44 protein-coding genes, 1 tRNA gene and 1 pseudogene are annotated in these 54751 nt (G+C 61.6%); 26 read left to right on the top strand and 20 right to left on the bottom strand.

The window, feature by feature from the left end:
• On the bottom strand, window positions 1-401 hold a 401-nt coding region (locus tag ABSB13_RS04555), incomplete at its 3' end, for a hypothetical protein (RefSeq protein ID WP_428105918.1).
• On the opposite strand from ABSB13_RS04555, the gene ABSB13_RS04560 reads away from it, so the two are divergent.
• Together ABSB13_RS04560 and secF are read left to right on the top strand one after the other, a co-directional pair.
• Window positions 291-2696 (top strand): cation:proton antiporter, encoded by a 2406-nt coding sequence (locus ABSB13_RS04560; RefSeq protein ID WP_428105917.1) that lies wholly within the window; start codon window positions 291-293, stop codon window positions 2694-2696. The genes ABSB13_RS04555 and ABSB13_RS04560 overlap by 111 nt on opposite strands.
• Window positions 2697-2772: 76 nt before the next feature.
• The gene (gene secF, locus ABSB13_RS04565; RefSeq protein WP_428105843.1) at window positions 2773-3714 is read left to right on the top strand and encodes a protein translocase subunit SecF; all 942 of its coding nucleotides are present in this window, start codon (window positions 2773-2775) and stop codon (window positions 3712-3714) included.
• A gap of 198 nt (window positions 3715-3912) precedes the next feature.
• On the opposite strand, the gene ABSB13_RS04570 is transcribed toward secF, so the two are convergent.
• On the bottom strand, window positions 3913-4044 hold the full coding sequence (locus ABSB13_RS04570) for a hypothetical protein (RefSeq protein ID WP_428105845.1): 132 nt from the start codon (window positions 4042-4044) through the stop codon (window positions 3913-3915).
• Window positions 4045-4660: 616 nt separating this feature from the next.
• On the opposite strand from ABSB13_RS04570, the gene ABSB13_RS04575 reads away from it, so the two are divergent.
• Together ABSB13_RS04575 and ABSB13_RS04580 are read left to right on the top strand one after the other, a co-directional pair.
• Window positions 4661-5323: a DUF2924 domain-containing protein gene (locus ABSB13_RS04575; protein ID WP_428105846.1), complete on the top strand. Its 663-nt coding sequence runs from the start codon at window positions 4661-4663 to the stop codon at window positions 5321-5323.
• Window positions 5310-7001: a recombinase family protein gene (locus tag ABSB13_RS04580; RefSeq protein WP_428105848.1), complete on the top strand. Its 1692-nt coding sequence runs from the start codon at window positions 5310-5312 to the stop codon at window positions 6999-7001. The genes ABSB13_RS04575 and ABSB13_RS04580 overlap by 14 nt, the downstream gene beginning before the upstream one ends.
• 233 nt (window positions 7002-7234) lie before the next feature.
• On the opposite strand, the gene ABSB13_RS04585 is transcribed toward ABSB13_RS04580, so the two are convergent.
• Window positions 7235-7326, bottom strand: a tRNA-Ser gene (locus ABSB13_RS04585).
• Window positions 7327-7458: 132 nt separating this feature from the next.
• On the opposite strand from ABSB13_RS04585, the gene ABSB13_RS04590 reads away from it, so the two are divergent.
• Window positions 7459-8166 (top strand): enoyl-CoA hydratase/isomerase family protein, encoded by a 708-nt coding sequence (locus ABSB13_RS04590; RefSeq protein ID WP_428105849.1) that lies wholly within the window; start codon window positions 7459-7461, stop codon window positions 8164-8166.
• A 34-nt stretch (window positions 8167-8200) separates the two neighbouring features.
• Here the strand turns inward: ABSB13_RS04590 and ABSB13_RS04595 are convergent, their stop codons facing one another.
• Window positions 8201-9085: a VOC family protein gene (locus tag ABSB13_RS04595; RefSeq protein WP_428105850.1), complete on the bottom strand. Its 885-nt coding sequence runs from the start codon at window positions 9083-9085 to the stop codon at window positions 8201-8203.
• Between the two features lie 161 nt (window positions 9086-9246).
• Here ABSB13_RS04595 and ABSB13_RS04600 point away from each other — a divergent pair, with 161 nt between their 5' ends.
• Window positions 9247-10527 (top strand): M20/M25/M40 family metallo-hydrolase, encoded by a 1281-nt coding sequence (locus ABSB13_RS04600; RefSeq protein WP_428105852.1) that lies wholly within the window; start codon window positions 9247-9249, stop codon window positions 10525-10527.
• A gap of 69 nt (window positions 10528-10596) precedes the next feature.
• On the opposite strand, the gene ABSB13_RS04605 is transcribed toward ABSB13_RS04600, so the two are convergent.
• The 4 genes from ABSB13_RS04605 to ABSB13_RS04620 all read right to left on the bottom strand — a co-directional run bounded on the left by ABSB13_RS04605 (window position 10597) and on the right by ABSB13_RS04620 (window position 15415).
• Window positions 10597-12162 (bottom strand): outer membrane protein assembly factor BamD, encoded by a 1566-nt coding sequence (locus ABSB13_RS04605; protein ID WP_428105853.1) that lies wholly within the window; start codon window positions 12160-12162, stop codon window positions 10597-10599.
• 93 nt (window positions 12163-12255) lie between these two features.
• Window positions 12256-12909, bottom strand: a complete 654-nt coding sequence (trmB, locus tag ABSB13_RS04610; protein ID WP_428105855.1) for a tRNA (guanine(46)-N(7))-methyltransferase TrmB — start codon at window positions 12907-12909, stop codon at window positions 12256-12258.
• A gap of 76 nt (window positions 12910-12985) precedes the next feature.
• The gene (gene hpaB / locus ABSB13_RS04615; RefSeq protein WP_428105857.1) at window positions 12986-14431 is read right to left on the bottom strand and encodes a 4-hydroxyphenylacetate 3-monooxygenase, oxygenase component; all 1446 of its coding nucleotides are present in this window, start codon (window positions 14429-14431) and stop codon (window positions 12986-12988) included.
• An 87-nt stretch (window positions 14432-14518) separates the two neighbouring features.
• Complete coding sequence (locus ABSB13_RS04620; protein WP_428105859.1) at window positions 14519-15415, bottom strand: DODA-type extradiol aromatic ring-opening family dioxygenase; 897 nt, start codon at window positions 15413-15415, stop codon at window positions 14519-14521.
• Window positions 15416-15570: 155 nt separating this feature from the next.
• Here ABSB13_RS04620 and ABSB13_RS04625 point away from each other — a divergent pair, with 155 nt between their 5' ends.
• Together ABSB13_RS04625 and ABSB13_RS04630 are read left to right on the top strand one after the other, a co-directional pair.
• Window positions 15571-16224, top strand: coding sequence for an LON peptidase substrate-binding domain-containing protein (locus ABSB13_RS04625; protein ID WP_428105861.1), 654 nt, complete (start codon window positions 15571-15573; stop codon window positions 16222-16224).
• 442 nt (window positions 16225-16666) lie between these two features.
• Window positions 16667-17107 (top strand): hypothetical protein, encoded by a 441-nt coding sequence (locus ABSB13_RS04630; RefSeq protein WP_424674151.1) that lies wholly within the window; start codon window positions 16667-16669, stop codon window positions 17105-17107.
• Between the two features lie 167 nt (window positions 17108-17274).
• On the opposite strand, the gene ABSB13_RS04635 is transcribed toward ABSB13_RS04630, so the two are convergent.
• The 3 genes from ABSB13_RS04635 to ABSB13_RS04645 form a co-directional block, all read right to left on the bottom strand.
• Window positions 17275-17631 carry a hypothetical protein gene (locus tag ABSB13_RS04635; protein WP_428105863.1) on the bottom strand — a complete coding sequence of 119 codons (357 nt, stop codon included), beginning with the start codon at window positions 17629-17631 and terminating at the stop codon, window positions 17275-17277.
• A gap of 120 nt (window positions 17632-17751) precedes the next feature.
• The gene (locus ABSB13_RS04640; protein WP_428105864.1) at window positions 17752-18750 is read right to left on the bottom strand and encodes an MBL fold metallo-hydrolase; all 999 of its coding nucleotides are present in this window, start codon (window positions 18748-18750) and stop codon (window positions 17752-17754) included.
• Between the two features lie 123 nt (window positions 18751-18873).
• A complete protein-coding gene (locus ABSB13_RS04645; protein WP_428105866.1) occupies window positions 18874-19086 on the bottom strand; it encodes a dodecin domain-containing protein in 213 nt (70 codons plus the stop codon).
• A 192-nt stretch (window positions 19087-19278) separates the two neighbouring features.
• On the opposite strand from ABSB13_RS04645, the gene ABSB13_RS04650 reads away from it, so the two are divergent.
• The 5 genes from ABSB13_RS04650 to ABSB13_RS04670 all read left to right on the top strand — a co-directional run bounded on the left by ABSB13_RS04650 (window position 19279) and on the right by ABSB13_RS04670 (window position 24078).
• Window positions 19279-20349: a GNAT family N-acetyltransferase gene (locus ABSB13_RS04650; RefSeq protein WP_428105868.1), complete on the top strand. Its 1071-nt coding sequence runs from the start codon at window positions 19279-19281 to the stop codon at window positions 20347-20349.
• A 213-nt stretch (window positions 20350-20562) separates the two neighbouring features.
• Entirely contained in the window at window positions 20563-21240 is a 678-nt protein-coding gene (locus ABSB13_RS04655; RefSeq protein WP_428105869.1) for a phosphoribosylanthranilate isomerase, read from the top strand.
• 14 nt (window positions 21241-21254) lie between these two features.
• The gene (locus ABSB13_RS04660) at window positions 21255-21587 is read left to right on the top strand and encodes a DUF2834 domain-containing protein (protein ID WP_428105870.1); all 333 of its coding nucleotides are present in this window, start codon (window positions 21255-21257) and stop codon (window positions 21585-21587) included.
• Window positions 21588-21741: 154 nt separating this feature from the next.
• Window positions 21742-22905: an ABC transporter permease gene (locus ABSB13_RS04665; protein WP_428105872.1), complete on the top strand. Its 1164-nt coding sequence runs from the start codon at window positions 21742-21744 to the stop codon at window positions 22903-22905.
• A gap of 12 nt (window positions 22906-22917) precedes the next feature.
• Window positions 22918-24078, top strand: a complete 1161-nt coding sequence (locus tag ABSB13_RS04670; RefSeq protein ID WP_428105874.1) for an ABC transporter permease — start codon at window positions 22918-22920, stop codon at window positions 24076-24078.
• Window positions 24079-24087: 9 nt separating this feature from the next.
• On the opposite strand, the gene ABSB13_RS04675 is transcribed toward ABSB13_RS04670, so the two are convergent.
• Window positions 24088-24966 (bottom strand): aldo/keto reductase, encoded by an 879-nt coding sequence (locus ABSB13_RS04675; RefSeq protein WP_428105876.1) that lies wholly within the window; start codon window positions 24964-24966, stop codon window positions 24088-24090.
• A gap of 195 nt (window positions 24967-25161) precedes the next feature.
• Here ABSB13_RS04675 and ABSB13_RS04680 point away from each other — a divergent pair, with 195 nt between their 5' ends.
• The gene (locus ABSB13_RS04680; RefSeq protein WP_424674160.1) at window positions 25162-25728 is read left to right on the top strand and encodes a pyruvoyl-dependent arginine decarboxylase; all 567 of its coding nucleotides are present in this window, start codon (window positions 25162-25164) and stop codon (window positions 25726-25728) included.
• 11 nt (window positions 25729-25739) lie between these two features.
• Here ABSB13_RS04680 and ABSB13_RS04685 read toward each other — a convergent pair whose 3' ends face one another.
• Window positions 25740-26606 carry a class II fructose-bisphosphate aldolase gene (locus ABSB13_RS04685; RefSeq protein ID WP_428105878.1) on the bottom strand — a complete coding sequence of 289 codons (867 nt, stop codon included), beginning with the start codon at window positions 26604-26606 and terminating at the stop codon, window positions 25740-25742.
• Window positions 26607-26639: 33 nt separating this feature from the next.
• On the bottom strand, window positions 26640-27656 hold the full coding sequence (gene gnd / locus ABSB13_RS04690; RefSeq protein WP_428105880.1) for a phosphogluconate dehydrogenase (NAD(+)-dependent, decarboxylating): 1017 nt from the start codon (window positions 27654-27656) through the stop codon (window positions 26640-26642).
• Window positions 27657-27755: 99 nt separating this feature from the next.
• On the opposite strand from gnd, the gene ABSB13_RS04695 reads away from it, so the two are divergent.
• The 5 genes from ABSB13_RS04695 to ABSB13_RS04715 all read left to right on the top strand — a co-directional run bounded on the left by ABSB13_RS04695 (window position 27756) and on the right by ABSB13_RS04715 (window position 36195).
• A complete protein-coding gene (locus ABSB13_RS04695) occupies window positions 27756-29261 on the top strand; it encodes a cobyric acid synthase (protein WP_428105883.1) in 1506 nt (501 codons plus the stop codon).
• 447 nt (window positions 29262-29708) lie between these two features.
• Window positions 29709-30713 (top strand): DUF3300 domain-containing protein, encoded by a 1005-nt coding sequence (locus ABSB13_RS04700; RefSeq protein WP_428105885.1) that lies wholly within the window; start codon window positions 29709-29711, stop codon window positions 30711-30713.
• Window positions 30713-31693, top strand: a complete 981-nt coding sequence (locus ABSB13_RS04705) for a DUF2950 domain-containing protein (RefSeq protein ID WP_428105887.1) — start codon at window positions 30713-30715, stop codon at window positions 31691-31693. The genes ABSB13_RS04700 and ABSB13_RS04705 overlap by 1 nt, the downstream gene beginning before the upstream one ends.
• A gap of 399 nt (window positions 31694-32092) precedes the next feature.
• Window positions 32093-35032 (top strand): choice-of-anchor D domain-containing protein, encoded by a 2940-nt coding sequence (locus ABSB13_RS04710; protein WP_428105889.1) that lies wholly within the window; start codon window positions 32093-32095, stop codon window positions 35030-35032.
• A 227-nt stretch (window positions 35033-35259) separates the two neighbouring features.
• Complete coding sequence (locus ABSB13_RS04715) at window positions 35260-36195, top strand: oxidoreductase (protein ID WP_428105891.1); 936 nt, start codon at window positions 35260-35262, stop codon at window positions 36193-36195.
• A gap of 208 nt (window positions 36196-36403) precedes the next feature.
• On the opposite strand, the gene ABSB13_RS04720 is transcribed toward ABSB13_RS04715, so the two are convergent.
• Entirely contained in the window at window positions 36404-40189 is a 3786-nt protein-coding gene (locus tag ABSB13_RS04720) for a PAS domain S-box protein (RefSeq protein WP_428105893.1), read from the bottom strand.
• 307 nt (window positions 40190-40496) lie between these two features.
• Here ABSB13_RS04720 and ABSB13_RS04725 point away from each other — a divergent pair, with 307 nt between their 5' ends.
• Window positions 40497-42041, top strand: coding sequence for a carboxylesterase/lipase family protein (locus ABSB13_RS04725; RefSeq protein ID WP_428105896.1), 1545 nt, complete (start codon window positions 40497-40499; stop codon window positions 42039-42041).
• Between the two features lie 16 nt (window positions 42042-42057).
• Here ABSB13_RS04725 and ABSB13_RS04730 read toward each other — a convergent pair whose 3' ends face one another.
• Together ABSB13_RS04730 and ABSB13_RS04735 are read right to left on the bottom strand one after the other, a co-directional pair.
• On the bottom strand, window positions 42058-45972 hold the full coding sequence (locus ABSB13_RS04730; protein WP_428105897.1) for a DUF748 domain-containing protein: 3915 nt from the start codon (window positions 45970-45972) through the stop codon (window positions 42058-42060).
• Window positions 45973-46051: 79 nt separating this feature from the next.
• Window positions 46052-46435, bottom strand: coding sequence for a dual specificity protein phosphatase family protein (locus ABSB13_RS04735; RefSeq protein ID WP_428105898.1), 384 nt, complete (start codon window positions 46433-46435; stop codon window positions 46052-46054).
• Window positions 46436-46496: 61 nt separating this feature from the next.
• Here ABSB13_RS04735 and ABSB13_RS04740 point away from each other — a divergent pair, with 61 nt between their 5' ends.
• Window positions 46497-48497 (top strand): cellulase family glycosylhydrolase, encoded by a 2001-nt coding sequence (locus tag ABSB13_RS04740; protein WP_428105901.1) that lies wholly within the window; start codon window positions 46497-46499, stop codon window positions 48495-48497.
• Here ABSB13_RS04740 and ABSB13_RS04745 read toward each other — a convergent pair.
• The 3 genes from ABSB13_RS04745 to ABSB13_RS04755 form a co-directional block, all read right to left on the bottom strand.
• Window positions 48494-49393 (bottom strand): crotonase/enoyl-CoA hydratase family protein, encoded by a 900-nt coding sequence (locus tag ABSB13_RS04745; protein WP_428105903.1) that lies wholly within the window; start codon window positions 49391-49393, stop codon window positions 48494-48496. The genes ABSB13_RS04740 and ABSB13_RS04745 overlap by 4 nt on opposite strands.
• Window positions 49394-49422: 29 nt before the next feature.
• Complete coding sequence (locus ABSB13_RS04750) at window positions 49423-49890, bottom strand: MaoC family dehydratase (protein ID WP_428105906.1); 468 nt, start codon at window positions 49888-49890, stop codon at window positions 49423-49425.
• Between the two features lie 106 nt (window positions 49891-49996).
• Window positions 49997-51391, bottom strand: a complete 1395-nt coding sequence (locus ABSB13_RS04755) for an amidase (RefSeq protein ID WP_428105908.1) — start codon at window positions 51389-51391, stop codon at window positions 49997-49999.
• A gap of 68 nt (window positions 51392-51459) precedes the next feature.
• On the opposite strand from ABSB13_RS04755, the gene ABSB13_RS04760 reads away from it, so the two are divergent.
• From ABSB13_RS04760 to ABSB13_RS04780, 5 genes and pseudogenes are all read left to right on the top strand, one after another.
• Window positions 51460-51948, top strand: a complete 489-nt coding sequence (locus ABSB13_RS04760; RefSeq protein ID WP_428105909.1) for a hypothetical protein — start codon at window positions 51460-51462, stop codon at window positions 51946-51948.
• Window positions 51945-52688: an energy transducer TonB gene (locus ABSB13_RS04765; protein ID WP_428105911.1), complete on the top strand. Its 744-nt coding sequence runs from the start codon at window positions 51945-51947 to the stop codon at window positions 52686-52688. The genes ABSB13_RS04760 and ABSB13_RS04765 overlap by 4 nt, the downstream gene beginning before the upstream one ends.
• An 87-nt stretch (window positions 52689-52775) precedes the next feature.
• Window positions 52776-53237, top strand: coding sequence for a hypothetical protein (locus tag ABSB13_RS04770; protein WP_428105913.1), 462 nt, complete (start codon window positions 52776-52778; stop codon window positions 53235-53237).
• A 9-nt stretch (window positions 53238-53246) separates the two neighbouring features.
• Window positions 53247-54137 carry an MBL fold metallo-hydrolase gene (locus ABSB13_RS04775; protein WP_428105914.1) on the top strand — a complete coding sequence of 297 codons (891 nt, stop codon included), beginning with the start codon at window positions 53247-53249 and terminating at the stop codon, window positions 54135-54137.
• A 191-nt stretch (window positions 54138-54328) separates the two neighbouring features.
• A pseudogene (locus tag ABSB13_RS04780) lies at window positions 54329-54751 on the top strand (serine protein kinase); the annotation flags it as partial.

A 54751-nucleotide genomic window follows, 5' to 3' on the forward strand; every position in this document is an offset into this window, starting at 1 on the left:
GGCGCCATCCGCCCCTCGATGCCACTTCGCTGAACCCAATCCTCATGATCACTTCTGTCAGTCACCTCTGCGCAGCAACCTGTGCAGAGCTTCCCTAGCAGGCTGGTGAGGAAAGGGTTTGATTGCTCAGGTTTATCGCGGGCTTGGAGGAAGGGAGTTATAGCCCCGGCCCGAAGCCGTTCGAAAACATGGATCTGCAAGTCATTCTGTTGTTGGTCGCTGGACTGTTGATCGCGGTCGCGCTCACCGCGCCACTGGCTGATCGCCTCGGTTTGTCGCCGACCGTCCTGCTGGCATTGGTCGGCATAGCGATCGGGCTGACGTCGATGTACCTGATGCGCGCTGAAGGCCTCGGCAGGTTCGCTTCGGCGGCGAACGTGATCGTCAATCTGCCGGTTCATCCCGACGCGTTCCTCTACATCTTCTTGCCGATTCTGGTGTTCGACGCCGCGTTGAACATCGAGGTGCGGCGCATGATGGAAGACGCCGCGCCGATTCTGCTGCTGGCGGTCGTGGCGGTGCTGGTTGCCACCGTCGCAATCGGCGCGGCGCTAATCCCGCTGGTGGCGGTTCCAGCCACCGCTTGCTTCATGCTGGGTTCGATCGTGGCCACCACCGATCCGGTCGCGGTGATCGCCATCTTCCGCGATGTCGGCGCGCCGTCGCGCCTGAACCGGCTGGTCGAAGGCGAAAGCCTTCTGAACGACGCCGTCGCCATCACGCTATTCGTAATGTTCATGGGGACCTTGATCGGCGGGCAGCGACTCGGTTTGGGTGCTGCGGCAGTGAGCTTCGTACGTAGCTTCGCGGGCGGCATCGCCGTTGGCTATATTGGCGCACGCCTCATCGCGGGTGTCCTGCGATGGCTGCTCGACATGCGTTTGGCGCAGGTTACGCTCACACTCGCGCTGCCGTATCTCGTTTACATAGTCGCCGAGCGGCAGCTGGGAGTTTCCGGAGTAGTTGCAACGCTGACCTCGGGCCTCGTGATGAGTGCGATGGCGCAGCGGCGCATGTCGCCGTATGACTGGCATTTTCTGCACGAGCTATGGGAGCAGTTGGCATTCTGGGCCAGCTCGTTGATTTTCGTTTTCGCCTCACTGCTCGTTCCGCGGATGCTGTTCAACATAGGTTGGCACGACATGGTGTTGCTCGCCGTGCTGATCGGCGCGGCGATGTTGGCGCGCGCGGTCGTTGTGTTCGGCTTACTTCCTTCGATGGCGACTTTGCACCTGAGCCAGACCGTCAGCAATCGTTTCAAGGCTGTAATTCTTTGGGGCGGTTTGCGCGGCGCACTCACGCTGGTGCTGGCGCTCTCGGTGACTGAGAACACCAAGATCGCGCCGGATGTTCAACGCTTCGTCGCCATCCTAGCGACTGGTTTTGTCCTCTTCACGTTGCTCGTCAATGGCACGACGCTTCGGTTGCTGATTCGTCTTGTTGGCCTCGATCGGCTTTCCACGGTCGACCAGGCGCTGCGCGATCAAGTACTGAGACTGTCACGCGATCGCATTTCAAACACCGTAAAGACGATCGGTACCGACTATGAATTTCCTGACACTCTCATCTCCGATGTGATTCGCAACCGCGTCGTCGCCGAAGCGGACTTGCCCACTGATGGTGCGGCGTTGCGCTCCGGCGATGCCGGCGACTACCAGCTCCTCCTCGGTCTGGCCGCGCTCGCCAGTCACGAGCGCGAGCTCGTGTTGCATCATTTTGGCGAACGAACCATGTCCGGACGCATCGTCGAGGAGATGCTCGCCTTTGTCGGACGGCTGGTCGATCGCATTCGTGCGGGGGACCCGGCTGAGTATCTCCGCACCGCGAGACACATGGTCGATTTCTCGCCGCGGTTTCGATTTGCTCTCTGGGCCCACCGCCATCTCAGGATTGAGGGACCGCTGGTCGATCGCCTCGCGGATCGCTTCGAGTCTCTGTTGGTCCAGCAAATCGTGCTGAAGGAGCTCGAACCTTACATCGAAGAAAAGTTGGTGCCGCTGTTGGGCGAGAAGGTGGCGTCGATGCTGCGCGAGGTGCTGCGCGGCCGTCACGAAATGACCGGCGCGGCGCTGGAAGCATTGCGCCAGCAGTATCCCGCGTATGCCGAGGAGCTCGAACGGCGCATCCTGTACAAAACCTGGCTGCGCCGCGAAGACGTGGAATACCGCACCCTGTTCGAAGACGGCGTGATTGGTCCCGAGCTGTATAGCGCCCTGCGCCGTGAGGTTAAGCTCACCCGAACCGAGGTCGAGGTGCGGCCGCGTCTCGATCTCGGTCTTGAGGCCCGGCAGCTCATTTCCAAGGTGCCGATATTTGCCAAGCTCACCAAGGTGCAGCTCGATACCATCGCGCGCCTGTTGCGGCCGCGGTTCGCAGTTCCCGGCGAGCAGCTCATTCGTGACGGCGACCACGCCGACGCGATGTACTTCATCTCATCGGGCAGCGTGGAGGTCGAAGTGGTGGGTCAGAAGATCCGGCTGAACCCCGGCGACTTCTTCGGCGAGATGGGGCTCGTTACCGGCCAGCGCCGCCAGGGAGATGTCCACTCGCGCGGCTACTGTCAGCTCCTGGTACTAAGAGAGGTGGACTTCAAGAATCTCTTGCGAAGCGATCACGAAATCCAAATGCAAATCGCCACGGTGGCAAGCGCCCGCATCATGATGAACCAGCGCGCGAGTGGCGTGAGATCGGAATAGGGTGCGTGATGAAATTCCGCGCAGCCGCGAGTTGACCATGCTTGTGCACGTAACCGCGAAAAGCTAAACAGGGCCGATGTCTTTACAGCTCATCCGTCCCGATATCAATCTCGACTTCGTCGGCAAGCGTTATTTCTTCGTCGCGCTCTCGACCTTGATCAACATAGGGGCGATCGTGCTGCTCTTCACCCGCGGCCTCAACTATGGCGTCGATTTTGCCGGCGGCAGCGTCGCGCAAATCGAGTTCACCGCCCGCACCAACGGCGACGCGATTCGCAAGGCGCTCGCGCCGCTCGATCTCGGCGAAGTCACGGTCCAGGACTTCGGCAAGGCCGGCCAGTCTTTCCTCGCCCGCTTCCAGGCGGTCAAGAACATCGGCAGCCTCGGGCCCAAGCTCGGCACCGCGCTCGACAAAGCCTACGGGCCCAACGTCGCGAAGGTGGTGCGGGTCGAGAGCGTCGGCGCCAAGGTCGGCAGCGACCTGCGCCGTAAGGGTTTTGCCGCGGTTATCATCGCAACCATCTTCATGGGCGCGTACATCGCGTTCCAGTTCCGCCACGTGAGCTGGAGTTTCGGCGCAGGCACTGTGATCGCGCTCGTCCACGACGTGCTGGTCGTGATGTGCGCGCTCGTGATCAGCCAGTACCAGTTCGACCTGACCACGCTTGCCGCGGTGCTGACCGTTATCGGTTACTCAGTCCATGACACTGTCATCGTTTCGGACCGTATCCGCGAGGATTCGGCCAAGAGGCGGCGCGAGCCGATCGCATCGATCATGAATCGCGCGATCAACGAGACTCTCTCGCGCACCATTCTGACTTCGGGCACCGCAATCACCGTGCTGATCTCGCTGCTCGCGTTCGGCGGGCCGATCCTGCGCCCGTCGGCGTTCACGCTGCTGATCGGTTTCATCACTGGCACCTATTCCTCGATCTATATCGCCGGCCCGGTGGTGCTGTTCTGGGAGGGCAGTTCCGGCCGCACTCGCAGCGGAGCAGGTTCCTCGCGCTCCACCTAATCTTTTGTTTTTGTGTCATTCTGAGCGAAGGTTGCTGTGATTGAGCCGAAGCCCTGAGTGCTGCCGAAGGGGAAGAATCTCGACGGACGCCCCTGCGGCCGGGGAATTTGGACGGCATTCACTTTGCCCATAACGTTGAAAACCGGCCGCGGCATCTACGCGATCGCGAGTAGTGCGCCTCTTGAGCGCGCCGCCGGCTCAGTCGTATGCGTCGAAGCCGCGCCGTTTGTCGTCGGGCCGGGGCAGGATCCAATCGATCATCAGGATCCGATCGATCATATAGACGTCGAAGCCCTGTTTGACCAGGCGCGGGCACCTGTCGCTGCTCATAATGCCGTGTGGTGCATAATCGTTGGAGTTTATCCACCGGCCGCCTTAGCGTGGCCGCCATGCTCACGATCCTGCCTGCAATGGCCTCTCTGGTCTCCTTCCGGTTTCGCTAATCCTCGCACCGGAATCGAGCGCAGAACGAGAAAGGGACCGAACCCTTTCGAGTCCGGTCCCTATTTCGCATCGTGACCGCTACTTCTTGACCTTCGACTTCTTCCCCCGTGCCGCCGATCCGTAGCGTCTGCTGAAACATTTTCGGCATCGGCGATCCCGCCGCTTGATGAAACTTGGGGCCAGGTCGTCGCTCCCGCAATAGCGGCAAACCAGCTTGTTTGATTTCGACTTACTACCCATCTCCTTCCGCAGCGGCCGTGCAGGCTTGGCCTTTCTCGGGGCAGAGTTCTTGCGGACCGCCTTCTTACGGACCGACCGCGCCGCGTCCATCTGATCCTGCTCGGCTGGGGATGGGGAGCGTCCGATCGGTAGTTTATGCCCGCTTCCGTTCGCCAATTTCGCGTGTTCCATTTGGTCTAAACTCCTAAGCCGTAAAGGGCTCGACGGGATGTTCGCTCTGTTCCATGCATGAAGCGAGTGATTCGGGGCGATTGGAAGGCGAATGGGACTGGCGAAATCGCAGCAGAGAAAACGAGGCCCGAATTCAGCCCCAGGGCGTAAAATCTCTAAAGATTTCGCTGGCTTAGCCTGTTCAAAACGACTGGACTTCCTGCGCGGGCTGAGCGCACATGGAGACCGAAAGGAGGTCTCAATGACGCAGACCAATTCAGCAGGCCGCGGCACAAGGCGGCACACCTACGGCGGCAATCTGGAGGATCTGGCGCGGGAAGTCGGGAGCCTTTCCACGCTTGGCTCGAAGGCGCTGAAGGGTAAGTGGCGGATTCTGTACGGCATTGAACCGCCGCGCCAAATCAGCCGGGCGTTCATGCTCCGGGCGCTCGCTTACCGGATTCAGGAAAAATCGTTTGGAGGCATCAAACCGGCGACCCGCCGGCTACTGATACAGTCCGCCCATGATGGCGCTAACGGGTCAGCTTTGGCCGCGGCGCCGTCACGCACCGTGAAGCCCGGCGCAGTGCTGGTGCGCGAATGGCGCGGTATCAGCCATCAGGTAAGCGTTCTCGAAAAGGGATTTCGTTTCCGCGGCAGGCACTATCGTTCGCTCTCGGAAGTCGCGCGCGAGATTACCGGAACTCGATGGTCGGGGCCGCTGTTCTTCGGCCTCAAGCGATCGCAAGAGGAGTTGCGCAATGGAACACGCTAAGTCGCGAACGCGCCGCTGCGCGATCTATACGCGCAAGTCCTCTGAAGAAGGCCTTGAACAGGACTTCAACTCACTGCATGCGCAACGCGAAGCGTGCGAGGCGTTCATCAAGAGCCAGACGGGCGAGGGCTGGCGGTTCGTCAAAACCGCCTACGATGATGGTGGCCTTTCGGGCGGCACAATGGAGCGCCCCGCCCTCCAGCGCCTGTTGGAAGATATCCGGCGAAGACTCGTCGACGTGGTGGTCGTGTACAAAGTCGATCGCCTGACCCGCTCGCTTGCTGACTTCGCCAAGATGGTCGAGGTGTTCGACGCGCACGGCGTATCGTTCGTCTCGATCACGCAGCAGTTCAACACCACCACCTCGATGGGCCGACTTACTCTGAACGTCCTGCTGTCATTCGCGCAATTCGAGCGTGAGGTAACGGGCGAGCGGATTCGTGACAAGATCGCCGCCTCCAAGCGCAAGGGAATGTGGATGGGCGGGGTGACGCCGCTGGGCTACGACATCCGCGAGCGCCGACTGGTAGTCAATCGGGCCGAAGCCACGACCGTGAAACACATCTATGAGCGATATCTCGAACTCGGTTCCGTCCGGCTGCTGAGAGGCGATCTGGAGCGCCGCAGGATCATCTCCAAAGTCCGGGTGTCGAAAAACGGCGTGCGATCGGGAGGCCGGCAATTTTCGCGCGGTGCTCTTTACGAGCTGCTGTCGAACCCGATCTACCTCGGCGAAATCCGTCACAAGAAGGAACGCCATCCGGGGCAGCACAAGCCGATAGTGGGCCGCGAGCTCTGGGAAAAGGTCCAGCGGCACCTGCGCGATCAGGCCGCCACGCATCGCAAACGCCCGACCAAGGCACCACCCAGCCCGCTTGCGGGAAAACTGTTCGACGAGAACTCCGAGCCCCTATATGTGCAAGGCGCGGTAAAAGGCGCGCGCCATTATCGCTACTACGTCTCGCGGGATCTGGTGAGGGGCTCCGCAGAATATACTGACCGGCGCGGGTGGCGCGTAGCTGCACCGGAGCTTGAGCGAGCCGTTGGCGCTGCGACTCGGCAGATTCTCGGTGATCGAGTGGCGATCGCCGGAGCGATTGAAGAACTCAACATCGATGCGAGCCAACTGCCTTCGATATTCAAGGCCGCCGAGGCTTGGATTCAAAGCCTGCGGTCCGAAGCGGAAGCCGCATCGGTACTGACCCGGCTGATCGAAGGCGTCGGACTCAAGCAGGACGGCATCCAGGTTTCCATCAAATTGCCGATCCCATCCGATGAAGGGCGTGACGTCGCGACTCCGAAGGAACTTGCGCTAGCTCGATTCGTCCCGATGCGGATGAAGCGGCGCGGCGTTGAGATGCGTCTGATCATTGATGGTGACGCCGGACCGGCGGCCCGGATCGATCTGCCACTGCTCAAGGCAACCGCCCGTGCGTATCGATGGTCCAACGATTTGATTTCAGGCCAGGTGCGGTCGATCGGCGAGATCGCCAAGCGAGAACGGCTGACCGGCCGTTACGTGCGACGCGTGATGCGGCTAGCGTTTCTCGCGCCCAGGATTGTCGAGGCGATCGCCGAGGGCCGCCAGCCAGCGGACCTTACCACCCTAGCGATGACCCAAAGAATCGATCTGCCCCCGCTCTGGAGCGCGCAAGAGCGTGCTCTGGATGTTCGATAGCTCACGCCGGCCGAGCTGCCTTTACGCGCCCTAGCTGGGTGCGTCCTGGGTTCCCGCTAGATATCTGCCGGCTCGCAGATGGAACCACCTAAATCGCGAACAGAGAATTTTGCGCCATTTCTGCACTCAGCCGCGGCCGGTGGCATTCTCTGGTTCCACCGCCGCGCGTGAATCGCGCCCCACGCGCCGATTTTACCACTTCTCCAAAAAGTAGGATAACATGCCAGACTGGATGGCGGAGAGGGAGGGATTCGAACCCTCGGTACCGGTTACCCAGTACGCCAGATTAGCAATCTGGTGCCTTCGACCACTCGGCCACCTCTCCGCGCCAGACAGTGAAAAAAGCGATTGTTCAACATCGGTCGCGGCCGCGCAAGCCGGTGAAAAAGCGAAAAAGTCAAAGAGTTGCACCGGAGCATTGCGCCGCAGTAAAGCAACATGAATGGAGCCGAGCCAGATGACAGAGAACTTCCTCGTCGAGCAAGACGGCCCGATCACGACGATCACGTTCAATCGCCCCGAGCGCCGCAATTGCCTCGATGAAGGAGTGATCCTCGATTTCGAGCGCCGTCTGCAAACCGTCCGCGACGATCGCGATTGCCGCGCGCTGATCGTGACCGGAAAGGGCGCCGCCTTTTGCGCCGGCGCGGACAACGCGATGTTCAAGAACCCGGCCGGCGCCGTTGTCGATCCCGCCGAGCGCCGCCGCCGCACGGGCGAGTTCGGCAAACGATGGCCGCGGCTGATAGGCCGGGCGTTCGACGTGCTGGCGCATCTGGATCAGATCACGATTGGCGCGATCAACGGCTACGCAGTCGGCGGCGGATGGTCATTTGCGCTCGCATTCGATTTTGCGATCGCAGTCGAGGGTGCGGAGTTCTGGGTGCCGGAGGTGGATCTCGACGTGCCGTATCGCGGCGCTCCTGCCAGCGTGCTCGCCGCCAGGCTCGGGCCGTGGCGCGCGAAGGAAGCGATCTTGATGTGCCGCCATTACAAGGCCGAGGAATTGCTCGCGATGGGCGCGCTGAACCGGGTCGTCAAACCTGACGCGTTGATGCCGGCGGCCCGGGAGCTGGCAAAAACGATGGCGGCGAAATCGCGCGACGCACTCGCGGCGTCCAAGCGCGATATCAATGCCGTGTTCTTCGGCCACCGCCCTTTCTAAAGCGCGTCAGCAGCCTCACCCTGACGGCGATCGCTCAGTCATCGCGACGGGGGCCGGACTGCATGAACGCAATCGCGACTCCATCGAGCGGCTCGACGATTCGCGCGATCTGTCCACCCTGAATCGCGAGCTTGGGCTGCGTCGCCTGCAAGCCGCCCGCACGCACCGTTGCAACTGCTCGCACGATGTCCGAGCACATCAGCGCAAGCCCCCAGCATCCCGGACGTCCACGCGCCGGTCCCACGATTTCGAGCACGGTCTGCTCGAGCTTGAAAAACGCCTGTCTGGCGCCATTGCCGACTTCACGGATTCGCTTGCATGGGACGCCAATCGCCTCGTGCGCAGCTAGTGCGTCCTCCAGCACCGGAGTCATCACGACGATATGCTCCAGATAGTCGACGCTGTTTGCGTTGCTCCCGCATACCCGGCTGAGCGACTGGCGGCGCGACTCGATGTCAAGAGTGGTTGGAGCGGCAGCAGTAACGACCCCCGGCAATCCGGACGAAAGCATCGCAGCTTCGATGGCAGGCTCCGATAGCCCCGGCAGCAGGATTGATTCTCGAGCGCGGCCCCTCCCCGACTGACGCTCATCCGCAGTGGAGGCGCCCTTTACACCCCAGACCCATCCGACGATGCCGCCGCCATTGTCATTGCTGGTCGCTTCGCGCAAATGCTCAGCTAGCGGCGACTCAGATTCGGCGGAGTGCATCGCGCACAGATCGATTTCCACGGCCCCCGCGGCAATTCGAGCGATACGGATACCGGCGCGGTCGAATTCATTTTCGTGGTTGGCGACGGCGAACCCGGCCCGTCGCCAGTTTTCGCACGACGCCGCCAAATCGCGCACCGCGACGATGACTCTTTCGACACAAATGATGCCCACGATCCGCAACCTTGGTCCGAGGGTATCGTCACTCATTCGCGGATGCCACCGGGAACAGAATACCCGCGGCTACATCTGCAAGGTACTTTCTTTGCGCCGTTCCAGCCGCGATAATCGACGCTCATATACCTACGATTAAACCGTAACAAATTGTAGCTTTATTTGACAATTACAGATTCAAGGAAAGGTTTAGCTCAATGAGAATCTCCTGGCAGGCGATCCGGCAGGAGGCGCTTGATTGTCTGCGCGCGCTGGTCAGGCTCGACACCACCAATCCGCCGGGCAACGAACGAATCGCCGCCGATTACCTGGCGGACGCGCTCGGCGCTCATGGCATCAGTTCCGTGATCCGCGAAGGCGCACCAACCCGGGCTAATCTGGTCGCGCGTTATCCGGGCACCGATTCTTCCGCAGGCGCCCTGCTGCTCGCGTCGCATACCGACGTGGTTCCCGTCGAGCGATCGGGATGGACGCGCGAGCCGTTCAGCGGCGAAATCGTGCAAGGATGCTTATGGGGGCGCGGCTCGCTCGACATGAAATCCAAATGCGCGATGGACCTCGTGATGATGACCGCGATGAAGCGGGCCGGGGCGAAGCCGAATCGTGACGTGATACTGGCGGCGGTCTCGGACGAGGAGGCTGGCTCGGATTTCGGCGCGAAATTTCTCGTCGAGCAGCATCCCGAACTGGTCCGCGCGGATTACGTATTGAACGAGCTCGGCGGCTTCACCGTTCATCTCGGGAACCGTCGCTTCTATCCGATCCAGGTGGCAGAGAAGGGCTTTGTCACGGTCAAGATGAAGGTCACCGCGATGCCGGGGCATGGATCGATGCCGCGCTCGGACACTGCGATCTCCCGAATTTCCGAGTTGATCACCAGGATCGTGAAAACGCCGATGCGCACGAATGTGTCGCCGCTCATGCGCCGGACGCTCGCGGAGTTGGGCGTGCCGATCGAATCGCCCGGGCCGTTGTTCGCGCCGATGCTTGCCAACACGGTCTCGCCGACGATTCTGCGCGCCGGGTACAAGGACAACGTGATTCCCGGCGAGGCGACGATCGTGCTGGACGGCCGCACCCTGCCCGGCGAAGATCCCGAGAGCTTCATGGCCGAGCTGCGCCAGATAGTCGGTCCCGAGCCGACTTTCGAGTTGCTCAAGACCGCACCACCGGCGGAGACGAGTCCTGACACTCCGCTGTTTGAGTTGATCAAGCAGACTGTCGAGGCGGCTGATCCCGGCGCGCGCGCGATTGCCTGGATGATCCCCGGTGCGACTGACAACAAGTTTTATTCGAAGCTCGGGGCCGCGTGTTACGGATTCTCGCCGGTCCAGCTCGATGCGCACATCCCGTTCGGCTCGCTCTATCACGGCAACGACGAGCGAATCCCAGTCGAGGGCTTTTACTGGGGACTGAAGGTTTACGCCGAAGTGGTGCTCAAATTCCTCGGCATCAAATTCGACGAAGTCTTCGCGTGATGCAGGGGTGACCCCTGCACCCAGTGTTAAGGCCGCGCTCCGTTGTCGCGCGCGACCACTGCTGCAGGCTTAGTTCGCGGCGCTGGTCTTCAGGGTTCCCGCCTGCGGCGTAAACGTTACCAGCAGGCGCGGCGGCCCCTCCAGCGGCACGACCGCAAAATGCGCGACCGGCTGCATGTTCAAGGTCACGGTCGTTCCCGACTTACTGCTCGAGACGTTGCAATCCTTGAAAATCGACTTGTCGAACACCAGATGAGTCTGCAGGGCCGAGTCGGGGGTAACGTCCTTGAGCACCACCGTCGCGGTCGAACCACCGGAATTGCTCTGGAGGTTTTTGTCGAAGCTCACGGGCCCGCTGAGTTCAAGAACCACCGACAGCGGCGGATCGTTCGATGACAGCCTGATCGTCTTGAGGGTCGCGGGACCGGCCGTGGGCGGCTCGCTTAACGACAACGGCGCAGACGCCGGCGCGCCCGCGCCCGACTCCATCTGATGCAACGACGGCTCCGGTGCCGAGCTGGCGGCGCCTGTCATCGCGCGCGCCTGGGCGGCGGCGGCGCCCGCTATACTGCCGGTCGGCGCTGGCAGGCCAGGGGCAGGCACCCGCATCATGTTCGGCTCGCCGGGCTTTTGATTGGGAAGATCGGGCTGCGACGCATCGGGCGCATGCATCATGGGCGGTATATCCGGCAATGATGCTCGAGCTCCCGCGGCGGGCGGCGACGATGGCGTGTTGAGGACTGGCAGTCCGTCGGATCCGTATGCCGACCCGCCAGCCGCCGACGCGACATCGGAGCGCTGGCGCACGACTACTTTGTCCGCATTTGAATCATCGGGATTTCCGCCGTAGCCGGTCTCGGCGAGCACCAGTGGAAGCGGATCTTCTTCGGTATCGATTGGCTGGTGGAGCTTGGCCAGCTCGGTCCGGGCTCTTTTGGCGTAGCCGGTGTTCGGGAAATGCTTCTCGACGGCGGCGAAAGCCTGCGCCGCGGAGTATCGCTTGCCTTCCTTCTCCAGCGAGATTCCAAGCTCGAACAACGCGTCCGGAGCGACGGGAGTCTCCGGATATTTCTGCAGCAATTCGGCAAATCGCGACTCCGCCGCGCGAAAGTTCGCGCGCTTGTAGTAATAGTTGCCGACGATCATCTCGTTACGTGCGAGCATCTCCCGGCATACCAGGACCTTCTCGTGCGCCAGCTCGGCGAAGTCGCCTTCCGGAAAGCGCTGTTCCAATTCCTGGAAGCGCTTGAGCGCGGCCACGGTCTTGCCTTGATCCTGGTCCTCGCGCCCAATCTGATCGTAGTAACTCAGCCCGATGTAGTAGGTGACGAGCTCGAGGTTTTTGCTGGTCGGATGCATCCGCTGAAAATCGTCGAGCGCGCCGATCGCTTCGGCGTAATCCTTTTGCTGGTAATGGGCGAGGCCGATTTTCATCTCGGCATCCTCGGCGTACGGACTGAACGGGAACTTATCGATCAAATTCTGATAGTTCTCGATTGCCGCCTTGTACTCCTTGGTCGCGAAATCAAGCTGGCCTTGCGCGTAATAGTTCTCGCCGGTGGGTTTCTGACGCAGACTGCAAGCGGCCGCAGGCAGCAGAGCAAAAGCCACCAATATCAACAGCAATCGTTTCATCTTAGAGACGCCAAAAGGTTAAACAACGCTGTTCAGCATTGCAATCCGAGCCCGAGCCCCGATTCGAGGCATGGCGGCGATAACCGAGCGGCTTCAGGGATTTTTGGACTCGCGCGGCCTGCGGAACGAGGCCGAAAAAACCGGCTTGCCCGCAGCCACGTACTTGCGCGCGAACCCGGTTCGATCCGCGCCGGGCGCGGCCTCGACTGCGCGGATGAATCCGGCCGCGAGCATCATCGGGAAGATCTCGCCCGCGTAATCGCGCACGTCGGTTGCGACGTAGGCGCTTGCGCCCGGCTCGACGGTACGAAACAGACTCGCGACCAGCGTCGGCGTGAACAGCCGATGCTTGACGTGGCGCTCCTTGGGCCAGGGGTCCGGATAGTAGATATGGTACGCGCTCACGCTGCGGTCCGGGAGCATCAGATTGACCAGAGTGCGCGCGTCCATCCGCACGACGCGCAAATTGTCGAGCCCCGCGCGCCCGCATCTCACCGCCAGCACGCGTGTGACCGTCGCGGACAGTTCCACCGCGATAAAGTCGCGCTCGGGAAATTCCGCGGCGCGATCGATAATAAATTCGCCCTTGCCCGCGCCGATCTCGATTTCGACCGGCGCGCGACGGCCGAAAATCGCCGGCGGATCGATCGTGAAAACGCGGTCGTCAGGCGTGATCAGTGCGCGCTGGCCAATTTCGCGTGCCTTGGGATCTCCCCAGATTCGCGCCGCCTTTCGAAGTCTCGCCATCGGGATAGTAGAGCATGACGATACCGCGTCGGCGCCATCCCCCGCCACCCGCGCCGCGGCGAGATGCACCCGCGGTTCAGTCGGGGCGCTTCAGGAAAGCACGCACGCGATCGGCCAGCGGTTTCAGGTCGGTGCTATCGACCAGCGCACTCGCCATCCCGGCCGGATCGCCGAAGAAAAAGCGCTCATAAAGAACTTGCCGGCCGCCGAATGCGCTGCACGCGACCTCCCACGCCAATCTATAAAGCGCGACGCGCTCTTTGGCGGGCGAATCCGCGGCTGCGAAGTAGCGCTCGATATCCGCCACCTCGGCGGGATTTGCGAAGTCGCTCGCCGACGGTGTCGCCATCAGCGAGCTCGAACTGCTCAGCTGGATAATCTCGACCATGCGCGGATACAGCCGCGGAAAAAGATTGCACGCGGTGCCCAGCGGCGCTCGCGCCGGCGTGAACACGCCCCACTGGTCGGGCGCGGCGTCAGCTTCGGCGGAGCGCAAGCACGCGCGCATCGTTTCGGTGGTCGTGATCATCTCGGCCAGCCGCTCGCGAACGCCATGCAATTGCATCTCGTCGCCGTCCTGGGCGATTCGCGCCGCCAGTCCGAGAATGAACTCGCTCTTCGCGACATTTTTCACAACCGCCTGGTGCATCATGTGAACGACCGCGCCGGTTCCCGCATACAGCGCGTTGTATCGCGCCACGTCACCGCACAGGAACACGCGGTCCCACGGGACGAGCACGTTGTCGAACACGACCACCGCGTCCATTTCGTCAAAACGCGACGCGAGCGGATTGTCGAAGCGCGAACCGCCCGCGTCGCAGCTATCGCGGCAGATGAACTTCAGGCCCTTGGCGTTGCACTGGATTGCAAACGACAGCGCGAACGGCTCCGCCGCCGGCTCGGCCTGCAGCACGGTCGAAGGAAGCACGAGGATTTCCTCGGATAGCGGCGCCAGCGTCGCCAGCATCCCGCCGCCGTTGACGATAATGCCGTCGCTGGTTTTTTCGACGAGCTTGAGCGCGGGCTCGGCGCCGGTATGTCCCGTCCATCGGGCGCCACGGCTGGCGCGCGGGTTTGCCATGGTATGCGTGGCGCACCAATCGTGATGGCGCGCTTCGATATAATAATTCCAGATGTTGTCGCCGTAGCGCGCATCACTTTCACTGAAAAAAGAGCGCGCCGCCGCCATCGCCGCGAGGCTCACGTTGAGGTAATCCGGCGTGCGCCCGAGCATCCCGCATCCGAAGTCCGCCCAGGTCTTCATCATCCGCGTTCGCTTGCGCAGGTCGTCGGCGTTTTTCGGAATTATGAACGACATCCCCGCGCGCCCGCCGTCGTCGGTGCGAAACGTCATCGTTTCGGGATGCTCCATCTGCATGTCGTAGAGCGACGCGATCGAGCGCGCACAATTGGCAAACGCGGGATGGGCGGTAACGTCGCCGGCACGTGCGCCACCGATCCAGATTTCCGCGCCGAGCTTTTTCAGCGACGACAGGTAGTTGTTGCCCGAGCGCGCGCCCATCTCAGAGCACCTCGCCGCGCAAGCGCCCCGCCACCGTCGCCGGTCTTCCGTGTGCAGGCTTCAACGCGCACCTCCGGCGCTGTCGCGCTAGGCCGCGGCGCGCTCGGCTCCGCTGATGGCAGGTTGAAAGAAAAAGATTGCCTGGCCGGTTCCGAGCGCGGCCTCGTATTTTCCGAACTGCTCGCCGCGCCAGGTCCAGCCGTCGCCACCCATCGCACCCGCCATCATGATGTAGTGCGAGAAGCGGCCCTCCGGCGAGCAATGCGCGCGGTAGTCGTCGGCGGCGGCCAGCACCGAGTCATGCCGCCCGGCCTTGAACCATTCCATGATTCGTTCGTCGTAAAGTCGATTGGCGGTTGAAGCGATGTCGTCGGGCGACGCCGATGCGCGGTCGAGAATTCGATCGTAGTCCCAGAACTTGTGCGACATTCCGCCCGACGCCACGATCACAACCCGGCGATTCGATTTCCAGATGGCCTGTCCGATTGCGGCGCCGTAAGCCAAATCGTTTTTGACCGACGCCGTTTGACACACGCTGACCGGGAGCACCCGGTGGCGCGCCTCGTGATTGAAATAGTGCATCACGTTGAGCGTGGGATATTGCACCGGCAAGTTGCGATGCGCCGACGCAATCGCGCGAATCCCGCGCGCGCGCGCCTCGACCTCAACTCCGCGCGCAAGCTCAGGGTCGCCCCGGTAATCATATTCGAGGTCATGCTGCAGCGCCGGCAGTTCTTCCGACGTAAACACACCCGACAGCCGCTCATGCGCATTGAGCACGTACTCCAAAGTTGAGAACCAGTGAGTATCGATTAGCAGGAAAGTGTCGAATTCGAGATGACGCAGGCGCTCGCGCTCGAGCTTCAGCATCGCATCGTAAAAGGTCGTCGCGTGACGGCCCAGGTACGCCCGGTGCGCCACCGGATCGGCGCTCATCAGCCAGGGTACGTGCGTGGTGAACACGGCAGCGACGGCCTTACCCATCGTGCTCCTCCTCGAAATCGCGGATCGTCTGCCTGAAACATAGCAAAACCGCGCGCCGGTGGTATCTCCGCCGCGATCGGACCGCGGCCACGCCGCTTTTCCTTGACGCTGGATCGCAACGGCCCTAACCTGACTGACAGGCGCCGACCACAAACGTGGCTGCATTACCCACTATCATTCCAATCTTTCCCTTGCCCAACCTCGTGTTGTTTCCCGGCTTGAGCGTACCTCTACATATTTTCGAGCCGCGTTATCGCGAGATGATCGCCGACGTCGCCGAGCTGCACGGGATGATCGGGATGGCGCTGCTCAAGGGCGATCGGCAACGCGACTACCACGCCTTTCCGGATATTTTCGAGGTCGGATGCGCAGGTAAAATCGGCGGTCTCATCAAGCTTGCCGACGGACGCTACAACCTGGTCCTCGAGGGTGTTTGCGAGTTTCGCATCGTGCGCGAAATTCGCGATCGCTCTTATCGGCAAGCGGAGGTGAATTGGTGTCCGGTTCGGCCCGACGCGCTCGATTGCGACACCGAGACGATGGAAGCGATGCGCGAGATGCTGTTCAGCTATCTTGGCGAGGCCGCGGATGAGGCTTGGCGCGCGATCGTTGATCAACGCGGCCTGCGCGGCGCCGCACTGATCAACTTCCTGTGCTTTCATCTCGACGTCACGCCGCTCGAAAAACAGACGATGCTCGAGGCGCTTACGGATCGTGTTGATTGCCTGCTCGACATACTGACCTTCAAGCTCGAGGAGCGCAGGCGCGGGCCTGCAGGCTCCAGTGGCGGCCCCGACACCGTCCAGTAGCGGTATTGCGCGGAACTGAATTCGTCTTATTTGCCTATCGGGTTCCGGATCCGGCTTCCCATATTCAGTCGAACTTCCTTATGATTCTGGGCTTGAGCGCGTAGCCTGCTTATTGCACTTGAGCGACAAATGATTGACGGTCTGTGGCCAAATCGTAGCGCATGTCGCAAATGAGTCAGCCTATGAGCAGAGGCTCCATAATTCGCATAATGCGGAGCGATTTGCGAAAAAATGGCTGGTACTCTAACTTTCTCAATAGCTGGCAGCCCGAGTTTGCGTTCATGATGCCTTAAGTTGCAAGCGAAATTAGTATTAGGGCACTTGCCTATGAATTCGGCATGATCATTGCGTGTCTTGCTGTCTAACGACCAAAAGTCGCAATCCCGACGCGAGTCGCCTGACTCCGCTAGGTGCAGGCACTGTCGGGTGGGGACAAAGTACAATGGAATGGGAAAACAGCGCTCTCGGAAATCTATTCGTGCCAGACGTTCTGACACCTGAGCAGTTTTACGACAGTCGGCGCGACGACAGTAATATCCGGCCCGTCAAGAAGCTCATGATGGCTATTCTGGAGGACGCCCTTCGATGCTTCCAGAATAACGCCGACGCCAAGGGCGGACCACGCAAGCGTCTGTTCAGCGAGGCCGAACAGTGGCTAATCGGGGAAGGCGGAGAAGGCCCCTTCTCGTTCGAGACGGTCTGCGAAACCCTTGGGATCGAACCGCAATTCCTGCACCGGGGTCTGCGCGAATGGCGGGCTCAGCAGCTGGCGGGCGAGTCCACGCGGCGCTTGGCAAGGCGTTCGCCAGTGGTCCGCAGCGGTCGCATAAGTGCACCCGGACGTCACGGCGTAAAGCGCATGGCGACGGCCCACGCTCGCTAGAAACCTTCCTCCGGCGCGGATTCGCGACGGAGTGAAATACTGAAATAACGCAGAATAGAAAGGCGGCGCCGCATCTCTGACAAGATGCCGCGCCGCCTCGGCTTTTTCATACGGACGCGATCAGACTCGCGCAATTTGCGCGAATCAGCACGCCGTCCCCAGACGTATTACTGCTGGGTCGGAGCCGGAGCACCACCGGTCGAAGGAGCTTTCGCTGCCACCGGGGTTCCCGCGGGCGGAGGAGGCACGTAGCCCTTGGGCTGTGCCTGAACCCATTGCTCGCAAGCAGGAATGTCCTGTTCCTCGATCGATTCCTGCTGCATAATTTGCTGATCCGACCAGCCCTTCTTCTTTAAGTAGTGCACGCCGGGACACTTGACGGACAAGTTGAAATTTCTTGCCGTTGACTCTGTCGGCGCCGCGGAACCGGGTGCCGCGCTGCCGCCGCTGGTGCTTTGGCCCGCGCAACCGGCGACTAACAATGCCAGGCCCGAAGCCAGCACCAATCCGATCTTCCGTTTCATGGCATCCTCCTTCAATCTAGGGACCCCTCCACTAACCGAGCTGACATGGTTATCCGCCGCTCGTTTGAGCAGGGCCAAAATACACCGTCTGGGAAAATTAGCAAACCCCCCGTAATTCGCTCATAACGCCTGGAACACGGTTCGTTCACCCCGCTCCGACCGGCGCGCCCGGCCTTCAAAACAGGCAAATTCCAGGTGCGCAAGGGTCTCGAACGTCGCCGCCATCACGTGGAATAGCGGCCGTTCCTCGCCACCAAATACCTGTTGCGCGACCTCGAACGCCGTCTGCGGCGTCTTGCGCGTCAAATCCAGCATTTCGGCCTCTCGATACCGGTGATGCTCTATCAATTGATTGGCGCGATGACGGTGGTCATGATACACGCCGCCGTGCGCCGGCAATACCAGCTCAACCTCGAACTTCTGGACCTTCAGTTGCGAGTTGAGGAAGTCGCCGAGCGGGTTGGTTCCCGCCGCGTCCGGATAAATACCCACGTGTGGAGTAATTTTGGGCAACAGGTGATCGCCGACGATCATCACTTTCTCTTTGCGGATGTAGATCACGTTGTGACCGGGCGAATGGCCCGGCGTCCAGATCACTTCGAGTTCGCGGTCGCCGATTTTGATTACGTCGTGATCGTCGATGAACCTGTCGGGTTGCGTGACCGGCCCGTACATCGACGTCCCCATCCATGCCGGGCGCATCCCGGTCGGCGCTAATTGCTCGATCGGAAATCCGTGGCGCACGAAAAACGCGCGCGACTCGGGCCGATCGTGAGAACTCGTCTTTCCGAACTCGACCATCCTGCCGGCGCGCTCGGCTTCGAGGCGATGAATGTGCGTCGTGGCATGACTGCGGCGGCGAATCTCGCCCGACGCGCCAAAGTGATCGATATGATGATGCGTGGCGATGATCGCATCGAGATCCTCGATCTTGATCCCGACTTCCGCCATCGCTGCCTCGAGTGCCGCGATGCTCTCGGGCGAGTTCATCCCCGTGTCGACCAGCGCCCATGCGCCGTGACAGTCGAGTAAATAAACGTTGATGATTGTCGGCCGCATCGGCAGCGGCAGAAAGATCTCGTAGATACCCGGATGAACCTCGACTATTTTCGTCGCCATCGACTACTCTGAGCCGCAGGTTGCGCATGACCGGTAAGTCCTTGCGCTCCGCCGCCTTCCTTCGTGGCCGCAGCTCACCGGATCAACCCTCGCGACTGCCATCCGGATGCTCGCGCGAGTTACTCACTCGTGCAGCTCGTCTTTCACCTGGAAAGTCACTTTGACTCGAACCCTCCATCGGACCACTCGGTTGGCCTCGACCATTGCGGCGATGTCCTCGACATGAGCGGTGTGGATGCCTTCGATCGTCACGCCGGCGCGCGAGATTGCCAGTTGCACGGCCTCTTCGACCGAGTTGGCCGAGATACCCGTGAGCTCGATCGTTTTTTCAACCATGACGCTCAGCCGCTCCTGGGGACGCCATTGGCCCGCGATTGTTTGACGTTTCCACTCGCCGGGCGCTACCCTCGCCCCTTCGTAGTGGTTAGCGCACGGACAGAGCGGAAACAAGGCGACATCGCGCCGGCGTGCTATTCGGCACCCTGAATGAAAGCGCGTGATTTGTGAGCGCGTGGGGAGGGTCTCCAGTTGTCAGTTAGAATCGAGTCGCCTTCGGGCGAGGAAGCGCTCACCGAGTTCGTTCTTTTCCAGCATCGGGTTTACGAATACCGCAGCGCGCGATGGGCCGCGATGGTTCCGGTGCAACTGCCGGTCCTGATGGGCGATGGACCGTTCGCCGCCGGGCGCAAGTTCCGGCCCTTCACGGCCCGCGTCGATGGCGAAATCGTTGCGCGTGCCGTCGCCATAATCGACAGCCACTATCAACGCCATTGGAAAGAATCGCTCGGGCATATCGTGATGTTCGAGGCGATGCCCGGCACGCGCGACGCCGTCAAATTGATGATGGACGCGGCCTCTGAGTGGATAAAGGCCAACGGCGCGACTGCCGCGCGCGCCGGCTTCGGATTGCTCGAATTTCCGTTCGTGATCGACGACTACGAGACCCTGCCACCCGACATCGCGCGCCAGAATCCCGCGTACTATCACGCGCTGCTCAAGGACGCGGGATTCGAAACCGAGCAAGGATGGGTTGACTATAAAATTGAGGTGACCCCCGAACTGGTCGCGCGCTACGAAAGCGCACTCGAAGCAAGCCGCCGCGCTGGATTCCAAATCGTCGCGCTGAAGGATTTGCCCGCCGCGCGCCGGCTCCACGATTTCGAACACACCTGGAACACCGCCTTCGCGCGTCATTGGGGCGCGACTCCCTTCACCACCGGCGAACTCGCATTCCTCTTCGAGCTCTTCGCGATGTTCGGCGCGCTCGATACCTCCGTGCTGGCCTATCGCGGCGAACAGCCGGTCGGCGCCCTGATGGTTACTCCGGCCACTCCCGACGGCGCAATTCTCAAGCCCGGCCGCACCCTCGGCGATCACGAGAAACTCAACTTTCTCGGCATCGGCGTGCTCGAGGAGGCACGCGGCCGCGGCGTCAACCTTGCGATGGCCGCGTATGCGTACCTGCACCTGATCCGCGGGGGCGCGAAGTATCTCAGTTACACGCTCGTGCTCGACGACAACTGGCCGTCGCGCCGCACCGCCGAAAAGCTGGGCGCCAAGGTCTGCGCGAACTACGTCACCTATCGCCGCAACTTCTGAGTTTCGGCCTTGCACACCTGGATCGCGCGACGCATCCCGCCCCAACTTGAAATCACGATTTGTAATTTCAAAGCCTGAAATTCCAACTGACCCACTACCAATCTCTCCGGCTTGATTGCGACGACCGGGTGGATTACTTGGAAGTTACGGCTCATCCGAACCAGGGCGCGCGTCAACTTACTGCCGGCACTCAAAAGCGATAACTGCAAGCCGATGGTCGTCCAGATTTACAGCATGACGTCTGTGTCCGACGCGGTCGCAACCGCCGACGCGGGCGCCGATCTGATTGGTCTGGTCGTTGCCGAGCCCGGCGTCGTCGCCGAAGCAATCGGCGCGGAGTTGGCGCGCTCGATTCTTGCCGCGATCCGCCCGCACTCGCGCGGGGTGGCGCTGTCGCTGTCCGATGATCGAGACGAGATTTGCGCGATGGTTGACGCGGTGCGGCCCGACATCCTGCACGTTGCGGCGCGCGAGATCGAGCCCGAAGATTGCGCCTGGATTCGCGGCCGCATCGCGCCCGTCATGCTCCTGCGCGCGATTGCCGTGCGCACTGGTGAAACCCTCACCGAAGCCGACGCGCATCAGGACTGCGTCGATTACCTGATGCTGGATTCGGGCGCCAAGGGCCGTCCATTCGCCGGCGCAACCGGCGAGACTCACGATTGGTCGATCAGCCGCACCGTGGTCGAGCGCTCGCGTATCCCGGTGATCCTCGCCGGCGGACTTTCCGCCGACAACGTCGCCGATGCGATCGCTGCCGTCAGGCCCTGGGGCGTCGATTCATTTACGCACACCGACGTTCCCGGCAATCGCGGGAAAAAGGATCCGGCTCGCGTGCGGGCATTCGTCGCCGCCGCGAAGCGCGCGTTCGCGGAAAATTTGAGAGCCTGAATCCGGAGGACGCGATGAATCGCAAGCAACTCGTACTTTCTGCCGCTATGATCGTTTTACTCGCGCTGGACGCGTACGCAGTTTCCCTCTACGGCTTTGTAGGCTTCTTCCGCATGATCTTCGCGAATTTCGCCGGCTTCACCGCTTTCGTCGATCTCGCAATCGCGCTGGTTCTGATCCTGGTCTGGATGAGCGACGACGCCCGACAGCGTCACGTCTCCGCACTTCCCTATCTCCTGCTCACTCTGGCGCTCGGCAGTGTCGGCCCGCTGCTCTACCTGATTCGCCGTTTCGGCGACCGAACCGATCGCTCCGAGCCGCTGGCGCCACACGCACTCCGCAACTAAACGGCCCGAGACTGCACGCCAGGATTCGCGTCTTCTTAATACTGAGTGCAGGGGTCACCCCTGCCTAGGAACACGCGCGGCGACAGTTTAGAATCCAGACCTTTCCGGACCGGGCAACGGCCGCTCAACCCGCCATGATTTCCCGGGGGGCAAAGTGATCCCGATTCGTTACAACTTGCGCAGCCTGATGGTTCGCCGCGCGACCAGCGTGATGACGGCGTCGGTGGTGGCGTTGGTCGTGATGCTCCTGTTCATCCTGTCGGGCTTCGTCGCGGGCCTGCGCGCGACCGTGATGGGCAACGCGCTCACCGGCAACTGGATCGTGCTAAGCCGCGGCACGACCAACGAGGGCGGCAGCTTCATCTCGCGCGAGCAATACGAGATCATCAAGAGCCGCCCGCAAATCGCGGCCGCTCCCGGCGGCCAGGCGCTCGTCTCGCCCGAGGTGATCACCGGTTTCAATCCGGTCCCCGACGCTGAGCCTCCCAGCGCGATCTTAACGCTGCTTCGCGGCGTCTATCCAATCGCTTACCAGGTCCATCGCGAGATGCGATTGGAAAGCGGGCGCTGGCCAAATCGCGGCACTGCCGAGATGGTCGTCGGCCGCAAGCTGGCGGCGCGTTTTCATAACCTCGCGGTCGGAAGCGATTTCAAATTTGGACGGCGCACTTTCAAAATTGTCGGCATCTTTTCCGATCACGACAGCGCGCGCGAGTCGGAAGTGCTGACCGATCTCGACATCCTGACCCAGGATATCCACGTCGCCAACGGCTTCCAGGTGCTTCACGTCGTCCTCAAGCCCGCCGCGCAGGCCGATTTCGCCAGGTCGCTGACGACCGATTCGCGGGTCAAAGTCGACACGATGTCGGAGCAGGAATTTTACGCGAAACAAACCGGGTTCGTCGATCAGTTGCGCGCGCTCGGCCTCGTCGTCGCGTTGATTCTTGCGATTGGTTCGGTGTTCGGCGCGATGAACACGATGTACTCCGCGGTCGCGCGCCGCACCAGCGAGATCGGCGTGCTGCGAGTGTTGGGCTTCAGCCGGTTCAACGTGCTCGCGAGTTTCGTAATCGAGAGTATCGTGCTCGCGCTCGCCGGCGGCGTGCTCGGTGAGATACTCGGGGTGTTGGTCGCGTACTCGACCGGACTGAGCAGCCAGCTCATGAACGTCGGCGAGTTCATCTTCAGGTTTCGGCTGACCGCGGGCGCGTTCGCGTCGGGAATGATCGCCGCAATTGCGATTGGCGCGCTCGGCGGATTGCTGCCCGCATGGCGCGCTTCGCGCCTCGATCTGGTTGAATCGCTGCGCTCGGTCTAAGCGGGAATCATCGTGTTCAACTGGATCAAATTGGCCGAGCGCAATATGCGCCGAAATTTGCGCCGCACGATTCTGACTATCCTCACCATCGCGATGGCCACCTTCATCTACACCGTCCTGGTGTCGGTGCCGGCTTCGATGGATCGCGTGGTCAAGGACGCGTCCGGCACGCTCCGTCTCATAACCGTCAACAAGACCGCGCCGTGGGAGGATCTGCCCGCGCGCTATTGCGACGACATCAATAAAATGCCAGGCGTCGCCGCGTGCGTCGCGATCACGGGATGGTTCGCGACGTGGCGCGACGTCAGCGAGCCGGTCTTCGGCGTCGGCGCCGGACCCGAGATAGGCGACGTGTTCCCCGACTACGCGTTGAGCAACCAGCAGCGCGAGGCGAGCGCCAAAGAAAAGCGCACCGCCATCGTCGGCGAGATTCTCATGCGCAAATACGGCTGGAAGATCGGCGATACTGTAACCCTGCGCGCCACCGACTCAGACCATATGGAGATGACCTTCATCATCGGCGGCCAGATGGCGTCGAAGCGCTATCCCAACACCTTTCTCATGCGGCGCGACTACCTGATGGCGGCGCGCAAAGCGCACGGGCTGCCCGACCAGGACATCGCCTGGAACATCATCGTCCGCGCCACCAGCGCCGACGCGATGGGCCCGCTCGCCAGACAGATCGACGAGCACTTCGCCAATTCCGACGCCGAAACGCGCACCATGACCGAGAGCGACGCGCTTTCCTCCGGCCTCTCCGCCATCGGCAATATCAGGGCTATCGTGTTCGCGCTATGCCTCGTCGTCTTGCTGACCGTCCTGCTCATCGCCGCCAACTCCACCGTCATGATGGTCCGCGAACAAATCAGCGACGTCGCCGTGATGCGTGCGATCGGCTTCAGCCGCACCACCGTCGCCCTTCTGCTATTCGGCGAATGCGGCGCGATCGGATTTCTCGGCGGAATCGTCGGCGCCGGCGCCGCGCTCTGGATGTTCTCCGGCGGCATCACGCTCGGCGCCGCGCTCGGCGGCAACGGCGCGCTGTGGGTCACTCCCGCGCAAACCCTCAATGCGCTAATCGCCGCGCTAGCCGTCAGTATAGTGAGCGGCGTCGTCCCAATCTTCGAAGCAGCCCGAATCCCGCCCGCGCTCGCCTTCCGCAAGGTCATCTAGTCTGCGCCTTCAGATCGTGTCTAACACGCCGGGGATGAACAGCGGCTCCATCGCATAGCGCGCCACGTCAGCCTCCATCTCCGCACGCGACGGCGCCACCGCTTTCACGCTCGCCGCATCCAGGATTTCGCGCAGGATGGTCGCGTCGCTCGAGGTATTCAGGAACAGTCCCGGCCGGCTCAGAACGAAGTGGACGCTCCTGCGGATCGCGTCGCGATCGCGAAGCGGCTCGTACCAGCTGAATTTCGGGCCGTCGCCATTGGACCATCGCCGCCGCGCAACCGACTTGATCGTTTGCGTCGCGACGCCGCGCTCGCGGCAAACTTTCAACAGCGCCTCGACGTCGGCGCCGTACTGTCCGATGTTCAGCATTGTAAAATTGTATGGAAACAGCACCGAGTCGAATGCGAACCGCTCCAGGCTGCGGCGATGCATCGCGGCAACCTGCGAGCCGTGACCCGTAACTCCGATGAACCGCACCAGCCCCTGGGTGCGCGCCTCGACCAGCGCTTCGAGCGCGCCGTGCGCTCCCAGAGCCGTCTCCCATTCATTCTCGGCGACCAGGTTGTGCATCTGGATCAGGTCCACCTGATCGACCCGCAGCCTCTCCAGCGATCGATGGAGACTCGCGCGCGCGGCTTCATACGTGCGCTCGCCGGTCTTGGTGGCGAGAAAAAACCGCTTGCGATGCTCCCGCATCCACGGACCGATCCGCAATTCCGAATCGCCGTACGACGCCGCCGTGTCGATGTGATTGATGCCGTATTCGAGGATCACCTCGAGCACCCGGTCGGCCTTGTCCTGCTTCATCCCGCCCAACGCGGCGGCACCGAAAATAACCCGCGTGCTCTGATGGCCGGTATTTCCAAATGGATTCGTCTCGATCACGATTCACCTCGGCGAAATTCTTTTAAGGCACCATACTTACCGCTTCACCGAACATTGTTCACGGCAGGGGTGACCCCTGCACCCAATGTTAAGGCCGCGCTCCGTTGTCACGCGCGGATCACAGGCACGCAATCTAGCAAAACGCTTGCGCTTGCTCTATTTAAATGACGAAATCGAATTGAGGGTCGAAAGCAGATGGGTCCAACAGGCAAAGGCATTTTTCTGACCAAGGGCGTCGGCAGGCATCGCGAGAAACTTACATCCTTCGAGCTCGCGCTTCGCGACGCGCGGATCGCCGAGTTCAATCTCGTTCGAGTCAGCTCGATTTTCCCTCCCGGATGCAAAGTCGTCTCGATCCAGGACGGACTGAAGACCCTGACTCCCGGCCAGATCGTTTACACCGTCATGTACGACAACTCCACCGACGAACCGCATCGCTTGATGGCTTCGTCGGTCGGACTGGCAATTCCGGCCGACAAGGATCAATACGGCTATCTGTCCGAGCACAAGAGTTTCGGGCAAACCGACGAGAAGGCCGGCGACTACGCCGAAGATCTCGCCGCCACGATGCTCGCGACGGCGCTCGGCGTGGACTTCGACCCCAACGTCAGTTACGACGAACGCAAGGACGTATGGAAGCTGTCCGATAAAATCGTTCAGACGCGAAACATCACGCAATCCGCAATCGGCGATCGCGACGGTCTGTGGACTACGGTCGTTACGGCCGCGGTATTCGTCAATCTGCCGACGACCGACAAATAGCAACCAGGCCGCTATCTTGAACTGAACAGCTCGAGCCGCGAACTAACCACCTCTTTCACCGCCTCGACCGCGGGCCCCAGGATCTTGTAGGGCGCCACCTCGTTCGGCGCCGCTGCCAGCCCCGCTTCGACTCCCCTTCGCCATGCCAGCCGCAGTTCGGTGTTGACGTGGACGATAGTCATGCCGGACTTGATCGCCCGCCTGAAATCGTCGTCGTTGGTGCCCGACCCGCCGTGCAAGGTCATGAAGATCCGGACCGCTGCTTTGATCTCCGCGATCCTCTCGATGTTCAGCCTTTTCCGAACATTGCCGTGAACCATGCTTGCGAGCATTCCGTGCATGTTGCCGACTGCCGGCGACAACACGTCAACTAAAGTCGCGTCGACGAATTGTTTCGCCTCATCCGCCGTGGTCAATACACCGACGCCGTCGGGAATCTTGTCGAGCACAGCCGACGACGCGCCAATCCAGCCGATCTCGCCCTCGACAAGAATCGCAGGGTTGATCGATTTGATCGCCTCGATCGCTTTGCGGGTCTGGGCGATGTTTTCCTCGAAGGGAAGCGCCGACCCGTCGAAGATGATTTCGTCGAATCCCGCTTTCGCCGCCGCCTCAGCATTGGCGATCGAGTGAGTGTGGTCGGCGTTGAGAAAAATCGGATAGTCGTACTCGTCGCGAACCGCCTTCACCAACGCCGCGGCCTGTCGGACGCCGGTGAACTCGCGTTCGCCCTCGGACAGACCCAGCATCACGGGCAATCTCTGGTCGCGCGCGGCGGCAACGATCGCGTTGAATCCGACCAGGTCCGAAAAATTAAAATGACCGACGGCAACTCTGTCCGCCTCCGCACGGTTCAATACTTCACGCAGCGATGTCATATTCCGTTTTCTCTCCAGATCGTAAGCACGATTCTAGGCCTTCTTCTCCAGGTGTCCGCCGAACTCGTAGCGCATCGCAGACAGAAGCTTGTCCGCAAAGTCGGCCGCGCCTCGCGAGCCGAAGCGTTCGTAGAGCGCGGCGGTAAGCACATGCGCGGGGACGCCCTCATCGATCGCCGCGTCGATCGTCCATCGGCCTTCGCCCGAATCCGACACCCGCCCGGTAAACTTCTTCAGCTCCGGATCGCCGAGCAGCGCGTTGGCGGTCAGGTCCAGCAGCCACGATGCGATCACGCTGCCACGCCTCCATACCTCGGCGACGTCGGTGAGATTAAACTCGTACTGGTACAGCTTGGGATTGCGCAGCGGCGTGGTCTCCGCATCCACCGCATGCGTCTGCATCCCCACGTTGGCGTTGCGCAGAATGTTCATCCCCTCCGCATACGCCGCCATGATTCCGTACTCGATTCCGTTGTGAACCATTTTCACGAAGTGGCCCGCGCCGTTGGGTCCGCAATGCAGATAACCTTGCTCCGCGGTGCTGCCCTTCACTTTCTCGCGGCCCGGAGTGCGCGGGGCGGAATCGATCGACGGCGCAAGCGTGGCAAAAATCGAATCGAGATGCTTCACGACTTGCGGCTCGCCGCCGATCATCTGGCAAAAGCCGCGCTCGAGTCCCCAGACGCCACCGCTGGTGCCTGAATCGACATAGTGAATCCCTTTCGTCTGGAGGGATTCGGCGCGCCGGATGTCGTCGATGTAATACGAATTGCCGCCGTCAACGATGATGTCGTCGCGCTGGAATCGGCTCGACAGGTCCGCCACCGTCTGCTCGACTACGGCCGCCGGCACCATCATCCACGCCACGCGCGGCAGCTTGAGCTTGGCGGCGAAGTCGTCGAGTGACGACGCGCCGATGGCGCCCTCCTTTGCCAATTCCTTGACCGCGGCGGCGCTCACATCGAACACCACGCACTCGTGACCGCCGCGCAGCAGGCGCCGCACCATGTTGGCGCCCATTCGGCCGAGCCCGACCATTCCCATTTGCATCTTACTTCGCTCCTTGTTGAACCGGACCTGTATTGAAACAGTCTACCGTATCGCAGATGCTATGGCTCCCGTGAGCGTCGCTTCAAAAGGAATCGCGTTTTGAGCGCCAGGAGCTTGATGGTGATGGGCACGGCGTCGGACGTCGGCAAGAGCGTGGTTGTCACTGCGCTGTGCCGTGTGTTCGCGCGCGCCGGTGTCCGCGTAGCGCCCTTCAAATCGCAAAACATGTCGAACAACGCGGCGGTTTGCCCCGGTGGCGGCGAGATCGGACGTGCACAGGCCGTGCAGGCCCAGGCGTGCGGACTCGAACCGAGCCCCGACATGAATCCCGTGCTGTTGAAAACGCAGTCCGGCATGGGTTGCCAGGTAGTGATTCGGGGCCGAGCGCGGTTTCAGATGGGGGTAAATGACTATGAGCGATACCGTACTGAGGCATGGCCTGAGATGGTCAGTAGCTATAACAATCTGGCCCGGGATTTTGAGCTGATTGTTATCGAAGGCGCGGGCAGTGCGGCGGAGATCAATCTGCGGCATCGCGACATAGTCAACTGGGAAATCGCCAAACTGGCCGACGCACCCGTTCTGTTGGTCGCGGACATCGACAAGGGCGGAGTCTTTGCCTCGATCGTCGGCACGCTCGAGCTGCTCGCGCCAGAGGAACGGCGGCGCATCAAGGGAGTGCTGATTAACAAGTTCCGCGGCGATCAAAAGCTGCTGGAACCCGGGCTTCGCTTTCTCGAGCAACGCACCGGTGTCCCGGTACTCGGAGTGATCCCCTGGCAGCATAACCTGGGACTGCCGCAAGAGGATGCCGCCATGTTGGACGGGATCGCGACGCGTCCCGGCGACAAGCCAATTGCTATCGGAGTGATACACCTGCCGAGTATTTCCAACTATACGGATTTCGAAGCGCTCGAGGTCGAACCGGATGTGGCAGTGCACTACTTGAGCGATCCAGGCATGGCGCCGCGCCTTGACGTTCTGATCATCCCGGGAACCAAGAACACCGTCGGCGATCTGAAATGGATGCGCGCATCGGGCTGGGAGAACTTCCTTGTCCGGCACCGTCGCGCCGGTGGATGGGTGCTTGGAATCTGCGGAGGGTACCAGATGCTTGGACGGCGCATCATAGACGCCGGCCGGGTCGAGAGCGATACGGTTGAAACGATTGGGTTGGGATTGCTCGAAATAGAAACCACCTTCGAGACCGGGAAAATCACCGATCGAATCCGTGCAATGCATCTTTCGACAAACCTCCCCGTTTCCGGCTACGAGATTCACTCCGGGCGCATCACCGGTATTGCGGCTTCCCAGGCGCTGTTCAGGTTGACGCACCGGGACTCCAGCGCGGTGAACGAATTGGAGGGCGCCCGATCAGACGATGGACGAGTGATCGGCACTTCGATTCACGGAATGTTCGATTCCGCCGGCTTTCGCCGAAACTTTCTCGATGAGATCAGGACTTCGAAAGGACTCGCCCCGCTTAAATCCGCCCCGCAGGATGACGCCGACGCCAATCGCCGCACGGCCTTCGATCGAATCGCCGACGTACTGGAAGCGAACGTGGATATGCGGCGAATCGCGGCGCTCGCCGGGCAGGGCTGAGCCCTGCACCCACCGTTAAGGCCGCGCTCCGTTGTCGCGCGCGGCGGCGCTCAGCGGCTTTTCTCGCCGCTAGCTCTTACTTTGGCCTCAAACCGAACTTAAACTTTGTGTTTGCAAAGCGCCCGGTGTCGGTGCGAGTTTAAATCAGGATTCAAAATGGATAGTCCGGATTAAGGGCATAAGGTGAGCCCAAGTCGGGCCGCACCCCGACCGCGCGATTCAGAATGCGCTGCCAGTCGATGGCGCGAATGCTTCGCGGATGCTGATCCACGAGGCAGGTACCGCCAGGAGCGCCATACCGATTTTCCCGGAGGAACACGGATGTTGCATTTCTGCAGAACTTTCGCGTTTGTGCTGATCTGGACACAAATGGCGTTGCCATCGCCCTTGACCGCTTATGCGCAAGGAGCCGGGGATACAGCGAACCCGGGGCCAACCACAGCGGAATTGCATCAACTGGTAGCGCCTATCGCGCTCTATCCCGATACGCTGGTGGGCCAGATCCTCGCGGCCTCGTCCTATCCTACCCAAATAGTAGAAGCGCAGCGGTGGATGCAGAGCAATTCCGGACTCTCAGCGAACCAGCTGGCCCAGGCGGCCAACTCTCAGTCCTGGGATCCGAGCGTCAAATCATTGACGGCGTTTCCAAAGGTCCTGGACAACATGAATACCAACCTGTCGTGGACCTCGGCTTTGGGCGAGGCCTACTACAGCGATCCGCAGGGCGTCCTGAAGGCCGTGCAGGTCATGCGTGCGCGGGCGCAGGCGGCGGGCTCGTTGCAATCGAACGACCAGCAGACGGTCGTAGCGCAGGGGCAGACGATCATAATCGCGCCGGCCAATCCGCAAGTCATTTACGTTCCGCAATACAACCCGACGGTTGTTTACGGAGCGCCCGTGGCGGCCTATCCGGGCTATTCGGGAGCTGACCTCGCGATGACCGGAATACTGGCGTTTGGCGCCGGAATCGCGGTGGGCGCATTGATCGGCTCAAGCGATGGATGGGGTTCTAACAACTGGAACTGCAACTGGCATGGCGGCAACGTTTCATACAATCACAACGTTTACATCTCGAACACCAACAACTATCGCGGGTGGAACAATTCCAGCAACAACTGGAACAAAAACAATAACAACAACTGGAACAACCACAACAACTGGAACAAAAACAACTTGAATAACGCGAATCGGAACCAGGCGAAAAACGATTGGAACAATAGCCAGGCCAAAAACAATTGGAACAAGGACCAAAATCGGAACCAGGCGCAGAACGCCTGGAACAAGAATGCGAGCAATTCCAATCGCAGCGATCGCGGCTACGGTAATTCCGGCGGCGAGGGACGATCCAACGCGTTCGGCGGATCTCGCCCGGGCGGAGACGCGTGGGGCGATAGCTCCCGCGGGCGTTCAAGCTTTGGCGGTGGCGGCGGATTCAGGGGAGGCCGACGCTGATGAAACAACGTGGGATCGGGGGAAAAAAGGATCGAACTATCGTGCAATCTCTACCCAGAATCGCGCGTCGCATCGGCGCCTGCTTGCTGGTTCTGTCGCTGACCGCGACGCTGCAGAGTTGGGCGGCAGCGGCCGAACAGCAAAAGACATTCAATTCCCCAGAGGACGCGGCTCACGCGATGGTCGATGCGCTGCGCAAAGACGATAGGCCGGAGCTCATAACGATCTTCGGCAAGGAATCGCAGGGATTACTCAATTCGGGCGATCCGGTGGCGGATAAAAACTCGGTCCAGAACTTTCTGAAGGACTATGATCAGATGCATCGTTTCAGCCATGGGCCCGATGGCAAGCTGTTCCTGATAGTGGGCGCGGAGAACTGGCCGATGCCCATTCCGCTCGATAAAAATTCCGCCGGTTGGTATTTCGATACGTCTTACGGAAAAGAGGAACTTCTCTTTCGGCGCATCGGCGGGAACGAGCGCAGCGCGATCGCGACATTGAATGCAATCGTCGCAGGTCAGCACGAATACTACGATCAGACGCATGACAATGGTGTCGCCAAGGAATACGCGCGGAAGATCTTGAGCGATCAGGGCACGCGTGACGGCCTCTACTGGAAGGCTGCGGCGGGCGAGCCCGAGAGCCCGATCGGGCCGTTGGTCGCGCAAGCATCAAAGGAAGGATATCGAGCGAACCCGCAAGGCACGCCAACACCCTTTCACGGTTACTATTTCAAAATATTGACCAAGCAGGGCGCGAACGTGCCCGGCGGCGCCAAGGACTACGTCGCCGATGCAAAGATGAGCAACGGTTTTGCAGTGCTCGCCTATCCGGCGACGTATCGATCATCCGGGGTGATGACATTCCTCGTCGATGCGGATGGGAACGTGATGCAGAAGGACCTCGGGCCCGGAACCGATGTGCTAGCGAAGGCGATAGATACCTACGATCCCGACAAGAGCTGGCAGCCCGCGCAATGATACTTAAGTCTGAGAATCATTGGTTAACGAGATAGTTGGCGCGCGTCCACTGCCAACGGGCAGGGCTGAGCCCTGCACCCAATGTTAAGGCCGCCCGCCGTTGGCGGGCGCGGCCCCTGCCAACGGCGCGCGATCTGTTAAGACTGGCCAGCCGTGCCAACGGGCAGGGCTGAGCCCTGCAGCCACCGTTAAGGCCGCGCTCCGTTGTCGCGAGCGGCGGCGCGCGGCGGCTTTTCTCGCCGCTAGCTGTTCCTTTGGACTCAAATCCGGGCGTAAGCTTCCTGTTTGCAATCCGTGCGGGCTAGATGCTAATCGGGTCAACCCTCAACATGGAAATTTTGGCCTGCCCGGCCGACACAATTTCCCGTTTGACGGCCAGCTCATCGGGGAGGGGAATTGATGAAGGCACCTTGGGGAAAAGTGCGCATTGGCATGGTCGCGATCTTTTGTGCGGCCGCATTGGCAATTGCCGGCCTGCACCGGTTTTCAGTCCGCGCCTACGGAGGGGCCCCGAACCCGATCCTCTTTGTTACTGACGGGACCACCATCGCCGTGACGGCATATTCGGCCATCAGCGGCTACGCTTCCCCACTGGCGCCCGCCCCTACCGGCCTCGCGTTGCCGGGATGGGTGGCGGTTGACGCGAGTGGGAAGACATACGTCACCAACGCGGTCGGCACCATCACCATTTACGCGGCGGGGAGCAACGGCGACACCGCTCCCATTGCCATCATCGGTGGGAGCAACACTGGCCTGATTTCTCCACAAGGCATTGCGGTGGATTCCACCGGCAAAATCTATGTGGTGGACAACGTCGCCGCCAGCGTGTTCGTCTATTCGGCGGGGAGCAACGGCAACGTCGCCCCCATCGCCACCATCAGCGGGATCGCCACCGACTTGAGCTCCCCAGAAGGCATCGCGCTGGATTCCAGCAACAACATGTATGTGACGGACCAGGGCGGTACCTTACCGAGCGTGTTTGTCTTTTCGGCGGGGAGCAGCGGCAACGCCGCCCCGGTCGCCACCATCAGCGGGCCCGCCACCAACCTGGACTCCCCATACGGCATCGCGCTGGATTCCAGCCGCAAAATCTATGTGGCAGACACAAGCGACAGCGTGTTTGTCTATCCGGCGGTGGGGAGCAGCACCGGGACGCTCAACGAGGCCCCAACCACCACCATCAGCGGGAGCAGCACGGAACTGGCTACCCCAAAAGGCATCGCGCTGGATTCCAGCGACGACATCTATGTGGGGAACTACGGCCCGTGGACCGTGACGATCTATTCGGCGGGGAGCAGCGGCGACGCCGCCCCCATAGCCACCATCAGCGGGAACAATACCGACCTGGCCAACCCAGAAGGCGTCGCGCTGGATTCCGGCGGCAATATCTATGCGGCGGACGGCGACACCGCCAACAGCGTGACGATCTATCCGCCGCTGGGGAGCTCCGGATGGGCCGCCGGCTCGCCGACGACGTACAGTGTCGCGCCCAAGGCCGCGATAAGCACGGTCTTGACCACCGGCCTGATCAACCCGCAAGGCATCGCGCTGGATTCCAGCGGCAAAATCTATGTGGCCGATAAAGACGCCCCCGGCGTGTTTGTCTATCCGGCCGGGAGCAACGGCAATGCCGCCCCCATCGCCACCATCAGCGGCGGGAGCACTGGCCTAAATACACCACAAGGCATTGCGCTGGATTCCAGCGCCGACATCTATGTGGCCGACGAGGGTGACGGAGGGTGCGATGGCACCGCCAGCGTGCTTGTCTATTCGGCGGGGAGCACCGGCGACGCCGTCCCAATGGCCACCATCAGCGGGGAGGCCACCGGCCTGTGCGGGCCAGCCGGTATCGCGCTGGATTTCACCGGCAACATCTATGTGGTGGATGAGAGAGCCGCCAGCGTGTTTGTCTATTCGGCCGGGAGCAGCGGCGACACCCCGCCAATCGCCACGATCAGCGGCGGCAGCACCGGCTTAAGGTGCCCAGTCGGCATAACGCTGGATTCCAGCAGCAACATCTATGTGACGGACGATTGCGCCGCCAGCGTGTTCGTCTATCCGCCGCCGGGCAGCCCCGGGAATACGTATCCCGACCAGCCCCCCAGCGCCACCATCAGCGGGGGCACCACCGGCCTGGAGGGCCCATACGGCATCGCACTGGATTCCGGAGGAAATATCTATGTGGCGGACAACGACGCGATCAGCGTGTTCGTCTATCCGCCGCTGGCCAGCCTCGGCAGCTCTTATTCAGGCTCCCCCACTGACACGGTCAGCGGTCCGCTGACGGAACTGTATGATCCTTTGTTCGTCGCCATCCCGCCAGGTATCAGTCCGCTGCAGGTCCTGCCGTACGGGATAGTGTTCGGTTACTCCATCGTCCTGAATTCCGGCACGACTCCTACGCCGCCCAGACTCGTCAAGGTGACAAATCAATCGGGCGGTTCGATCACCATCGGCCAGGTCACGGTCAGCCCCTCTCAATTCTGGATACCGGCCAGCGGCGAGTATTCCGATAAGTGCTCCAGCAAAACGCTGCAGCCCGGAGCGTCGTGCACGGTCGGCGTCAATTTTGCCGCTACAGCCGTTGGAACGTTTACGGGGACGCTGACCGTTCCTTCGGATGCGCCCAACAGCCCGAACGTGACGTCGCTTAGGGGCGTTGGCGTGCCCGGATTGATCAACCTCTCGCCCGCATTATCGTTTCCCAACACGCTAGTGGGCCATCAAAGCACTACGGTTAAAACCGCGACGCTGACAAATCCCAACACGGTCGCGATGACCGTCGATAGCATCACGCCGTCAAGCGGCTTCGGCATAGTAAGAAGTACCGGCGCGAATCCTTGCAACCTCAGCGGCTCAACCATCCTGCACCCCAAGGGAACAACAGATTCGAGTTGCACCGTTGGAGTGACCTTTACCCCGACTGCGCAAGGCACTCGCACGGGAAGCCTGACCATCACGAGCAACGCCAAGAACAGCCCCGCGACGATCGTGCTGAAAGGTACGGGGACGCTCCTGGCGCCGACGTTCTCGCCCAAGTCGTTTGCATTCGGCACGGTGACGGTCGGTAATCATCCAAGCATTTCCGTCACGGTAACCAACCCGAACACTGTAGGCCCAATCGCATTCGCCTCTGCGACCATTGACGGCAACACCGCCTTCACAACGAGTACGGACACCTGCAGCGGCCACAGCATTGCTGCCGGCGACACCTGCACGATCGGTGTCACCTTCACCCCGACTGCAACAACCGGCAGTGCCTCCGCAACGGTGATCATTACTGACAACGCGGCGACCTTCACTCAGAAGCTGGCCATGTCCGGCAAAGGTAAAAACTAACGGATTGAGCGGTCGCGCTTCCCAAGGGAGCGCGACCGCTCATCGCTTCGCCAGAGAAGTGATGCGCCCGGCGGGCAGGGCTGAGCCCTGCACCCACCGTTAAGGCCGCGCTCCGTTGTCGCGCGCGGCCGCTGCCGCAGGCGCGCGGGGGCGCGCCGATGTTTCTCCGTGACCAAGGATCTATCCCGTGATAGCCTTGGTGCAGCCGACCGGGAGGAAAGCCCACTATGCCCGACAAGAAAGCGTGGACCGCCGATGACATGCCGGATCTTTCCGGGAAGACGATCGTCGTAACTGGCGGCAACAGTGGCATCGGCTACGAAGCCGCGCTGGAGTTCGCGCGCAAGCATGCCGATGTCATTCTCGCCTGCCGCGACTTGGGCAAGGCTCGAACGGCCGCCGCTCAGATTTCCGCGTCATCGCCCGGCGCCAAAGTCGAGGTGATGGAACTCGACCTCTCGAACCTCGCGTCAGTGCGCGGCTTCGCCGACGCGTTTCATCTGGGACATCCCGCGCTGCACGTGCTCTGCAACAACGCCGGCGTCATGGCGATCCCGTACCGTCAAACGGTGGACGGATTCGAGATGCAAATCGGCACCAATCACCTGGGGCATTTCGCGTTGACCGGCCTGCTGCTCGATCGGTTGCTCGCCACTGAAGGCGCGCGAGTGGTCAACGTAAGCAGCGGCGCGCATCGCATGGGCAAAATTCGCTTCGACGATCTGCAATGGCACAACGGCTACCGCAAGTGGATGGCTTACGGGCAGAGCAAGCTCGCCAACTTGTTGTTCACCTTCGAGTTGCAGCGGCGAGCCGACGCATCCGGCGCAAAACTGCTCAGCGTCGCGTGCCATCCCGGCTATGCGGCGACCAATCTGCAAGCCGCGGGACCGCGGATGCAGGGATCGTCGATGATGGAATCTCTTTTCTCCGTCGGCAACAGCCTGTTCGCGCAAAGCGCCGCGATGGGCGCGCTGCCTACCGAGTATGCTGCCGTCGCATCCGACGTCCACGGCGGCGATTACATCGGCCCTGACGGTATCGGCGAGATGTGGGGGCATCCGGTCAAAGTCGGTTGTAGTGCAGCTGCTCGCGACACCGCGGCCGCCGCCCGGCTTTGGGAACTGTCCGAGCAACTCACCAACGTGCACTACACGCTATGAGCAGGGGTGACCCCTGGCAGGGGCTGCCCCCTGCACCCAAGGTTAAGGCCGCGCTCCGTCGTCGCGCGCGGCAGGGGTGACCCCTGCACTCAATGTTAAAACAAAGATGCGGCCTGACGGCCCGCTAGAAGGGGCGAGGGGGGAGAGCCGCGGGGACTGCCGCGGGCGCGGTCTTTTAACACTGCGCTGCCGTCGCCACGGCCAGATGCTAGTCCCCGCTCGCGTTCGCTGCATCCGGCGCGCCGTTCGAATTCGGCTTCGCGGCCGCGTCATCGTGCCCGGAGTTTTCGACCACGTCCGCAATCGCCTGGAGTAGAGTCGATTTCTTGACCGGCTTGCTGACATGCAGGTCGCATCCAACTTCATGCGCGCGGCGCACGTCCTGTTCGAGCGCGGAGGCGGTCAGCGCGATTATCGGCGTGCGACGACGTTGGCTAGCCGTCTCCCATTGACGAATCATGCGCACGGCGCTGTAACCGTCGAGCACAGGCATCTGGATGTCCATCAGGACCACGTCGTAGGCGCGCGTCATGAAGCGGTCCACGGCCGCCTGGCCGTCCTCCACTTCGTCGAGCACGTAGCGGCTCTTCTTCAGATACGCCGCGATCAACAGGCGATTATCCGCCGAGTCATCTGCCAGCAGGATGCTGAGCGGGCGGTCGAGCATATGCGCCGCGGAACCGTTCGGCGCCACTTCACGCCGAGGCTCGACGACTGCATCCGCGGGCGCGGCAACCTCGGCCATTGCGTGGCAAATAGCGGCGTACAATTCACGGCGCTTGATCGGCTTGACCACGTAATGATGCACGCCCAGGTCCTTCATCGCATTCAACCGGGTGGTCAGGCCGCCGGAAGTCACGAGGATGACGATCGGCAAATTTCCGTTCGGGCCCAGCCGGATTCGCCGGATCATTTCGAAACCGTCCATCGCGGGCATCTGCAAATCAACCAGCATCAGGCCGAACGACGCGAGATTGCGATTAGCATCGTCGATCGCGAGGAGTCCTTCGACCCCTGACCCAGCCTCGCTGACTAGCGCTCCCCTGGAGAGCAGCATCGCGCTTGCGATCGATCGAGCGGTCGCGTTGTCATCCACCACCAGCGCGCGCACCCCGGACAGCTCGGGGCCGTGATGCTCCGGCGATTCGCTTTGGTTGGTGACCGCGGTTGGCAAGCCGAGTTCCGCGGTAAAATAGAAAGTGCTGCCCGTGCCCAGTTCGCTTTCGACCCAGACTCTGCCGCCCATCAGCGCGACCAGGCGCTCGACGATTGTCAGACCAAGTCCGCTGCCACCGTATTTTCGCGTGGTCGATGAGTCTGCCTGGGTGAAGGCGGAGAAAACCTTGGGCAGCACGTCTGGCGGTATCCCGATGCCGGTATCGCGCACCGAAAACAGCAGGCTGCCCGGATTGGACTGACCGGGATTGAGCGCGACGTCGATCACGACTTCGCCGCGCCCGGTAAATTTGATCGCGTTGCCGATCAGGTTGGTGAGCACCTGGCGCAGCCGCAGCGAATCGCCCACCAGCATGGGCGGCAGACCGCTGCCGATTCGCACCGCGAGTTCGATTCCCTTTTCGTGGGCGCGCACCGCCAGCGTATCTGCCACCTTCTCCGTCAGCTCTACAACGTCGAACTCAACCGCCTCCAGGCTCAGGCGCCCGCTCTCGACCCGGGCGATATCCAGGATGCTGTTGATCAGTTCGAGCAGCGCGTTGCCGTTGCTGATGATGGTGGTGAGATAACGCCGCTGTTCCGAATCGAGATCGCTTTCGCCCATCAGGTCGGCCATCCCGAGGATCGCATTCATCGGCGTGCGAATCTCGTGGGACATGCTCGACAGAAATTCGGTCTTGGCCTTCGAGGCCGCCAGCGCCTTCTGCCGTGCCGCCTCCAGGTCGGTGATATCGCGCGTGATCGACAGCACGCACTCGCGCCCGCCGAGTTCGAGCACCACCGCTGAGATCAGCGCCGGGAAAGTGCCGACGCCGATGGTGCGGAAGGTGGTTTCGAAGTTGCGGACCTCGCGCTGTTTGCGCAGGGTTTCCAGGAAGAGATCGAGCCGCTCGGTGCTGACCCAGACGTTGAGATCAGCGAAGCGCTTGCCAATGATTTCGGCTTTTGCGAGCCCGACCGATCGCACCATCTCATTGTTCACATCGATGATGATGCCGTCGCTTACGCCGGTGAGCGCGATGTTGTCGACATTCGAGTCGAATATCTCGCGCAACATCGCTTCGCTGCTCTGCAGTTTTCGCTCCTGTTCCTTGAGCTTGGTAATATCGTGGGAAATCGTCACCACCCGCCACGCGCCGCCCAGGTTCACCACCGCCGATGAGAGCAGCACGGGAATCTCGACGCCGCTCTTGCTCCGAATTATCACTTCGAAATTGCGCACCTGGCCTGTTGTCCGCAGCGACTCGACGTATTCGCCTCCAGGCCTTGCATAACCGCTGCCGGCAACCCCCGGCGAGACCGCTCCGATTATCTCTTCGCGCGAATATTCAGTGAGTCGCGCAAATTCAGGGTTGACATCCACAAAGCGGCCGTCAACGTCGGTGATCGACAATGGGTCCAGGATGGAGTCGAAGACTTTGCGCAGACTGGCCTCGCTGTCTATGAGCTTTTGTTCCGCCGCCACCAGATCGCCGATGCTGCGTGTGATTGTCAGGCAGCTCAGCTTGCCGTCCAGCTCCAGCAGCACCCCGGACATCAGGCACGGGATTAGGCGTCCATCTTTGGCGTAAAAATCGGCCCGCATGTTCCGGACTTCGCCGGTTCGGCCCAGGGCCGCCGCGAAATTATCCGATTCCTCCCGGCTCGGCCACACGCCGATCTCCCAATAAGTCTTGCCCAGCACCTCTTCTCGGCTAAAGCCCGTCGAGCGGCAGAACTCGGCATTGACGTCGGTGTAACGCCGCGTCATCGGATCGTTGATCGATACCGAATCGAGGTTCGCGTCGAAGATCTTGCGCAGCATCGCTTCGCTGTTGCGCGCCTTCCGCTCCGCTTCCTTGATGTCCGAGATTTCATGGACCACGTTGATCACGCAGTTCTGATTGTTGAGCCGGACCACGACCGCGGAAATCAGTGCGGTCGTCGGTTTAGTATGGTCAACGCCGGTGAGCTCGGCCTCGATGTTTTGCACCGAGCCGGTCTCTCGCAGTGCCTTCGCGCATTGCTCGCGGATCGCCGGCTCCATCCAGAAATTCAAGTCGGTAGCGCGCCGGCCTATCACCAGCTCTCGCGGCAAGCGGCTGCGCTTGACGAATTGGTTGTTGACCTCGAGGATCCTGCCGGTATCCAGGCTGCTGACCATGACTATGTCGTTGCTTTGCTCGAAAATCTGCCGGAATTTCTCTTCGCTCTCCTTGAGTTTCCGATCGCTGCTCCGCTCGTCTTCGAGGTGTTGCGCGAGTTCGCGCCGATTCTTCGTCTGAAGATAGACGTTTGACTGCGCGAGCCCGACCGCGTTCGTCAGCCCCAGCCAATGCATAGAGGGATCGGAATCAACAACCCCATGCACGTGCCCGAGGACGTAAAAGCAAGTCATCCCGATTACGCTAATCGCCGCCTGCCAACGCCAGTCCCACGGCGCCAGCGTCCCCGTAGCGACCACGATGACAAGCACTGACACGAACAGCGGCTCGACACGCATCGATTCGGCACCGATCACAATGTTCGTTACCATTAACCAGGTGCAGACGAAGATGACGATCTCGCGCCAATAGCGCGGTATCGCGGCGGTGAAGGTCAGGATAAAAAACACGACCCCGATGGCGACCATGGCCAAAATAAGGCTCTGCGTCGCGTCGAAAGTCGATCCAGACGTGTAACGGTGCTCCGCTGCATAAACCAGGTTGAAGAAGACAATCAGCAGCGCACCCGCCCGCGTCAAACCGGTTACGCTTGCGTCCACGGCGCGCAAATCGAACAAAGTGGTGCGCGCCCGCGCACGCGCCAGCTCGTCCGAAGTCAAAGCTTCGGCGTTCAACTGGTCATGCCGGGGTCTCCTCTCACGCGAGCTCAGGTCGTTCTGCTTGGGCGCAGCGCCCATCCAATCTCCTTCCCGTCCCTGGCAATCGCCGGGATCTACCTAACTGAAGCAAGTCCAATGCCCGAAAATTCGTCGCATAACCGGGGGAAAAACCCCGATCGCTCATCAATCGGCGCAGCCCACGGCGCGATTAGACGCGATGTGTGCCGTTTTGGGATTTGGCCGGGCGCAAGCCCTTTGCGTTTGTGAGCTGCACCTGAATTCTGCGAGAATCTCCGCAATTCTCGTATCGAGGTCCATCCACATGAGCGCGACTGTTTCCATTCATCAAGGCAAGCTCGAAGGTGACGATCAGGGCGGACTATTCGTCTTCAAAGGAGTGCCGTTTGCGGCTCCCCCCGCAGGTGCACGCCGATGGCTCGCGCCCGAGAAGCCCGCGTCGTGGACCGGGCTGCGCGACGCGCGGCGCTTTGGCGCGGTAGCTCATCAGAACCAGGTGATGCTTACCGCGCTCTCCGCGATGGTGGTTGATGGGGAACAATCCGAGGATTGCCTGTTGCTCAACGTCTGGACTCCCGCGCTCGACGGCAAGCGCCGCCCGGTGATGGTCTGGATTCACGGCGGCGCCTTCACCATCGGCTCCGGCTCGCAGCCTCTTTACGACGGTTCCGTTCTCGCACGGCGTGGTGACGTGGTCGTCGTCACCGTCAACTATCGCCTCGGCCCACTGGGCTTCATCCGCCTGGCCGACGTGACCAACGGCAAGATTCCGGCGACCGGCAACGAAGGAATTCTCGATCAAGTCGCGGCGCTCCAGTGGGTCCGCGACAATATCGCCGAGTTCGGCGGCGACCCCGGCAACGTCACCATCTTCGGTGAATCGGCCGGCGGCATGAGCGTCGGAACTATCCTGGCGATGCCGTCTGCGCGCGGGTTGTTCCACAAGGCGATATTGCAAAGCGGAGCGAGCCACACCGGCGCCTCCGTCGCACGCGCCAATCGCACCGCCGAGCGAGTCTTGTCGAGGCTTGGGGTGCGCCCCGGCGACGACCACGCGATCCGCGCGTTGACACCCGCGCAATTGCTCACCGGCACTCTCCTCGACGATGGCAAGACGCCCGATCCCGAGCTCGGGATGGCGTATCAGCCGGTAGCAGACGGTAGCCTGGTGCCGCGTGCCGCGATCGAGATGGTCGCAGACGGCTCGGCGTCGGGCGTGGCCGTGATGGTGGGTTCTACGCTCGAGGAATGGAAATTGTTCGCCTTGATGGATGCTTCATTGCGCAAGCTCGACCGCGGCCGCCTGGGTGCGCGTATCGGCGGGCGTTTGACCGCTCCCGCCGCCGATGCCCTCATCGATACTTACCAAAAGGCTCGCGCCGCGCGTGGCGAGCCGGTCACGCCCGCTGAACTGTTCACCGCAATCGAGACTGACCGGGTTTTCCGCATCCCCGGCGTGCGCCTCGCGCAAGTTCAGGGACGCCACGATCCGCGCGTTTTCAGTTATCTCTTCACGTGGCCGTCGCCCGCGATGGGCGGCGCGCTCGGATGCTGCCACGCACTCGAGCTTGGCTTCGTCTTCGGCACCAATCGCTTGCCCGGGATGACCATGTTCGCAGGCACCGGCCCGGCCCCGGAAAAACTGGCGGTTCAGATGCAGGACGCGTGGCTGGCATTCGCACGATCAGGCGATCCAGGCTGCGCAAGTGTCGGTACCTGGGCGAGTTACACCGAGGCACGCCGGCCAACGATGGTCTTCGGCGCCAATACCAGCCTCGAGGATGCACCTCGCGACCAGGAGCGCCGCGCCTGGGACGCGATCCCCGATCGCAATCTCGGCGCGCTCTAGCTATCGCCCGACGCGATCACTCGAGCGATAGATCGACGCGCGTCGTCTTGCCCTGATCTTTGATTCCGGCGGCGTCCAGCTTCGGCGCGATTATGAACATCCGCGCCGCATCCACTTGTTTCGTGCTCAGATACGCGCGCACCGCATTTGCGCGCGCCTCCGCCAGATGCTGCAGGTCCTGATCGCTCACCGCAGTGTTGGCGAGGATTAGCTTCTTCATCTGGTCCGGCGGCAGCGTCTTCGCAAACCCGATGACGTCGCGCGGCTTCTGAAATTTTCCTGCGCTATAAACTCGCGCCAGATACTTGTTGTAGTCCGCTGTGGACAGCGCCGCGCTCTTCGCATTCGCATCCGCGCTGTCTCCCTCGTCCTGGTGTCTGAGCGCCTGGATGCTGTGCTCCAGTGACGCTTCGCGGTAGCCATCCTTGTCGAATGCCGGATCGACGCGCCCCTCGATGTTGAGTTTCAGGGCGGTTCGATCCGCCAACGCCGTCGCGACCGTATCCAGCTTCTTCTGACTGTCCGGCGTCAGCGTCGCGTAGCCCGGCGCGAACTCTATATAGCCGAGATCCTGCTGTGCGCCGCTGCCGCCGAACGCCGCCGCTATCAGCGAGAACGGCGACGTCACGGCCTTGACGAGAAGGTTCTTGAACGCGCTCCAGATGACGCTGCCGATGCTGAATTGCGGATCGGAGAGCGACCCCGACACGGGCACGCGCAGGTCGATTTGCCCCTTCGAATTCTTGAGCAGTGAGACCGCGAATCGAATCGGCAGATTCGTCGCATCCGGGCTCTCCACGTGATCGCCGAACGTCAGCTGATCGATGAAAATATGGTTGTCGGCCGTCAGCTTTCCCTGATCCAGCAGATAATGAACATCGACCGTCAGCGTGCCTTTGACGATCGGATAGCCGGTGTATTTGGTCGAGTACGGGGTGAGGCCCGTCAGCTCGATACCGTTCGCCTTCGCCTTGATATCGACGAACGCAGTCGGCGCGAGCGGGTTGATGGACCCATCGATGTTGATCGGCGCGCTCCCGTTAATTTTCCCGTCGAGTAACACTGCCGCCGGCGATGTGGATTTTGTTCCGAACGCGCCGACTTTGCCCTCCATATCGGTCAGGTTCGCCGTGTAGTTCGGCTTGATAAAGTTGTCCGTGTAATCGACTTTGCCGCCTTTGAGCGTGATCTTGTTCAACTCGATGTCGGCGTTCATCGGCTGCCCTGTGTAAGCCTGCGCCGGACTCGACGCTGCCGCGGGACTCGCTCCAGGAGCCGTCGCAGCTGCTGGGCTTGGCGCGGCAGCCGGAGTCGGCGTCGAGGCCGGCGCCACTGGAACCGCCCCCTTCGAGCCCGGCGCTCCCGTGGCTCGCGTCAGCGACGTAGGCGCTTCTTGCGGGCTCGCGGTGATGTCTTTCAGATTCAACTTGCCGGTGCTGTTCAGGATGACGCGCGAATAAAAATTGGACAGCGTAAGCGCTCCCACGTGCACCTTCGGCGGACCTTTTCCGAGAGCGAAATCGATTTTGTTCGCGTTGAGCGCGTTCATTCTGAAAAACAGATCGTTGGTCAGCTTGTCGAGCATCCGCACGCTGCCGAGCGATGCGTCGCCACGATAACTGACGAGAAAATCGTTGCGCGCCTGCTCCAAGCTAACCGCGCCGTCCATCGTCAGGTTCGCGCTGGTGATCGTCGCGTTCAGGCTGCTGCTGACGTATGGATCCGCAAATGCCAGGTCCAGGCGCTTTGTTGCGACTCGCAGGTCGGCCTTCAGCGGCGCGATCGCCGCCGTGCCGGTAACTTTGAAAGTGCCCTTGCCATTCAGCGTGCCGTCAACATCGACTGCAATCGGCTTGCTGAAGTCGCTCGACACATTCTTCAGATGCAGATTCAGCGGCGCTACGGCCGCCTTGACCGGTTGCGGCGCATTGTCGTCCTCAAAGGTGGCGTCGGTCTGTTCCATCGCGACCGATGCGATCTGATATTGCCAACTCTGCGACGGCGGCGCTGGCGGTGCCGCGGGCTGGACCGTTTTGCGCGCCGCCCGCCGCGTCTCGCGCGGCATTCGCCTCGTTTCGCGCGTGCTCGTGCGCTTGTTGGGTGGCGGCGGCGCCGGGGCGCCGCGCATCAGCGCGGCGAGACTCAATTTCCCGCCGCGCTCACGGCGAACGAACAGATGCATCCCGTCGCTGCGCACTTCGCTGACCGTCGCCTGACGCGCCGCCAGGTCGAACTGTCTAATCGCGACGCTCAGGCTTTTCCACTGCACCGGTTTTTCACGTTCGTGGGGCGCATCCATCTCGAAATTTTCGATTGCGACGGTCGCCGGCTCCGCATGCACGTTGAAATGATCGGTGGCAAAATGCGTCTGTACGTTGGCCTTCGCGCTCAGCTTGCCCGACGCGATCGTGGCCGCCAGCACCGACTGAGCGAACGGCTGCAGCGCCGGCAAGTCGACCTGATCGATCGACACCTCCGTCGTAACCTGCGAATCCGCCAGATCGAGCGCGCCTTTGACCGCGATCGTGCCGCCGCTGCGAATCTTGCCGTTAACCGTGACCGACGCGGGCGCTTTCCCGACCGTCCGAAAATTCTTAAGCCCGACCCCGAGCGCATCCACCGCCACCACCGCCGGCGCCGCGCCGCTGTTATCCTGAACCTCCACCGCGCTGTTGGTGAGATCGAACGAGTCCAACTGAAAATCCATTGGCGATTTCGCCGCGGATTTTCCCGCCACTGGCACGGCCGCCTGGGTCATGTTGCCCGCCGGCGCCGCTTGCGCTGGAGGGCTCGCCGGCGCCGCATTGCCGCTCGCAAGCGACGTGAGATTGTTGGTCCCGTCGGGATTGAGCCTGACATGCGCGAGCAGTCCATCGATCCAGATAGATCGCAGATAGAACACCGCGCCCAGCGGCTCGACGTCGATCAGCTTCACCTCGGCGTGTTTGAGTGCGGCGATCGGCGCATCCGCCGTGTCGCGAACGTCGAGCTGATCCAGCGCTACCGTTCCGTTCAGGCGAATCAGCGGTTGCGACTGCGCCTGCACGAAATGCACATACACGTCCGCCGACAGCGTCCCGTCCGGAATTTTAACCGGCAACTTCATCGGCGCGTAGCTGACGTAAAGCGGCAAGTTGAGCCGATGGAGTTTCAAGTCAACGACTGAATCGTGCGTCGCCTCGAACGGCTTGGCCACGCCCGCAATCCGAATCGGGCTGCCATCGATCACCATTTGCAGCAGCGGTTCGACGAACACGTCCACGTCGGAGGGCAGGTTCGCGATAAACGGCACGTTGATCTGAATCTGCTCGATCTTGTGTTGCTTGCCGAGCAGCTGATCGTCGAATGTCACTTCGCCATCGCGCAGTTGAATATTCGAAACCGCGAATCGCATCGGCGCGCTCGGCACAGCCGGTTTCGATTTTTCCGGCGTCGGCGCGCTCTCGAGCAGGTCGGAAAAGTTAAAGCGCTGCTGCGACTCCCGAACCAGATGGATCGCCGGCCGCTCGACTACGACTTCGCCGACTACCGGCGCAAATCTGAAAATCGACGTCCACGAAACCTTCACTCTCAGATGCCCGATATCGACGAACGGTTGCGGACTGTCGCGCTCGCCAACGTGCAACTGGTCCACGTCGAGCTTCAGCGCATAAAGATTGAATCGGATTTTGCCCACGCTCACCTGGCGATGGATGCTGTCGGCGACGGGGCCGATCAGGACATGCCGCAGCACCGGCGGAACCGCCAGGTAAGCCGCAGGGCCCAGGAACAGCAGAACCGCGACGACGATCACCCCGATTTTGCGCGCCCGCCGCGAACGGCCCAACTCGCGCGCGCGCGCAATCCATGGCCGCGAGCGATGAAACGCCGACCTTACGTGTCTGAGCACGGCTTCCAGGTACCCGACCGCGCTGTTGAGAAAATTGGCCATAAGCCTTACGTCAACGCTACGCCGCCAGCGTGAGCCGTCGTCGTCGAATAGTCAATTCATCGCGAACACCTTGGAGTGGCTATCGGCTGTGGATACCCAGCCAGCGCCGGCGGTCTTCGATAATCGGCCGCTGGCTCTTCAACAGCGCGTACGCTTCGTCAAGCGTCTTGCCACGCTTCGTTTTCAGGAACCATGCCACCACCAGCGGCGCGCGCTCGCATCCCTCCTCGCAATGGACCAGCACGCGATGCCCCAGCGCGAGCTCTTCCTCTATCAGCGCCGCCGTCCTGTCCAGCGACGCGACCCCATCTGCAAGGAACGGCATGTGAATCGCCTGCGGCGGTTCGATTTCCGGCACATCGGGGAGCACGCTGATAATCGTCCCCTCGAATTCGCCCGCGTCCTGAAGATCGCCGACGAACAGGCTCGGAATTATCTCGCTCTCTCGCCAACTCGCGGCCATATACTTGTGCAGCTTGACGGGCGAACGGACATTGCGTCAACCTCGCCACGGGGTGAATCGAATGCCAAAGACCAGTCTGCCGCGGCTGCACATCGAAGGACGATGGTTCCTCGACGAACACGGCCGCCGCGTTATTTTGCGCGGCGTCAATCTGGGCGGCGATTGCAAGGTCCCCTACCCCGATGGCGGCACCAACTTTCCCTCCGATTTTTCCAACCATCGCGAGGTCTCCTTCATCGGCCGTCCGTTTCCGATTGCCGAAGCCGGTGAACACTTCTCGCGCCTGCGTGCGTGGGGCTTCAATTGCTTGCGCTTGCTGACCACCTGGGAAGCCGTCGAGCATCGCGGCCCGCGCGACTACGACGTCGCGTACCTCGACTACTTCGCCGAGTTGTGCCGGCTCGCCGGTGACTACGGCTTCTACCTATTCGTGGATTTTCACCAGGATGTCTGGAGCCGAATGACCGGTGGCGACGGCGCGCCCGGCTGGCTATTCGGTAAAGTTGGAATTGACTATCACCGGATCGCCGAGTCGGGATGCGCTCATGTAATGCAACATCTATATGACTATGCGCGCGGCGGCCGCCAGGAGGACCGCTACCCGACCATGAGCTGGGTGCAGAATGAGCGCCGCCCCGCCAACGGCATCATGTGGACCTTGTTTTTCGCCGGCCGCGACTTCGCCCCCGGACTGACTATCGACGGCGTCAACGTGCAGGACTACATGCTCGAGCATTACCTCGGAGCGCAGCGCGAGATCGCACGCCGCATCCGCGATTTACCCAACGTGATGGGCTTCGACTCGCTCAACGAACCGGCCCCGGGATGGATCGGACAGCCGCTCAGCTATCGTCATCTCGGGCCAAGCGATACCAACCCCGAGCGTGCGATGCCGGGCCTGGCGTGGTCGCCGCTCGACGGCTTGCTGGTGTCGCATGGAGTTACGCGCTCGATACCGGAGCTCGAATTCGACCCGACAGCGAAACCTAGCTTGGTGGCCCACAAACAAAATCGGACAATCAATCCCGAGCGCATCTCAATCTGGACCAGCGGCCAAAGCGATCCGTTCCAGGATGCAGGCGCATGGCGGCTCAATAACGACGGCACTTTCGACATTTTGCGCGAAGATTTCTTCCAACGTGTCGGCGATCGCAAGGTCAACCTTATCGAAGACTACATGGGACCATTTTTCGCGCGCGTCGCCGAAAATATTCGCCGGATTAATCCCGATTGGATCCTGTTCGCCGAGCTCGATCCGCTCTCGGGATTTCTCGGACCGGGATTCCCCGCAGAGACTCCCCCAAACAGCGTCAACGCCGGTCACTGGTACGACGTGGTCCTGGCCGCGACCAAGATGTTCAGTCCGAATTTCAGCCTCGACGTGTTGACCGGCGAGATTGCGACCGCCGCCGGACAGATCCAGGCGCGCTACGAGCGCGAGCTCGGCAGGATGACCCGAATGTCAGAAACGGTGAATGGCGGCGCGCCCACCCTCATCGGCGAATTCGGGATTCATTTCGATTTGAATGGCGCCGGCGCGTACCGCGCTTTTCACGCCGGCGATCGCAGCGACGCGCCGTGGACTGCCCAGATCATCGCGCTCGATCTAATGTATAATGCACTCGATACTCTGCTCATCGGTAGTACGCAATGGAACTATACTGCATCCAATAGCAACGATCTGGCTATTGGCGACGGTTGGAATCAGGAGGATCTGAGTATTTTCTCGCGCGACCAGCAGATCGACCCGGCGGACATCAATAGCGGCGGCCGCGCGCTCGCCGGCTTCGTCAGGCCGTACGCGCGAGCGACACAGGGTATTCCGCGCACGATGAAATTCGATCGTATCAGCGGCACCTTCGAGTTCGTGTTCGAATATGATCCTTCCGCTGCCGGCCCGACCGAGATCTTCGTGCCGCGCATTCAGTACCCGCGCGGATGCGTGCTTGAAGTGTCCGGCGGCAACGCCGAGCTGGACCCCGACGGCCAGCGCGCCGTCGTCAAGGTGGAGCACCGCGGCGAAGTCCGTGTCGTCATCCGCCGCAAACCTGGGGCGCCTTAGCTGTACTTGCGCTCCTGCCACCACGGAAAGTAGGCGGGCATATCCTTCGAAATCTTGTCCGGAAATTTTGCCGCACGTTTCTCCAGAAATGACGCGACGCCTTCCTTCGCATCCGCCGAAGGGCCGCGCGCAAAGATTCCGCGGCTGTCCAGCTTGTGCGCTTCCATCGGATGGTCCGCGCCAGCCATCCGCCACAACATCTGCCGAATCAATGCGACCGACACTTGCGAGGTGTTGTCCGCGATCTCGCCAGCGAGCGCGCGCGCCGCTGGAATAAGTTGATCGGGTTTGTAGATCCTTTTGATGAGCCCGCCGTCGAGCGCCTCTTCGGCCGCGAAAACTCGACCCGTGAATGTCCATTCCAGCGCCTGCGAGATGCCGACGATCTTCGGCAGGAACCAGCTCGAGCACGCCTCCGGCACGATCCCGCGGCGCGCGAACACGAACCCGAAACGCGCGTTCTCCGACGCCAGCCGCACATCCATCGCAAGTTGCATCGTCACGCCGACGCCCACCGCCGCTCCGTTCACCGCCGCGATCACCGGTTTCAGACACTCGAAGATGCGCAGCGTCAGCCGTCCGCCGCCGTCGCGAATCGCCTCGTTGCTCCAATCCACGGTGCCGTCGGCTCTGATCGCCGAGCGCCGCTGAGGACGATCCTCGCGCGTCGAGCCGAACGTCCTGGCGGGCGCCGACAGGTCCGCGCCCGCGCAGAACGCGCGCCCCGCGCCGGTCACGATGATCGCGCGCACGTTGTCGTCCGCGTCGGCCTTGTCGAACGCGTCGATCATCTCGCTCATCATGAGGTCGGTGAATGCGTTGAGCTTCTCCGGCCGGTTGAGCGTGATCGTCGCGATGTTGTCCGCGACCTCGTAAATGATCTGTTCATACGCCATGCACTGCTCTCCGTCGCTGCCCGCAACTTCTACTTCACGAACAGCGCCAGTCCTTCGAACACTAACGAGGGCTTCTGCTGACCCACGACCTGGATTTCCGTCTCCCGCGTGAGCATCGTGCCCAGCGGCCGCGGGTCGACCGCGATCAGCCGCGAGCGCGCGTAGACGCTGGCGCCCGCCGGCACCGGCGCGACGAAGCGCAGCTTGTTCGCGCCGTAATTCACCACGTTGCGAAATCCCGTGATCGTGTATTCCTCTTTGCTCCTGAACGCCGGCAGCAGGCTCAGCGTCAGAAAACCGTGCGCCACCGGTCCGCCGAACGGACTTTCTTTCTTGCACCGCTCGACGTCGATATGAATCCACTGACGGTCGCCGGTCACTTCGGCGAATTGGTTGATTTTTTCCTGCGTCACGTGAATCGGCTCGCTCCACGGACCGAATTCCTTGCTGATCTTCGCCGTCAGCGCCGCAATATCGTCAAACTTGATCGTCTGCATATGTGTCCTCCGTTTTTCGATTGGCTATCGCCTGTATAATCATTTCAGTCTTAAGAGGGCAACTGTAATCGCGCAACCACCGCCGTGAGCCGCGAACAACCAACACCTAGATCGCAGGATGCTTGTCCTTCCAGGGGCGGCCGCGTTCGAACTCGGCCGCCAGCGCGATTATGCCCGCTTCATCGCCGGGCCGGCCGACAAGTTGAATCGCCAGCGGCAATCCCGACTTGTTGAACCCGTTGGGGAGCGAGATGGCCGGCTGACCGGTCGAGTTGAACGGGAAGGTGAACGCGATCCACGCGTAGATTTCATCAGCGGCGGTGGCGGGATTCGACGGCAAGCTGCCAAGCCGCACCGCGGGCCGAGTGAGCGTCGGGGCGAGGATCGCGTCGTAGGGCATGAGCGCGTGGACGATTTCGCGCGACGTATTGTGCATCCCGGTTACCGCGCGGATGTAGTCGGCGGCGGAAATTTTGGCGCCCCACTCGTAAGTGCCGCGCACCATGGGATCGAGCAGGTCCGGGTTGGGGATGTTCAGCGCCGAGACCGACGCGCTGATGATCACGCGCGCATATTTTTCGAGCATTGCGCCGGGATCGAGCGTCAATGCCTCGACGCGATGCCCCATCTCGCGGAACACGCCGCATGCGGACTCGAGCGCGGCGAGAGTTTCGGCGTCCACCGGACCGAGCGCGCTATGGTTGATAAGGGCGAGCCGAAGTTTTTTTGGATGCGCCGAAACTTCCTCGACGAACGGACGCGCCGGCGGCCGCGCCGCGTACGGATCGCCCGGCATCATTCCCGCCATCGCATCGAGCATCAACGCCGCGTCGCGGACGGTGCGCGCGATCGGACCGGTAGTGGAAAGTCCGGCCCATCCTTCGCCCTCCTGCGGCGCGCGCGTGATTCGCCCACGCGACGGTTTGATTCCGACCACGCCGCAGCATGCCGACGGTACCCGAATCGATCCACCGCCGTCGCTGCCCTGCGCCACGGGATGCAGTCCGGAGGCGACCGCCGAGGCGGACCCGCCGCTTGAGCCGCCGGCGGTGTGTTCGAGATTCCAGGGATTTCGCGCGGGCGGACAAAGACCGCCCTCGGTGGTCGGACGCAAGCCGAATTCCGGAGTGGTAGTTTTGCCGAGCAGAATTCCGCCGGAGTTGGCCAGCCGCACGGCGAGTTCCGCGTCGGCGGGCGCTTGCCAATTCTCGTAGTTCTTCGAGCCGAAGGTGGTGCGAATATCCCTGGTCCAGACCAGGTCCTTGAGCGAATATGCGACGCCGAACAGCGGCATCTTGGCCGCATCCGAAGCGTTCATTTTTTCGAGCCGCGATGCGTCCGCGAGCGCGCGATCGGCGGTGACCGTCATGAATGCGCCGAGCTTGGGGTTCAGTTGCTCGATGCGCGCGAGAAAAAATTCCGCGACCTCGCGCGGGCGAACTTCCTTCTTGAGGACAAGCTCGCGCAGTTCGTGTGCCTCGATGTAGGGATTGAGCGTCACGGTCACCTCCGCAGATGGCGCGCTGATTCAAAGATCATCGACCCAAAAATTCTAGTTAGCTCAAAACGATGCCGCCCGCCAACGCAGGGCGGGGTGTAATCGCGAAATCCCTCGACCTCGTGCTCGAATCGGAGGATGCGCTGACGGTTGCGGTCGACGTGGCTCGCCTCAGCGCGCAGAACGGACTTTCGTCAACTGGGACCAGCAAGTACACTATGGGGCAACGCGACATCGCCGAACTGGCCGCAGGGCAAGCAACACCGCTCGATCAGGTAATGCTCCAGATGCCCGGTGTCGCGCTTGATCAGAACCAGGAGATTCACATCCGGGGAGAGCATTCAGGCAGGTTACGGGCCCAAAGTCACAATCTTCGACGCGCTCAGGATCCCGCTTCCATCATTTTAGCCCAGTACCCGCAAAACACACCCATGAATTTTGGAAACGAGAACCGCAACCGGACCGCCGCCGCAGCGTATTCATTACAGTACCGGCCGCGCCGAGGCTTTTATCGCCGCCTGCGCTCGGATCTGCCGACCGGCAAAGCATTTAGCCGATGAGACTCGCGGAACAATTCGACGTTAGCCAAAATACGTTTGTGATGTGGGATGACGACGATCGTCTGATCTTGCAAAGCCACTGGCGCCGCTTTGCCGTCTCGATTGTCGCGTCGGTGTTGTCGTGCATCGTGATGCTCGCGGGATTTGCCGAGATACTTATCTCGCAGCGCCCCCTTCCACCGCCGCGCACGACCGCGGTCGAAGCCATCCTCGTCGAACCGCCGCCTCCGGCCGAGCCTGCAAAGCCCCTACCGATCGCTCCGATACTTCATCCCGTACACCGCAAGACTCTCGCGTCTATCAAGCCGCGCAACGTGGCCGCGCCCGCCCCGGCCGCGGCGCTGAATCCCGCACCGGCCGCCCTGCCCGCTTCGCCCGTGGGAGGAATCGACACCGGGCGAGCCACCGTTCCCAGCGAGGGCGATGCGGGCGCTTCTGGCGCAGGAGGATCGCCTGACGGTGGCGCCTCCGAGAGCATCGGCGCGCGCGCTCTGTATGCCCCGACTCCGCAGATCCCCGACGATCTTCGCGAGGACGCTTTTTCCGCGCTCGCGATCGCCCATTTCGTCGTCGACCGTGATGGTCAGGTTCGGGTCACGCTCGTGCAACCGACTTCAAATCCGCGCCTGAACCAGGTCATCCTCGCCAGCCTGCAAACGTGGAAATTCTTCCCCGCCACCCGCGATGGCGTTCCGGTAGCGTCTGAATTCGACCTCCGAATTCCAATCGCCGTGCAATGATGTCGCCCGCCCGCGCCGGCGGGGTGTAATCGCGCCAGCGACCGGGTTAGTCTTTTTGCGATCCGACGGGGAACGAGGTTCAGATTGTTGGAATCGGTGATTCTGTGGGCGCACGCCGCGGCCGGCGCGATTTGGATCGGCGCATGCGCATGCTTCGCGATCGCGGGTCTCGCGCTCGGGGCGGGAAGCGCCGAGCAGCGCAATTTCGTGGCGAACGCGGCGCCCAAGATCGACATGCTCGGCCTCGTCGCCGCGGCGGTGCTGCTCGTGACGGGACTGATCAGCCTGATAGAGGTGGGAGTTTTGCGGGGGTTTGCGTTCTCGACCACGTTCATGACCGTGGTTGCCATCAAGATTGCGCTGTTTATCGCTATGCTTGCCGTGATGACGTGGTCGATGAGAGTCGGTGCGGTGGTCAGAGCGGTAGTCGCGCGCGGGCGTACCGACGCGATGGCGGGCGCGATGACTCGAATGGTGAAGGCACACGTCGCAATCGTCGCGATGGGCGGTATCGCGCTGATACTGGGAGCGTGGTTGCTGGGAAGCTGAGGATGCGAGATGGCTGAGAAACCACCGAAGATCAAAGTCGGCGCGTTCGAGGTGGCATTTCTTGCCGACGGTTTCTGGCGCAACGACGGCGGATGCATGTTCGGGGTGGTCCCGCGCGACCTCTGGAAACACCACCATCCTCCCGACGAGCACAACCGTATCCGCCTGAACCTGACGTGTCCGCTAATCGTGAAGGGGGCCGACGCGATTCTGGTGGATACGGGAATCGGCAACCGGCTAAGTTCCGTCGAGCGCCAGATCTTCGATCACGGCGACGGATGGCTCCCCGAGCATCTGCGCGCGCTTGGGATGGAGGCGGGCGACGTCACGCATCTGATCGTGTCGCATCTGCACTTCGATCATTGCGGCGGAATCGTGCGCCGGCGCAGTTCCGGCGCGCTGGAAGCTGCGTTTCCGCGCGCGCGAATCTTCGTGCAGAAAGGCGAACTCGAAATCGCAGGCGATCCGCGCAATGAACGACTCCGCGCGGCGTATCGCCACGCTGCGGAGGTTCTCGCGCCGGTGCGATCGATGCTCGAAGCGATCGATGGCGATACCGACATCGTCGCGGGCGTGCGCGCCGTCGTCACCGGCGGCCACACGCGGGACCATCAGGCGGCGCTGGTCAGCGACGCAGCCGAATGCTTCATGCACCTCGCCGACATCGTGCCGACGCGCTCGCACATCCGCGGTCCCTGGAACCAGGCGTACGATCTCGACGTGCTCCGCACGATGGAGCAAAAAGCGCGCTATCTCGGGCTCGCGGCGGAGCAACGGTGGTGGCTGTCGTTCGCGCACGACGACACTGTGTTCGCAGCAATGGTGAAAAACGATCGCGGGCGCTTCGTGCTCGGCGACACGGTGCCGGTTTCCGAGCGCTTATTTCAGTCTTTTCAGTGAAACTCAAGTTCGCGTCCTCTTGATCGCGCGTGAAGCTGTGTTGCGTGCGCCTTACGTTGCTTGTTGCAAATCAATGGCTCCGTTATACTCGAAGTCAGGATGGGCTCCACAAATAGTACGGCCCGACCGTTTCCCGCTCTCCCAGGCAGTATTCTCGGCAACAACATTCCATAACCCGAAGGAGATAGCCGATGGCGGATCTCAATAACTTCGAGCGAGTGATCAAAGAAGACCGCGCGGCACGCGAGTCGAAGCAATGGCGCGGCACGTTGCTCGAGTACCTCGAGCTGGTGAAGGCCGACCCGACCATGACCAAGCTCGCACACGCGCGAATCTACGACTTGATCATTTCCTCAGGCCTTCATCCGTTGCACGACACCGACGATCCGCGCACCAAGCGGCTGTACAAGGATGAGCCGCTGAAGGTGTTCAATTTCTTCGCGGAGGAATTTTTCGGGATCGAGCGCACGATCGCGCAGATCGTCCGCTACTTCCATTCGGCGTCGCTCAAGGGCGAAGAGAGCCGGCAGGTTCTGTACCTGATGGGCCCGGTAGGTTCGGGCAAGAGCTCGCTGGTCGAGCGGATTCAGCGCGGGCTCGAACAGATCGGCTTT

Source organism: Binatus sp. (SeqCode) (genome assembly GCF_050013435.1).
In the GTDB taxonomy this organism is placed as follows: domain Bacteria; phylum Desulfobacterota; class Binatia; order Binatales; family Binataceae; genus Binatus.

Excerpts from the sequence above, each read along its gene's own strand:
- secF (WP_428105843.1), top strand. The coding sequence starts at position 2,773 with ATGTCTTTACAGCTCATCCGTCCCGATATCAATCTCGACTTCGTCGGC.
- ABSB13_RS04570 (WP_428105845.1), bottom strand. The coding sequence starts at position 4,044 with ATGAGCAGCGACAGGTGCCCGCGCCTGGTCAAACAGGGCTTCGACGTC.
- ABSB13_RS04575 (WP_428105846.1), top strand. The coding sequence starts at position 4,661 with ATGGGACTGGCGAAATCGCAGCAGAGAAAACGAGGCCCGAATTCAGCC.
- ABSB13_RS04580 (WP_428105848.1), top strand. The coding sequence starts at position 5,310 with ATGGAACACGCTAAGTCGCGAACGCGCCGCTGCGCGATCTATACGCGC.
- ABSB13_RS04590 (WP_428105849.1), top strand. The coding sequence starts at position 7,459 with ATGACAGAGAACTTCCTCGTCGAGCAAGACGGCCCGATCACGACGATC.
- ABSB13_RS04595 (WP_428105850.1), bottom strand. The coding sequence starts at position 9,085 with ATGAGTGACGATACCCTCGGACCAAGGTTGCGGATCGTGGGCATCATT.
- ABSB13_RS04600 (WP_428105852.1), top strand. The coding sequence starts at position 9,247 with ATGAGAATCTCCTGGCAGGCGATCCGGCAGGAGGCGCTTGATTGTCTG.
- ABSB13_RS04605 (WP_428105853.1), bottom strand. The coding sequence starts at position 12,162 with ATGAAACGATTGCTGTTGATATTGGTGGCTTTTGCTCTGCTGCCTGCG.
- trmB (WP_428105855.1), bottom strand. The coding sequence starts at position 12,909 with ATGGCGAGACTTCGAAAGGCGGCGCGAATCTGGGGAGATCCCAAGGCA.
- hpaB (WP_428105857.1), bottom strand. The coding sequence starts at position 14,431 with ATGGGCGCGCGCTCGGGCAACAACTACCTGTCGTCGCTGAAAAAGCTC.
- ABSB13_RS04620 (WP_428105859.1), bottom strand. The coding sequence starts at position 15,415 with ATGGGTAAGGCCGTCGCTGCCGTGTTCACCACGCACGTACCCTGGCTG.
- ABSB13_RS04630 (WP_424674151.1), top strand. The coding sequence starts at position 16,667 with ATGGAATGGGAAAACAGCGCTCTCGGAAATCTATTCGTGCCAGACGTT.
- ABSB13_RS04635 (WP_428105863.1), bottom strand. The coding sequence starts at position 17,631 with ATGAAACGGAAGATCGGATTGGTGCTGGCTTCGGGCCTGGCATTGTTA.
- ABSB13_RS04640 (WP_428105864.1), bottom strand. The coding sequence starts at position 18,750 with ATGGCGACGAAAATAGTCGAGGTTCATCCGGGTATCTACGAGATCTTT.
- ABSB13_RS04645 (WP_428105866.1), bottom strand. The coding sequence starts at position 19,086 with ATGGTTGAAAAAACGATCGAGCTCACGGGTATCTCGGCCAACTCGGTC.
- ABSB13_RS04655 (WP_428105869.1), top strand. The coding sequence starts at position 20,563 with ATGGTCGTCCAGATTTACAGCATGACGTCTGTGTCCGACGCGGTCGCA.
- ABSB13_RS04660 (WP_428105870.1), top strand. The coding sequence starts at position 21,255 with ATGAATCGCAAGCAACTCGTACTTTCTGCCGCTATGATCGTTTTACTC.
- ABSB13_RS04680 (WP_424674160.1), top strand. The coding sequence starts at position 25,162 with ATGGGTCCAACAGGCAAAGGCATTTTTCTGACCAAGGGCGTCGGCAGG.
- ABSB13_RS04685 (WP_428105878.1), bottom strand. The coding sequence starts at position 26,606 with ATGACATCGCTGCGTGAAGTATTGAACCGTGCGGAGGCGGACAGAGTT.
- gnd (WP_428105880.1), bottom strand. The coding sequence starts at position 27,656 with ATGCAAATGGGAATGGTCGGGCTCGGCCGAATGGGCGCCAACATGGTG.
- ABSB13_RS04705 (WP_428105887.1), top strand. The coding sequence starts at position 30,713 with ATGAAACAACGTGGGATCGGGGGAAAAAAGGATCGAACTATCGTGCAA.
- ABSB13_RS04710 (WP_428105889.1), top strand. The coding sequence starts at position 32,093 with ATGAAGGCACCTTGGGGAAAAGTGCGCATTGGCATGGTCGCGATCTTT.
- ABSB13_RS04715 (WP_428105891.1), top strand. The coding sequence starts at position 35,260 with ATGCCCGACAAGAAAGCGTGGACCGCCGATGACATGCCGGATCTTTCC.
- ABSB13_RS04725 (WP_428105896.1), top strand. The coding sequence starts at position 40,497 with ATGAGCGCGACTGTTTCCATTCATCAAGGCAAGCTCGAAGGTGACGAT.
- ABSB13_RS04730 (WP_428105897.1), bottom strand. The coding sequence starts at position 45,972 with ATGGCCAATTTTCTCAACAGCGCGGTCGGGTACCTGGAAGCCGTGCTC.
- ABSB13_RS04735 (WP_428105898.1), bottom strand. The coding sequence starts at position 46,435 with ATGGCCGCGAGTTGGCGAGAGAGCGAGATAATTCCGAGCCTGTTCGTC.
- ABSB13_RS04740 (WP_428105901.1), top strand. The coding sequence starts at position 46,497 with ATGCCAAAGACCAGTCTGCCGCGGCTGCACATCGAAGGACGATGGTTC.
- ABSB13_RS04745 (WP_428105903.1), bottom strand. The coding sequence starts at position 49,393 with ATGGCGTATGAACAGATCATTTACGAGGTCGCGGACAACATCGCGACG.
- ABSB13_RS04750 (WP_428105906.1), bottom strand. The coding sequence starts at position 49,890 with ATGCAGACGATCAAGTTTGACGATATTGCGGCGCTGACGGCGAAGATC.
- ABSB13_RS04760 (WP_428105909.1), top strand. The coding sequence starts at position 51,460 with ATGCCGCCCGCCAACGCAGGGCGGGGTGTAATCGCGAAATCCCTCGAC.
- ABSB13_RS04765 (WP_428105911.1), top strand. The coding sequence starts at position 51,945 with ATGAGACTCGCGGAACAATTCGACGTTAGCCAAAATACGTTTGTGATG.
- ABSB13_RS04775 (WP_428105914.1), top strand. The coding sequence starts at position 53,247 with ATGGCTGAGAAACCACCGAAGATCAAAGTCGGCGCGTTCGAGGTGGCA.